Raw genomic sequence first — 57671 nt, 5'->3', positions numbered from 1 at the left:
CATCTGGATTTTTTTGCGACTTTAGGAATATACGTAAATTTAGTGAGCCTATCGCTAAATCAGCCGCAAAACCGTCATCTCACCGTCGCCACATAATCATAACGCACTGTTAATAATGATAATTTCTACAACTGCAATTTTAAATTCCTGCTTTACGCGCTTTCCCCCCTATTGTCAGGATAAAAATCACCCAAATGTTAAAAATAAAAATTTTAAGCCACTTATAACAATCAATGCAGTCAAGTAGACTACTAAATAGCACAAAGGTCAGTTAATAACACCTAATTAACATTAACAAACAACATATTAACCGATAAATTCAGGGATCGTGTCATGTCTAGAGCCGTTTCACCATGGCGCAGCGCTGCCGCCGATACTTTTGCGCTGGTGGTGTACTGTTTTATCGTCGGGATGGCGATTGAAATACTGATTTCGGGCATGAGCTTTAGCCAATCGCTCTCCTCCCGGGTGGTATCGATCCCCGTCAATATCCTGATCGCCTGGCCCTACGGCCGCTACCGCGATTTCTTTATCGCCACCGCACGCCGCAGCCCACGCGGGCAGTTTTTGCTGCGTAACCTGGCCGATCTGTTGGCTTATGTCAGTTTCCAATCGCCGGTTTACGCAGCCATTCTGTGGAGCGTGGGTGCTGACGGCCAGCAGATCCTGGCCGCGGTGACCAGTAATGCGGTGATCTCAATGGCGATGGGCGTGGTGTACGGCTATTTTCTGGAATATTGCCGCAGGCTGTTTCGCGTGGTGGGTTACGTTTAGGGGCCGAATGACGGCCCCTTGAAGATTACTTGCGGCTCAGGCTACCGCGGCGGAACAGGTTACGGCGAATGCGCGTCATACCCGGTTTGGGTTTACGCGGTTCATCCAGGCTGGCAAGCACCAGTTCCAGCACCCGCTCGGCAACATCACGGTGCCGCTGGGCCACGGCAAGCACTGGGCACTCCAGGAAATCCAATAGCTCATGATCACCAAAGGTGGCAATTGCCAGATCCGCCGGTAAACGCCCACGCTGTTTCAGCGTTACGTCCATCACGCCCTGCAACAGCGAGAATGAGGTGGTAAACAGCGCCTGTGGCATCGGATGGGTTTTCAACCATTCAGCGAACAGTACGCCAGCTGCTTCACGTTCATAGCTGTTGGCATACAGATAATCCACCTGCCGCTCATCATCCTGCCAGGCCTGACGGAACCCCTGCTCACGCAAGAAGCTGACCGAAAGCTCAGGCAAAGCCCCCAGATACAACACCGACTTGGCGGGGAAAGTGCGTAACTCCTGCGCCAGGGCAAAGGCGTCTTCCTGATCGGCCCCCACCACGCTGATAAAGTGTTCACGATCCAGAGCGCGATCCAATGCAATAATCGGGAAAGGATCGTTAGCCCAGCGTTGATAGAAAGGATGCTCCGGCGGTAACGCCGTGGAGACGATGATCGCATCGACCTGGCGTTGCAGCAGGTGCTCAATACAGCGCATTTCATTATCCGGCTGATCTTCCGAGCAGGCGATCAACAGTTGATAACCGCGCTGACGCGCCTGGCGTTCCAGGTAGTTGGCGATGCGGGTATAGCTGGTATTTTCCAGATCCGGGATCACCAGGCCGATAGAACGAGTGCGGCCTGCACGCAGCCCTGCCGCTACGGCATTCGGGTGATAATTGTGCTCCCTGACCACGGCCATCACTTTTTCGACGGTTTTATCGCTGACACGATACTGCTTCGCCTTGCCGTTGATGACATAACTGGCCGTAGTGCGCGAAACGCCTGCGAGACGCGCGATTTCATCCAGTTTCACGTTAACCCCTTTAAATGACTCTCAAAATGACAATGGATCCTGTGGCGTTGTTTACCCCACGCTTTCAATGTACGGCTAAGCATGCAGCGAACCGAAAGCGGAAGGGTAATGAGTAACCATGATAGTCACTATGGTTATTCAACCCGTAATGGCGATCTAACAGCAGAAAACACGGCCGAGCAACCGCTTTCGCCCAAAGGTGCCAGCAAATGGGCAAAAAATTAAAAAGAAAGGGCGCAGCAAACCTGCCACGCCCCGGATACAGTGCAGAAAACCCGCTATCAGCGCATAATCTTGTCGCCGCGCGACACGCCAACAATCCCCGAGCGGGCCACTTCGACGATTTCCGCCACTTCACGTACGGCGTTGAGGAAGGCGTCCAGCTTGTCGCTGGTCCCCGCCAACTGCACGGTGTAAAGCGACGAGGTGACATCCACAATCTGGCCACGGAAGATATCCGTGCTGCGTTTCACCTCTTCACGACCGTAGCCGCTAGCCTGCAGCTTCACCAGCATGATTTCACGCTCAACGTGAGCCCCTTGCACCAGCTCACTGACGCGTAAAACGTCAACCAGCTTATGCAACTGCTTCTCTATCTGCTCCAGTACCTTTTCATCACCCACCGTCTGGATCGTCATGCGCGACAAGGTTGGATCATCGGTAGGAGCAACCGTCAGGCTTTCGATGTTGTAGCCACGCTGAGAGAACAGCCCGACGACGCGCGACAACGCACCGGATTCGTTTTCCAGTAATACCGATAAGATACGGCGCTTCATCAGGTTCTCTCCGTTTTGCTTAGCCACATTTCGTCCATGCTTCCACCGCGGATCTGCATTGGATAAACATGTTCAGTCTCGTCGACGGTCACATCGACAAACACCAGACGTTCTTTTTCAGCCAGCGCCTGCGCCAGCTTGCTTTCCAGCTCATCCGGGGTACGAATGGCGATGCCGACATGGCCATAGGCTTCCGCCAGCTTGACGAAGTCCGGCAAGGAATCCATATAGGACTGCGAATGGCGGCCAGAATAGATCATGTCCTGCCACTGCTTCACCATACCCAGGTAGCGGTTATTGAGGTTGACCACCACCACCGGCAGATTGTACTGCAGAGCCGTGGACAGCTCCTGGATATTCATCTGAATGCTGCCGTCACCGGTGACGCACACTACCGTTTCGTCTGGCAGTGCCAGTTTCACCCCAAGGGCGGCTGGTAAGCCAAAGCCCATAGTGCCCAGGCCACCAGAGTTGATCCAACGGCGCGGTTTATCGAACGGATAATAGAGTGCGGCAAACATCTGGTGCTGGCCAACGTCGGAGGTGACATAGGCATCGCCCTTGGTCAGGCGGTGCAGCGTTTCGATCACCGCCTGAGGTTTGATGGTGCCACTGTCTTTGTTGTAGCCCAGGCAATCGCGCGCGCGCCACTGCTCAATGGACTGCCACCAGTCACGCAGCGCATCGAAATCCTGCGCTTTGTCTTCATGCGCCAGCAGTTCCAGCATCTGCGTCAGCACCTGTTTGGCATCGCCAACGATAGGAATATCGGCATCCACCGTTTTGGAAATGGAGGTCGGGTCGATATCGATATGCAGCACCGTGGCATCCGGGCAGTATTTGGCCAGGTTGTTGGTAGTGCGATCGTCAAAGCGCACCCCAACGGCAAAAATCACGTCGGAATGATGCATGGTCTTGTTGGCTTCATAGGTGCCGTGCATGCCCAGCATACCGACGCTTTGGCGGTGAGTCCCTGGGAACGCCCCCAACCCCATCAGCGTACAGGTGACCGGCAGGTTCAGCTTTTCCGCCAGTTGCAGCAACTCTTCATGGCACTCTGAATTGATGGCCCCGCCGCCCACGTACATGATCGGCTTTTTTGCCGCCAGAATGGTCTGTAGGGCGCGTTTGATCTGCCCGCGGTGTCCTTGCACCGTCGGGTTGTAGGAACGCATGCTGACGTCCTGCGGATACGCGTAAGGCATTCTTACCGCCGGGCCAACGATATCCTTCGGCAGATCGACCACCACAGGGCCAGGGCGGCCGGTAGAAGCCAGGTAAAACGCCTTTTTCAGCACGGAAGGTATGTCTTCGGTACGCTTGACCAGGAAGCTGTGTTTTACCACCGGGCGGGAGATGCCCACCATGTCGCACTCCTGGAAGGCATCGTAGCCAATCAGCGAGCTCGGCACCTGGCCAGATAGCACCACCATCGGGATGGAATCCATATAGGCGGTGGCGATGCCGGTAATGGCGTTGGTGGCCCCAGGGCCGGAAGTGACCAGCACTACGCCCACTTCACCAGTCGCTCGTGCATAGCCATCGGCCATATGCACCGCCCCTTGCTCATGGCGCACCAGAATATGATCGATGCCCCCCACCGTGTGCAGGGCATCATAGATATCGAGTACCGCCCCGCCCGGATAGCCGAATACATGCTTAACGCCCTGATCGATCAGCGATCGGACGACCATCTCGGCTCCTGACAATATTTCCATGGGTTTGCCTCCAGGCTTACATAGCTTGTTCTTGTCTGACGCCGGAACGTAGCGCCTGTCCTGTCTGGGGCATGGCCCCAAAAATCTTATGGACGTTTTGGACTCTTAACATAGCGTCAGAATATGGGGCAGGCAAACGGCAAAATGGCTTATCGTGGGCAAGGGTATTGCCATCAGGCTGGAGATGCGCGGCTTGGCAAAACTATGCACTAGCTGAGTGGTTATTCAGCTAGGCATTGTTTTGAGGGTTGAGGTAATTACAGAACTATATCAGGCAAGGGAGACTGCGGATTTTTCGTCCACCTGCGCGCCCCTATCATCATTTTTCCTGATACATGGACTCAATTTCATGCTGGTAACGCTGTAGGATCACCTTGCGACGCAGCTTCAGCGTCGGAGTCAGCTCCCCCAATTCCATCGAGAAGGCCGCCGGCAGCAGGGTAAATTTTTTCACCTGTTCAAACAGGGCCAACTCTTTTTGCATCTCCCGCAGACGCTTTTCGAACATTTCGATGATATGGCTGTTGCGCAGCAGCTCGAGCCGATCCTGATATTTCAGATTGACCGATTTGGCATACTCTTCCAACGACTCGAAGCTCGGAACGATCAATGCGGAGACAAATTTGCGTGCATCGGCAACGATCGCAACCTGTTCAATAAAGCGGTCCTGCGCCAGGGTACCTTCCAGCATCTGTGGCGCAATGTATTTGCCGCCGGAGGTCTTCATCAGATCCTTCAGCCGCTCGGTAATAAACAGGTTGCCGCCATCGTCGATCATGCCGGCATCGCCGGTTTTCAGCCAGCCGTCAGCGGTAAAGCTATCGGCCGTCTCCAGCGGTTTATTGAAATAGCCGCGCATCACTATTGGCCCACGCACCTGAATTTCATTTTCATCGCCAATGCGCACTTCCACGCCGGGCAGTGGCTTGCCGATCGAACCAAAGCGGAAGTTGTTTTCTTCCCAGCAGGAGACCGTGGCACAGGTTTCCGTCATGCCATAGCCGTATTTGATGTTAATGCCCATCGCCTGGAAGAACAGAATGACGTTGTCATCAAGCTTGGCACCGGCCGCTGGCAAGAAGCGCACCCGCCCCCCCAGGATCCCCCGCAGCTTGCTTAACACCAGCTTGTCAGCCCAGCGGTGAGAGAGGTCGAACAGCTTGCCTAACGGTTTCCCTGCCCTTTCCTGAAGGAACTTGCGTTCACCACAGACGATGGCCCAGTGGAATAAGGCACGCCGCAACCAGGGCGCACGAGCGACCTTTTCATGCACCGCACTGAAGATTTTTTCATAAAAGCGTGGCACTGCGCACATCAGGGTCGGTTTGACATCGGCCATCGCTTCCCGCACCCAGTCGGTATTGGGCAGATAAACGTTCTGCGCGCCCGAATGCATGATAAAGAAGCTCCAGGCACGTTCAAACACGTGTGACAGTGGCAGGAAGCTGAGGGAAACGTCATCCGCCGTCACCGTAAGGCGATCGTCATGCAGCTGCAGCTGTGCGGCCATATTGCGGTAGTCAAGCATCACGCCTTTCGGCTCCCCGGTGGTGCCTGAGGTGTAGATAAGGGTGAACAAATCCTTCAAATCGCGCTCGGCAATTCTTTGCTGACGCAGGGCATCGAAACGCTCGATATCCGCAAGACGTTCGAAATGATGAAGGTGTTGGGCAATCTCACAGCCGCGCAAATCGGCTGAAGCATCAAAGACAATAATATGGGTCAGTTGCGGGCATACGCCACGCAGCGCAATCGCGGCATCCAGCTGTGCTTGCTCGCCGACAAACAGAATGCGGATATCGGCATCGTTAATGATAAATGCCGCCTGAGCCGGGGTGTTGGTGGCATAAAGCGGCACGCTGACCGCCCGCAGTTCGAGGATCGCCAAATCGGCCAACGACCAGGCCATGCTGTTGTTGGCAAAAATCGCGATACGTTCCTGTACCTCAACGCCCAGTGCCAGCAAGGCGCAGCCAATATGTTGCATATGCGCCCCAACCTGCGCCCAGGTCAACCGTGTTTCTCCCTGAGGGGACCACTGACGGAAAGCCGTATGTTCTGCACGGTTAGTAATTTGATGCTGTATACGTTCAACCTGATGGTAATGCTGCAAGGTATTGGTCATAGCGCTCTATGCCTGAAATTTATCAACCAGTTAACCGCGACCGGAGCGGAAGCTCTCACATCTCAGCTTACACGTGTTTACTTTTTTTGCGCAGTCTACCTAGTCTCCGGCTGTGGGAAAAGGGATTTCAGCGTAGAAGTGTGAGCCAAAACGCGCTTGTACTCATTTCTCTTGATCTTGGACAAAAGGGAGTGCGAAAGGTTTACACCAAACAGACAAAGTGGGATCGACGACAAGAAGGGAGAAGTGACAGGTTAAAATAGTGGCAGTATCGTTTGGGGCAGAATAGCGTTTCAGTCACTCAAATTAATTAACCCTCGGGGTAAATGATATTTCCTATGGAGTCATTATACGGAATAATCTTAGTTTCTCTTGAGCCTATTCTTAATTATTGTTTTGCGCTATCCATTATCAACCCGACGCACTCGAAAGCGCGCTGGGCCAATAAATCACTAATTAGCGCAATACACCCGCTTGGCTAAGAACGGACTTCATCCACTGATGGCCTTCATCACGCTCGGCGGACTCATGCCAGGAAAGATAACAGGTGGCGGTTTTTCTCTCCCAAGGCAGCGGAATTAATTTTAGCTGCAAGGCTTGTGCGTGCTGCTGGGCAAACCAACGAGGAGCGATTGCCACCATCTCGGTCATGGCGACCAGATTCAATACGCTGAACAGGTCGGTACATTGCTGGGTGACATTGCGTTGTAGGGTTTCGTCAAGATAGTAGGGTTTGCTAAAGGAACAAAAACGCTCTAATGCGATGACGGCATGCTGCTCCGCCAACATCTGTTTCTGGCTAATGGTACCCACCAGGCGCGGGTGAGACTGTGCGGCAACCAGGGTCAATTCATCATCGAATAAGGCAATATCCTGGAACTCGGGATGTTCAAGGCGGCTATAGCCAATAACAAACTCGGTCTCCTGATAGCGTAACTGATGCTCGATGTTAGTGCTCATGTAAGACTTGGTCTGTATCTGCACGTTGGGAGCCATGCTCTTGACGTTGTTGATTATTTTGGCTGTCAGACGAATATCTAGCGGGCTGCAGATAGAAAGCACAAAGAGGCGTTCGCTGCTCAGGGCATCAAAGCCAGCGCCTGGCAGTTCATTTTGTACCAGCTGCAGTGCCTGGCGTACCGGGCCAAAAAGTTGGCGGGCGCGCATGGTAGGCTGAATGCCACGGCCGAAGCGGACAAACAGCTCGTCGTTGAACATGATCTTCAAACGCGACACGGCATTGCTGACCGCCGGCTGCGACATCCCTAAGGAATTTGCCGCCTTGGTAATATTCTGCATCTGCATAACTGCATCAAAAACAGTGAGTAAATTAAGATCCACACTGCGCAAATGAATATCACCGTTTTCTTTCCTCAAGACAGTTCCTGAATTATATTCGGACATATCCAAACTCCACTAAGTCCCATGTAGATAATCTCGCTAGCGCGCAGGGGAATAACGGGAAAAGGCACGCTACGTTATTCCCACACAGCGAAATTAGTTATCCCTTTTGACTACACTTGTCAGATAGCAATCGGGCATCATCCTATAAAAATATGTCACAGCGGTGCATATTAGGCATTGTTCGTCGTTAGGTAGCCTTGGCACATCGGTTCGCAACTCGCCGATGGCATACAAACAAAATTGGCAGGCAAAACACCTGAGTTATGGATACCTGTTTGGTACCCTCAACCTCTGGATCAGACCATAAAATGCGTTAATGGACAATCATGCCGTAGCAAAATAGGTCTCTTTAGCATCACTTAATTGATTGTAGCCGCTCAGTTCAGCGTTAAGAATACGAATTACGAATAGATCAACAACGAAAAATTGACACCATGAATATCAAGCCCGCAACATCAGCATCCCATCAAACCACGTTTGCTGGTTTTTTGCGCCAACGAAAAATTTTAACCTAGTAGTGTTGTTAATCAATGCGACAGTGCCACTTTCAAACCATTTATGCTAATAAACTCCCGATCACCTGCGGATTTAGCGCTGGCCCAGGAGGGTTTTACCGAGTTTCCAACTAGCACCATCCCCGCGGGTGCCACGCTTTTCAATACCCCTGATTTAATCAGGTGTTGACATGCCCCGGCCAATAAAGTATCAAATTAGGCAACGAAACAATTTTAGAGAAGCTGACCGCCATGATCCGTACCCACCGTCTACTAGGCCTACTACTAAACGCATCTTATGTGCGCGGTACGCTGGTGGACGGGGTTCAAAGCTGATTCAGCCCATCATCTGCAAAACCCGCGCTACTGCGCGGGTTTTTTTTTACCCGCTTAGCGTGAAACAAACACGACAAGGAACAACACGATGAGCCAACAAGTCATTATTTTCGATACCACATTGCGTGATGGTGAACAGGCGCTGCAGGCGAGCCTGAGCGTTAAAGAAAAAATCCAGATCGCCATGGCGCTGGAAAGAATGGGTGTCGATGTAATGGAAGTCGGCTTCCCAGTCTCCTCCCCTGGGGACTTCGAGTCGGTACAAACCATTGCCCGCCAGATCAAAAACAGCCGCGTTTGTGGTCTGGCACGCTGTGTTGATAACGACATTGACGTCGCTGCCGAAGCATTACGCGTGGCCGAGGCCTTCCGTATTCACGTCTTCCTGGCCACCTCCACCCTGCATATCGAATCCAAACTGAAGCGCTCTTTCGACCAGGTGCTGGAAATGGCGGTGCGCTCCGTGAAACGCGCCCGTAACTATACCGATGACGTAGAGTTCTCCTGTGAAGACGCTGGCCGAACCCCGATTGATAACCTGTGCCGCGTGGTAGAAGCCGCCATCAACGCCGGTGCCACTACCATTAATATCCCTGATACCGTTGGCTATACCACGCCAAACCAGTTCGGCGGCATCATCACTACGCTGTACGACCGCGTGCCAAATATTGATAAGGCGATTATCTCCGTCCACTGCCACGACGATTTGGGCATGGCCGTGGGTAACTCTATCGCTGCCGTCCAGGCCGGTGCCCGCCAGGTAGAAGGCACCTTGAACGGCATCGGCGAACGCGCCGGTAACTGTTCACTGGAAGAAGTGATCATGGCCATCAAGGTGCGCCAGGACTTTATGCAGGTGCATACCAATATCAATCATCAGGAAATCTACCGTACCAGCCAGTTGGTCAGCCAACTGTGCAATATGCCCATTCCAGCCAACAAGGCCATCGTCGGTTCCAACGCCTTCGCTCACTCCTCCGGTATCCACCAGGACGGCGTGCTGAAAAACCGCGAGAACTACGAAATCATGACCCCGCAGACCATCGGTCTGAAAGATGTCCAGTTGAACCTGACCTCTCGTTCCGGCCGCGCGGCGGTAAAACACCGCATGGAAGAGATGGGCTACAAGGAGCAGGATTACAATCTGGACGTGCTGTACGCAGCTTTCCTGAAGCTGGCCGACAAGAAAGGCCAGGTGTTCGACTACGATCTGGAAGCCCTGGCATTTATCAACAAGCAGCAGGAAGAGCCAGAGCATTTCAGCCTGGAATACTTCAGCGTACAGTCCGGCAGCAGCATTATGGCTACCGCCTCGGTCAAACTGAAATGTGGCGACGAAGAGAAGTCCGAAGCCGCTACGGGCAACGGCCCGGTCGATGCGGTTTACCAAGCCATCAACCGCATTACCGACTACCCGATTGAGCTGGTGAAATACCAACTGACCGCCAAAGGCCAGGGCCGCGACGCTCTGGGCCAGGTCGATATCGTGGTGTCTTACAATGGCCGCCGCTTCCATGGCGTGGGCCTGGCAACCGATATTGTGGAATCTTCTGCCAAGGCGATGATCCACGTATTGAATAATATCTGGCGCTCTCAGCAAGTAGAAAAAGAAAAGCAGCGCTTGCAGCAAACCAAACATCAAAATAATCAGGAAACGGTGTGAACATGACTAAGACTTACCACATTGCCGTCTTGCCCGGAGACGGGATCGGCCCGGAAGTAATGGCCCAGGCCCACAAAGTGTTGGATGCAGTGCGCCAACGCTTTGGTATCCGCATCACTACCAGTGAATATGACGTCGGTGGCATTGCCATCGATCGCCACAGTACCCCATTACCCGCAGCGACCGTTGCCGGCTGCGAGCAGGCCGATGCCATCCTGTTCGGTTCGGTGGGCGGCCCTAAATGGGAACACCTGCCACCGGCAGAGCAGCCGGAGCGCGGTGCGCTGCTGCCGCTGCGTAAGCACTTCAAACTGTTCAGCAACCTGCGCCCTGCCCGCCTGTACCAAGGTCTGGAAGATTTTTGCCCACTGCGTGCCGATATTGCCGCGCGTGGCTTCGACATTCTGTGCGTACGTGAGTTAACCGGCGGCATCTACTTCGGCCAACCCAAAGGCCGTGAAGGCCAGGGCATGCATGAGCGCGCCTTTGATACCGAGGTCTACCACCGCTTTGAGATCGAACGCATCGCCCGTATCGCCTTCGAGTCCGCCCGCAAGCGCCGCAACATCGTCACCTCGATTGATAAAGCCAACGTGTTGCAAAGCTCCATCCTGTGGCGTGAAGTCGTGACTCAGGTCGCCAAGGATTACCCAGATGTGTCGCTGTCGCACATGTATATCGACAACGCCACCATGCAGTTAATCAAAGATCCGTCCCAGTTCGACGTGCTGCTGTGCTCCAACCTGTTCGGCGACATCCTGTCGGACGAATGCGCCATGATCACCGGCTCGATGGGCATGCTGCCTTCCGCCAGCTTGAACGAACAGGGCTTTGGCCTGTACGAACCAGCCGGTGGTTCTGCACCTGACATCGCGGGCAAAAACATTGCCAATCCGATCGCGCAAATTCTGTCTGCCACCCTGCTGCTGCGTTACAGCCTGGGTGCCGATGAAGCTGCAGATGCGATCGAGCGCGCCATTAATCAGGCGTTGGAACAGGGCTACCGTACCGCCGATCTGGCCGGTGCTGGCAAAGCCATCGGCACCAATGAAATGGGCGATATCATTGCCCGCTTCGTGGCTGAGGGGGCGTAAATCATGGCCAAGACCTTATATCAGAAATTATACGATGCCCACGTGGTGCATGAAGCGCCAAACGAGACGCCGCTGCTGTATATCGATCGACATCTGGTGCATGAAGTGACCTCACCGCAGGCCTTCGACGGTCTGCGTGCCATGGGGCGCAAAGTGCGTCAGCCGGGCAAGACCTTTGCCACCATGGATCACAACGTTTCGACCCAGACCAAAGACATCAACGCCAGTGGCGAGATGGCCCGCATTCAGATGCAAGAGCTGATCAAGAACTGCGCAGAGTTCGGCGTCTCACTGTATGACCTGAACCACCCCTTCCAGGGCATTGTCCACGTTATCGGCCCTGAGCAAGGCATGACGCTGCCGGGCATGACCATCGTCTGTGGCGACTCCCATACCGCCACGCACGGCGCCTTTGGCTCGCTGGCGTTCGGTATCGGTACTTCGGAAGTGGAACACGTGCTGGCAACCCAAACCCTGAAGCAGGGCCGCGCCAAGACGATGAAGATTGAAGTCACCGGCAAGGCCGCAGAAGGTATCACCGCCAAAGATATCGTGCTGGCCGTGATCGGCAAAACCGGCAGCGCTGGCGGTACTGGCCACGTCGTTGAATTTTGTGGCAAAGCGATCGAAGCGTTGAGCATGGAAGGCCGCATGACGCTGTGCAACATGGCGATTGAGATGGGTGCCAAAGCTGGCCTGGTTGCGCCAGACGACACCACCTTCAATTACCTGAAAGGCCGCCAGTTCGCTCCTACCGGGGAAAACTGGGAGCAGGCCGTGGCCTACTGGCGCACCATGAAGTCCGACGCCGAAGCCAAATTCGATACCACCATCACCCTGCGCGCGGAAGATATCGCACCACAGGTGACCTGGGGCACCAACCCTGGGCAGGTTATCGCGGTCGATCAGGCGATCCCAACCCCCGATTCCTTTAGCGATCCGGTGGAACGTGCCTCAGCTGAAAAAGCGTTGGCTTATATGGATCTGAAACCCGGCATCAAGCTGACTGACGTCGCAATCGATAAAGTGTTTATCGGCTCTTGCACCAATTCACGCATCGAAGATCTGCGTGCCGCAGCTGCCATTGCCAAAGGCCGTAAAGTGGCCGCAGGCGTGCAGGCAATTGTGGTGCCTGGCTCCGGCCCGGTCAAAGCGCAGGCGGAAGAGGAAGGTCTGGACAAGATCTTTATCGAGGCTGGTTTCGAATGGCGTCTGCCAGGCTGCTCCATGTGCCTGGCGATGAACAACGACCGTCTGAACCCAGGCGAACGCTGTGCCTCAACCAGCAACCGTAACTTCGAAGGGCGTCAGGGCCGCGGTGGGCGTACCCATTTGGTCAGCCCGGCAATGGCTGCCGCTGCTGCCGTTACCGGCCATTTTGCCGACATCCGCGAATTGCATTAAGGAGCACCAGCGTGGCTAAATTTACTCAACATACCGGCTTAGTGGTGCCTCTGGACGCGGCCAACGTCGATACCGACGCCATTATCCCGAAGCAGTTTCTGCAGAAAGTCACCCGCACCGGTTTCGGCCAGCACCTGTTCAACGACTGGCGCTTCCTGGACGACGCGGGCCAGCAGCCAAACCCTGAGTTTGTGCTGAACCTTCCGCGCTATAAAGGGGCCAGCATCCTGTTAGCCCGGGAAAACTTTGGCTGTGGCTCATCCCGTGAGCACGCACCATGGGCACTGACCGATTACGGCTTCAAGGTGGTGATTGCACCAAGCTTTGCGGATATCTTCTACGGCAACTCGTTCAACAACCAGCTGCTGCCGGTCACGCTGAGCGAGCAGGATGTGGATACGCTGTTTAAGCTGGTTGCAGAGCACGAAGGCACGGAGTTCGTGGTCGATCTGGAAAACCAGACGGTGAATGCCGGAGGCAAAAGCTACCCGTTTGAGATCGACAGCTTCCGCCGCCACTGCATGATTAACGGCTTGGACAGCATTGGCCTGACGTTGCAGCACGAAGCGGAGATTTCCCGCTACGAGGCGCAGCAACCGGCGTTTCTGAACTAAACCTCAGCCTCACCTGCCGCCCGGCGGGTGAGGCTTTCATCAACATCACCAATAACCCAGCCACTTCCACCATACTCCCCCGATCAGTGCCCAGATCAGCAGGTTGACCACGCTCATGATAAAGCCGGTTTTCCACCATTCCCCCAGGGTGGCATAGCCCGACCCAAAGATGATTGGCGCGGTACCGGTGGCATAATGTGTTAACGACATCATCAGTGAAGACGAGAAGGCCAGGATCAGGCCAAGCAGAGCCGGTGGTGCACCAAGGGCAATACCTGCGGCAAAGAACGCGGCGAACATGGCGGTCACGTGCGCGGTGGTACTGGCAAAGAAGTAATGCGAATAGAGATAGACGAGCGTTAACAAAATGGTCCCCCCGACCCAGCTCATCCCCATATGATCGATACCCGAGCCTACCGTTTGTGACAGCCAGCCAATCAGACCCAGTTTGCCGAGATAGGTCGCCATCATCACCAAGGCGGCAAACCAGACCACGGTATCCCAGGCCCCTTTGTGCTTCAACACGTCGTCCCAACTGAGTACGCCGGTTGCCAGCAGGATCGCCAGGCCAATTACCGCAGCCGTCGTCGGGTTAACTGCCAGTGCAGGGCCAAAAATCATCGCCGGAACCCCGGCCCACAGCACCAGCAACAGAGCAAACACGCCCAGCGTGATTTTCTCTGGCAGGGTTATCCGCCCCAGAGTTTGCAGCTTATCCTGTGCAAACAATGGCGCATCCGGGGTGCTTTTGATTTCCGGCGGATACAGCCAATAAACCACCAGCGGCATGACGATCAGCGAACAGATCGCCGGTACCAGCGCCGCTACCGCCCACATGCCCCAGGTCAGTTCAAACTCGGAACCGGCCCCTTTGGCGATCAGATTGACAATCAGCGGGTTAGGCGCAGTTGCGGTGATAAACATCGCCGAGGTGATCGGGTTGATGTTGTAGTTCACCAGCGAGAGATAGCGGCCAATCTTGCCGGAGGTATTCAGCTCGGGCTTGGAGCCAAAACTGTCCGCTATCGATTTCATTATCGGGTGGATAATCCCGCCGCCACGGGCGGTATTGCTCGGCGTAACCGGGGCCAGCACGGTTTCCGCCAGGGTTAACGCATAAGCGATCCCCAGCGTTTTTTTGCCAAACAGCGAGATAAAGTAGTAGCCAATGCGCGATCCCAGGCCTGTTTTATTCAGGCTCAGAGAGATCATGATTGAGAAACCGATCAGCCAGATGAGTTGGTTGGAGAACCCACTCAGTGCATCGTCCAGCGCGGCCCCCGGCTTGCCAGGGTTGGTCACTCCGGTCACAGCCACCAGCGCAATGGCAATGATGGATACGGCGCCGATCGGCATCGCCTTGCCGATAATGGCAATGATGGTCCCGATAAACAGGGCCAGCAAATGCCAGGCATTCGGTGCCACCCCTTCTGGAACAGGGATCACAAACCAGATCAGCAAAGCGGCGATAACGGCACAGAGGGAGGGAACGGGTTTGAGCGGCGTTAGTTTATCCATAACATACCCACTTTTATCAACGGGATCGGCATCTTAATAGCAAGATGGATAAGAGCGTGAAGCTCACGCTCTGAGTCCGTTTATCTTAGTGAGAATGGAGCGGTTTCCTCAATGATATGTATCAACTAACCGGGTGTTACAGCTCACACTTCGCGAACTTTGGCACTCATCCACAGCGCCAGGATGGCAAGCAGAGTAATCAGGTAGTAAACCGCATAGTGCCCAAAGTTTTCTACCAGCGCGCCTTGCAGTACACCGGCCAGGATCACCCCGGTCGAAATGCTGTTGGTAAACATGGTGGTCGCGGCACCGGGCCGCCCCGGCATCAAATCCTGAAAATACAACATGCCGATCCCGGCAATAATGCCGATAAACACCGCGTTGAACAGCTGCAATATCATCAGGGCCGACTGGAACTTGAACAACACCAGCCCGGCATAAAACAGCACGCCTGCCGCCACCGCAAACAGCATCATATTGCGTTTGCCAAAGCGTTTGACGTAATAACCCGCCAGCAGCATAGCCGGGATTTCCAGCCCGGCGGCGGTGCCCATCAGCCAACCTGCCAGCCGTTCAGGCAAGCCCAAATCGGCGGTGATGTACAGCGGCATATCGATGATATACATGGTGTTGCAGGTCCACATCAGCATCGAAGCCACAAACAGCAGGCGCACATCGGGATCGCGCCAGGCGCTGATTGGCGCAATAGGCGGAGAATCTACGCTGATCTCAACGTCGGCACGGGGCACCGAAGGCAATATCAGCCACACCAGCAGCACGCTGACGGCAAAAATCAGCGCCGCAATCATAAACATCACGGTAAAGCCGTAGTTCAGTGCCAACATAAATGACAGCGGCGGGCCGATCACCCAGGCCAGTGAAAGCTGAGCACGCATCACCGAACTGAACATCACCACTTCACGTGCCGAGCTGTCCGCATACTCACGCGCCAAGGCAAAAATCTGCGGCATGGCGGTATTGGCAATCGCGGCCAGCAGCACGCCTACGGTGATCAACGTCAGATAATCACGGTTGAATGCAAACAACAGGCTATTGGCCAGCGCCATGGCACAGCACACCAGGATCAGCTTGCGCCGATCGCCACGGGTATCCGAACGCTTGGCCAACAGGAAGCTGACGATGATCCCGGCGATGGCATTCACGGTATAGAACATGCCTACCCATAGCGGCCGCACCTTTACCTCGGTGGTCAGAAACAGGCTTAGCGTGGGGGCTTGCAGCGCTCCAGCAATGCCGGTCAGGAAGGCTATTAGCAGGAAGGCGGCAAAAACGGGATTAAAACGGCGCGGTAACCAGCGTCTGAAACTCATAGCGATATCCCTATCCAGAAATAAAGAAGGCTATGCTACAGAAGGAAAATTGCCGAAGGAAGTAAAGACGGCAGATAAAAATGCCAGTGGGTAACCCCACTGGCTGGTGAAAAGCACCATTACTCAGAAACACTTTTGCGGTGAACGTCAGATACGCTCACGGTATTGCTTGTCGCTCAGCGTGGCGATGTCCCACTGGGTCAAGTGGGCCAGCATCTCCAGCCGCGCCTGTTCAGGGACCACCTGCAGCCAATCGGCCTGCTGGCGGCGGATGGCGGTGAAATAACGCTGATAAAACTGTTTAGTTAACAGAACCGTCATTTGTTATCCCTCCGCTGATTCAACTGCCCTCATTATCGGCGTAATATAGGGAAAAATAAATTGACGACTTGATGCCAGAGAGTTCCTCTTTTATGTCCACCTCACGCCTGCAACAACAGTTCATTCGCCTGTGGCAACGCTGCCATGGCCAAACCACCGAAACCACGCTGCAAGAGTTGGCAGAGGTACTCAGCTGTTCCCGCCGCCATGTTCGTTCGCTGCTGGGAGCCATGCAGCACGAGGGTTGGCTGACCTGGCAGGCCGAGTCCGGCCGGGGTAAACGTTCACAGCTCAGCTTTCACTACACCGGATTGGCACTGCAACAACAGCGCGCCGAGGAACTGCTGGAACAGGATCGCATCGACCAACTGGTCCAACTGGTGGGCGATAAAGACGTAGTACGCCAAATGCTGCTTTCCCAGCTGGGGCGCAGCTTCCGCCAGGGGAAACATATCCTGCGCGTGCTCTACTATCGTCAGCTTTACAACCTGTTACCCGGTTCGGCACTGCGTCGTTCAGAAACCCACCTGGCAAGACAGATTTTCAACGGCCTGACACGGGTAAATGAGGAAAACGGGGAACTTGAGCCCGATCTTTCACATCATTGGCAAACGCTCACCCCTTTACACTGGCGCTTTTATCTTCGCCCGGCGATCCATTTTCATCATGGCCGTGAGCTGGAAATGGAAGATGTTATCCATTCACTCAACCGCCTGATCCCACAACCGCTATTTTCACATATCGACAGGATCGTCTCACCTACGCCCTATGTCATCGATGTATATCTGCACACGCCGGACTATTGGCTGCCCTGGCTGCTGAGCAGCGTACATGCCATGATCCTGCCGCGCGAATGGCAGAACCTACCGGATTTTGCCCGCCATCCGATCGGCACCGGCCCCTATCGGGTGATACACAACAACCAAAGCCAGATGAAAATTCATGCCTTTGACGACTACTTTGGCTATCGTGCCCTGATCGATGAGGTCAACATTTGGGTATTGCCGGAAATCACCGAAGAGCTGGCGCACTCCGGCGTCCAGTTACAAGGGGATGATACCGGCAGGAACGAGCTGGAAAGCCGCCTCGAAGAAGGCTGTTATTTTCTGTTGTTCGACCAGCGTTCGGCACTGGCGGCCGATCCGGCAATCCGCAGTTGGTTAAGCGAACTGATCAACCCTATCGCTCTGCTGAGCCACGCCGGGCCGCTCTACCAACGTTACTGGGCTCCGGCCTATGGCATTCTCCCGCGCTGGTTGCATAATCGTGTGCTGGGGCAGCAGCCCAAGCCTGCGGGCTTAACCGAATTGACCCTGACCTTCTATAACGAACACTCCGAGTTCCACGCAATCAAGCAGGCTATCGCCTCTCTACTAGCCGAACAGGGTATCAAACTCAATGTGCAGGCCGTGGATTATGAAGTCTGGCATAAGGGCAAGGCGCAAAGCGATCTGTGGTTAGGCAGCGCCAACTTCACCCTGCCGCTGGAGTTTTCTCTGTTTGCCACGCTGTACGAATTACCGCTGATACAACATTGTCTGACGGAGGATATCGCGCAGGATGCCGCTCAGTGGCGGGAAAATCGCCTGTCCATGGCCGAGTTTTGCCAGCGCCTGGTCAGCAGCCATCAGTTGCATCCGTTATTCCATCACTGGCTGCAACTGCATGGTCAACGCAGCATGCGCGGGGTACGGATGAATACCCTCGGTTGGTTCGATTTTAAATCTGCGTGGTTTGCGCCACCGGAAGCATAATCGCCTTTCACCCACGCCCCTAAGCCTCTACAATAGCGCCGACTCAACGGGGTGCGGAGAACAAGCCAATTTTTGGCCAACGGTTTTCCGCTGAGAGCACACCCGTCGAACCTGATCCGGTCAATACCGGCGGAGGGATTTGAGCATGGCGCGTTAGCCTTCGTTAACCCAGCCCTCAGATACCTTTGCCCCTTTACTATTAGGAGTGCAAAGTGGTCAAAAAATACCTGCCCTGTTTATTATTGCTAGCGGCTATGCCGGTCCTGGCCAAGCCAACGCTGACGGTCTACACCTACGACTCTTTCGCTGCCGACTGGGGCCCGGGCCCAGCGGTAAAAAAAGCCTTTGAGGCCGAATGTGACTGCGAATTGAAATTCGTGGCGCTGGAAGACGGCGTGTCGTTACTCAACCGCCTGAGAATGGAAGGCAAGAACAGCGCCGCCGACGTGGTTTTGGGCCTGGACAACAACCTGCTGCAAGCCGCGCAGCAAACCGATCTGTTCACCGCCAGCCAAGTCGATACTAGCAAGCTCACCGTTCCCGGTGGCTGGCACAACCAGACCTTCGTTCCCTACGACTATGGCTACTTTGCTTTCGTCTACAACAAAGACAAGCTGAAGAACCCGCCGACCAGCCTGAAAGAGTTGGTGAGCAGCGACCGCCCCCTGAAGATCATCTATCAGGATCCGCGCACCAGCACACCTGGCCTTGGCCTGCTGCTCTGGATGCAGAAAGTGTATGGCGACGAAGCACCGCTCGCCTGGCAACAGTTGGCGAAGAAAACCGTCACCGTGACCAAAGGCTGGAGTGAAGCCTACGGCCTGTTCCTGAAAGGGGAAGGCGACATGGTACTGAGCTACACCACCTCCCCCGCCTACCATCTGATCGAAGAGAAAAAAGACCTTTATGCGGCGGCCAGCTTCAGTGAGGGGCACTACCTGCAAATCGAAGTCGCTGGCAAGCTAAAGGCCAGCAAACAGCCAGAACTGGCCGAGCGCTTCATGCAGTTTATGGTCTCCCCGGCCTTCCAGAACACCATTCCTACCGGAAACTGGATGTACCCGGTGATCAAGACGGAACTGCCTGCCGGTTTTGAACAGATGACCGTGCCGCAAACGGCATTACAATTCAGCGCCGAGGAAGTGGCACAACAGCGTGGTAACTGGATCCGGGCATGGCAAACCGCCGTCAGCCACTGATCCCCCGCTGGTTATGGCCGGGGCTGATGGCCGCCGGTCTGATCCTGCTGATCGCGTTGGCGGCCATGGGCTCGCTGTGGCGTCATGCGCCCGAAAGCGATTGGCGTAGCCTGTGGCAGGACAGCTACCTGTGGCACGTGGTGCGCTTTACCTTTTGGCAGGCGCTGCTCTCCGCCGTAATCTCGGTGGTGCCTGCCATCTGGCTGGCCCGGGCGCTGTACCGCAGACGTTTCCCTGGCCGCAACCTGCTGCTGCGCCTGTGCGCCATGACGCTGGTGCTGCCGGTGCTGGTGGCGGTGTTTGGCATGCTGAGCGTCTACGGCAGGCAAGGCTGGCTGGCAACGCTGTGTGGTTGGCTGGGCGTGAACTACAGTTTTTCGCCTTATGGTCTGCAAGGTATCCTGCTGGCGCATCTGTTCTTCAATATGCCGCTGGCTACTCGCCTGCTGCTACAGGCGCTGGAGAACATTCCCACCGAGCAGCGACAACTGGCCGCGCAGCTGGGGATGAACGGCTGGCAGCAGTTCCGCTTTGTGGAATGGCCTGCGTTACGCCGCCAGATCTTACCCAGCGGCGCACTGGTATTTATGCTGTGTTTTGCCAGCTTTGCAACCGTGCTGTCGTTGGGCGGCGGGCCGCAGGCCACCACCATAGAACTGGCGATCTATCAGGCCTTGAGTTACGACTACGATCTCAGCCGCGCTGCGCTGCTGGCGCTGATCCAACTGGCCTGCTGCCTGGGGCTGGTGGTGCTCAGCCAGCGTTTGAGCCAGGCTCTACCGGTTGGCCATACCCACGCCCAGCGCTGGCGCGATCCGCAGGACAGCCTGGGGCGGCGCATTAGCGATACGCTATTGATTGCCGCCGCGCTATTGTTGCTGTTGCCTCCGTTGCTGGCGGTGATCATCGACGGTGCCAACCAAACGCTGGTCACCGTGCTGCAACAGCCCACTCTCTGGCAGGCCCTGTTCACCTCACTGCGCATCGCACTTGGAGCGGGTATTTTATGTGTCGTATTGACCATGATGCTGCTGTGGAGCAGCCGTGAACTGAAGCTGCGGCAACGGGCCGCCTGGGGCCAAACGCTGGAACTGAGCGGCATGGTGATCCTGGCGATGCCGGGTATTGTGCTGGCTACCGGTTTCTTCCTGTTGCTAAGCGATACCACTGGGCTGCCGCAGTCGCCGTATGCGCTGGTGATCCTCACCAATGCGTTGATGGCGGTGCCCTACGCGCTGAAAGTGCTGGAAAATCCGATGCGCGATCTGGCCGAGCGTTATAATCCGCTCTGCTTATCGCTGGATATCCACGGCTGGCAGCGGCTGCGCTGGATCGAGCTGAAAGCGTTGCAACGCCCGCTGGCGCAGGCTTTGGCCTTTGCCTGTGTGCTGTCGATTGGCGATTTCGGCGTGGTAGCGCTGTTCGGCAACGAGCAGTTCCGTACTCTGCCTTTTTATCTCTATCAGCAGATTGGCGCATACCGTAGCAACGATGGGGCCGTGACCGCCCTGCTGCTACTGCTGCTCTGTTTCCTGCTGTTTACCCTGATTGAACGTTTACCGGGCCGCCATGCTGACGCTTGAAAAACTGACCTATCTGTACGAACACCTGCCGATGCGTTTTGACCTGCGCATTCAGCCGGGAGAACACGTAGCGGTGCTGGGCCCTAGCGGCGCAGGCAAAAGCACCCTTCTCAGCCTGATCGCCGGTTTTCTGCCGGCGGCCAGCGGTAAACTGTGGCTCAACGGAAGCGATCATACCGCTTCGCCACCGGCCAAACGCCCGGTGTCGATGCTGTTTCAGGAAAACAACCTGTTTGCCCACCTGACGGTCAGGCAAAACATCGGCCTGGGGCTGGATCCTGGCCTGCACCTAACCGCCGCCCAGCAGGAACAACTGGCACAGATTGCCCAGCAAGTCGGGCTGGAAGAACATCTGCAACGCCTCCCGTCGCAGCTTTCCGGCGGGCAGCGGCAACGGGCAGCCTTGGCGCGTTGCCTGATCCGCCAGCAGCCGATCCTGCTGCTCGATGAGCCTTTCTCTGCACTCGATCCGGCACTACGCAGTGAGATGCTGCAACTGCTGCAAAACGTCTGCGACCAGCGCCAACTCACGCTGCTGATGGTGTCACACAATCTTGAGGATGCTGCCCGCATCGCGCCGCGTACCTTGCTGGTCGTGGATGGGCGGATTTATTACGACGGCCCGACCCAGGCGCTGGTCAGCGGCAGCGCACCGGAGGCCCAGGTGCTGGGTATTCTGGTTAAACCGTGATCTACCACGCGTTTTTTATGCTGAACCAATAAACCTGTTGTGCGAATTTTGCACCTGTGGTTTTATAAAATTCTGTTTTTTACTATTGATGATAAGGCTCCCTGTGATCGCATCCTCGCTGACCTCGACCCTACTAACAACCGCGCTACCAGCCGCGGTGGTCGTCGTGCGTGTGGTGGTGGTCGTCGGCAACGCGCCGTAGGGTCCGAATCAACGCATCGATTCCCAAACCCCGCCGGCGCAAACCGGGCGGGGTTTCTTGTTTTAGTCCCCCTGCCCAGAAAAGCTAACCGGCCCAGAGAAAAGGATAGGCACATGGCAACTTCGGGCACGCCACACCAAGGCCAACGTATTACCGGCGCACAGCTGATCGTGCATCTGCTGGAGCGTCAGGGTATCACCACTATTGCAGGCATTCCCGGTGGCGCAGCGCTGCCGCTGTACGATGCTCTGAGCCAAAGCACCGTCATCCAGCACGTGCTGGCCCGCCACGAGCAAGGGGCCGGTTTTATGGCGCAGGGCATGGCACGTACCAACGGCAAGGCGGCGGTCTGTATCGCTTCCAGTGGCCCGGGAGCCACCAATCTGGTGACCGCTATTGCCGACGCCAAGCTCGATTCAATCCCGCTGGTGTGTATCACCGGCCAGGTATCATCCTCAATGATCGGCACCGATGCCTTCCAGGAAGTCGATACCTACGGTATCTCTATCCCCATCACCAAATACAACCATCTGGTCCGCGATATCAGCGATCTGCCACAGGTGATCTGCGACGCGTTCCGCATTGCCGAATCCGGCCGTCCAGGCCCGGTGTGGATCGACATCCCGAAAGACGTGCAAACCGCCGAAATTGAGTGGGATTCATTACCGCCAATGGCCGTACCCGACGCCCCTCCGGCGTTTGACAGTAAGCTGGTTGAACAGGCTGCGGCCATGATCAATCAGGCCAAGCGGCCTATTCTGTATCTGGGTGGCGGCATTATCTGCGCAGAAGCCCATAAACCGGCGCTGGAAATGGCCGAGCGCTCCAACCTGCCAACCACCATGACGCTGATGGCATTGGGCGCAATGCCGGTAGAACACCCACTGTCATTAGGCATGTTGGGGATGCATGCCGCGCGCAGCACCAACTTTATTCTGCAGGAAGCCGATCTGCTGATCGTGTTGGGCGCCCGTTTCGACGACCGGGCAATCGGTAAAACCGAGCAATTCTGCCCGAACGCCAAGATTATCCACGTGGACATCGACCGTGCCGAACTGGGCAAGGTAAAACAGGCCAATATTGCCATCCATGCCGACGTCGGCCAGGTGCTGCAACAGCTGTTACCGATGATTGAAGCACAGCCGCGTACCGAATGGATGAACACCGTTAACGATCTGAAGCGTGAATTCCCGATCAACATGCCAAATGTGGCAGACCCATTGAGCCATTACGGGCTGGTTAAGGCCGCGGCACGCTGCGTGGACGAAAGCGCCATTATCACCACCGATGTAGGCCAGCATCAGATGTGGGTAGCCCAGGCTTATCCACTGAGCCGCCCGCGCCAGTGGCTGACCTCCGGCGGTTTGGGCACCATGGGCTTTGGTTTGCCTGCTGCGATTGGCGCAGCCCTGGCAGAGCCTCAGCGCAAGGTGCTGTGTTTCTCCGGTGACGGCAGCCTGATGATGAATATTCAGGAGATGGCGACCGCCGTTGAGCATAATCTGGACGTGAAAATCATCCTGATGAACAACCAGGCCTTGGGGTTGGTACACCAGCAGCAGACGCTGTTCTATCAACAGCATATCTTTGCCGCCACCTATCCAAAGCGTACCGATTTCCTGAAAATTGCCGCCGGTTTTGGCCTGGACACCTGCGATTTGAATGCCGAGCCAGATCCACAGGCTGCGCTGCTGGCAGCGATCCAACGCCCTGGCCCTTGCCTGATCCACGCGCTGATCGATATCAACGAAAAAGTCTACCCAATGGTGCCACCAGGTGCCGCCAACATCGAAATGATTGGAGAATAAGCCATGCAATCACTACAAAAGAATCCACAGGTGATCCTGGAGTTGGCGGTACGGAACCATCCGGGCGTAATGACCCACGTTTGCGGCCTGTTTGCCCGCCGTGCCTTTAACGTGGAAGGTATTTTGTGTATGCCGCTGAAAGATGGGACCCAGAGCCGCATTTGGCTATTGGTGGCCGACGATCAGCGCCTGGTGCAGATGATCAGCCAGGTTGAAAAGCTGGAGGATGTATTACAGGTGAAACGCCATAACGAAGATATGCGGGTGTTTGAGCAGTTGGAGGCGTTCTTCCAATAAGCTTTGGCGGCTGAATGTTAAAGGCCGGGAAGTGGTTAGCCCCCGGCCTTAGCTACGTTTCCGTTATCAGTTCAGTAACTGAAGCACATAACGGATCAGTTCCAGTAACGCGATCAGCGCCCCAAGAACGATGATTGCCTTATCGATATCAATCACCCGTTTTCTCCATAACATGGAGTGAGCCACCGCCGCTTACCCTTACATTGCCTGTCACAGCGCAGCACTCAGTTGTTAGATGGGTGCAGTCTCACTCCGGCCAGAGCGCCGGATAACGGCACCATCCGTACACCCGACCAGGACTTGAATGTGTACATGCGCATACCGAAGTAAAGACAGCAGCAGAGCTAACCTGCTGATTATATCTTAACCAATTCAGGGCGCGACATAACAGATTTCCGATTTCTGCGTTTTTGACATTGAGGACGATCGACGATAAAATCAACTACGTTAGATGGGTGCTGTCTCATCCGGTCAGAGTGACCAACTCCAGCCCGGGAAATAAAAAAACCGACCTCACCAGTCGGTTTTTTTACGCCTGAAACCCGCCCGCCAGCACTTTCCATAAATGTTAAAGGCCGGGAAGTGGTTAGCCCCCGGCCTTAGCTACGTTTCCGTTATCAGTTCAGTAACTGAAGCACATAACGGATCAGTTCCAGCAACGCGATCAGCGCCCCAAGAACGATGATTGCCTTATCGATATCAATCACCCGTTTTCTCCATAACATGGAGTGAGCCACCGCCGCTTACCCTTACATTGCCTGTCACAGCGCAGCACTCAGTTGTTAGATAAATGCGGCTTCACTCCGGCCAGAGCATCGGATAACGGCACCACCCGTACACCCGACCAGGGCTTGAATAGGTACATGCGCACACCGAAGTAAAGACAGCAACAGCGCTAACCCGCTGATTGTATCTTAACCAGCCCAAGGCATGACATACTAGATATCCGATTTCTGAGCTTTTGACATTGGAGGGTATCAAAGATAAAATTGATCCGGTTAGATGAATGCGGCTTCAACCGGTCAGAGTCTCCATCTCTGAATCGGAAAATAAAAAAACCGACCTCACCAGTCGGTTTTTTTACGCCTGACATCAGCCCGCCAGCACTTTCCACAACAAGTGTCGATATACCGGCATCAACGCCTGCTGATGCATGTAATAGAAACACACCAGCGCCCCTCCCCAGCTAGCAATACAGGCCAACCGCAGCCGCTTCGGCGTTAGCCAGCGCGTCAGCTTATCGGCACTGCGCTTTCCTTCACGCCACCAGCGCCAACTCAGCCATGCCGCCAGCCAGACCAGCACCACCACGCCAAACAACAGCCATTTGAACAACGCGCTGTTGGCGCTAGCAGGAATATCGATCGCGACTCCCGCCAGAATACCAGGGAAGAAATAGACCGGTGGCCAAGTCAGGCAACCGATGATATTTGGCAGGGCAAATTTGTGGGGAGGAAGATCAAGCATGCCGGCCACCATCGGCACCAGCGGGCGCGTCGGGCCAACAAAGCGACCGATCAAAATGGTAACGATACTGTGCTGATGCAGCGCATGCTCGGTTTTATCCAGCATCGCCTTGTTCTTTTTCAGGAACGACCAGCGGTGCAGCGGCCCCTTGAAGGCCCGGCCGATAAAGTAGGAGATCCAATCCCCCAGCAGACAACCGACAATACCCGCCCCCCAGGCCATATAAAAGTCCACCTGTCCGCTGCCGATCAATGCGCCAATACTGGCCATCATTACCGTGCCCGGCAATAACAAACCGACCAACGCCAGCGACTCCAGGAACGCCACCAACATGACCACCACCAGGGTGAAAGCCAATGACTGGGTGATCAACTGCTGTAAATAGGCTTCCATTAAACCTCTGTTGGTATGCTAAACATATGGGCGAAGGATTGTCCGGCGCGGGCCAGGGGGAGTCAATCGTTGAATTGTATGTAGATTTAGCCAATCCGGCCAGTAATAGACAATTACTGTATAAAAACCCATACTATAAACACCTATAGAACATCGATGATCAGGAACTAGTGACATCTCTACAGCAGGGTTTCTTACTCACTCGCCATTGGCGTGATACGCCCGCCGGTACCGAAGTTGAGTTCTGGCTGGCAACCGATAGCGGGCCACAACGGCTACGGCTGGCTCCACAGACCTCCGTGGCATTCATTCCCGCCGAACAGCGTCAGCGGGCCGAGTTGCTGCTGCGTGAAGAGCGTCATGTCGAGCTGAAACCCTTGCCGCTGCAGGATTTCCATTCCCGTCCGGTGATGGGCCTTTATTGCCGCCAGCACCGTCAGTTGATCAAGCTGGAAAAGCTGCTCAAGGAGGGAGGCGTCAACGTGTTTGAGGCCGATATCCGCCCGCCGGAACGCTATCTGATGGAGCGCTTTATCACCGCCCCGGTGTGGTTCAACGGCCAACCCGACGGTCATGGCCTGTGGCTCAACGGCCAGATGAAGCCAGCCCCAGACTACCGCCCCACTCTAAAGCTGGTATCACTGGATATCGAAACCACCGCCCATGGCGAGCTTTACTCCATCGCGCTGGAAGGCTGTGGCCAGCGCCAAGTGTATATGCTCGGCCCTGCCAACGGCGGCACTGAGGTGCTGGATTTCGAGCTGGAATATTGCAACAGCCGCCCACAGCTGCTGGAACGCCTGAATCAATGGCTGGAGCAGCACGATCCCGACGCCATTATCGGCTGGAACCTGGTGCAGTTCGATCTGCGGGTACTGCAAAAACACGCCGAGCGGTATCAGATCCCCCTGCGCTTTGGCCGTGGCGGTAACCTGTTGGAGTGGCGCGAGCACGGCTTTAAGCAAAACCACTTCTTCGCCTCGGCCTCCGGGCGATTGATTATCGACGGTATCGAGGCGCTGAAGTCGGCCACCTGGAACTTCCCGTCCTTCAGCCTGGAATATGTGGCGCAAACGCTGCTTGGGGAAGGGAAATCGATCGACAATCCTTACCAGCGGATGGCGGAAATAGACCGCCGTTTTGCCGAAGATAAACCCGCTCTGGCCCGCTATAACCTGAAAGACTGCGAGCTGGTGACGCGCATTTTCGCCAAAACCGAACTGTTGACCTTCCTCCTCGAGCGCGCCACCGTGACCGGCCTGGCGGCCGATCGCAGCGGCGGTTCGGTGGCGGCCTTCAACCACCTTTATATCCCGCGCATGCATCGTCAGGGCTATGTGGCCCCCAACCTTGGGGAGTTGCCGGAAGAGCACAGCCCCGGCGGCTTTGTGATGGATTCACAGCCCGGCCTGTATGATTCGGTGCTGGTACTGGATTACAAAAGCCTGTATCCGTCGATCATCCGCACCTTCCTGATCGATCCCGTCGGGCTGGTAGAAGGCATGCAGCACCCGGATGATGAAAACTCGGTGCCGGGTTTTCGCCAGGCTCGTTTCTCCCGCACCAAACACTGCCTTCCCGAGATTGTTCGCCAGATCTGGCAGGGGCGCGAAGCGGCCAAACGCCACAACAACAAGCCGCTGTCGCAGGCGCTCAAGATCATCATGAATGCCTTCTACGGCGTGCTGGGATCGAGCGGCTGTCGCTTCTTCGATCCCCGGCTGGCTTCTTCGATCACCCTGCGCGGCCACGAAATCATGCGCCAGACGCGGGAGTTGATCGAAGCTAAAGGTTACCAGGTGATCTACGGCGATACGGACTCGACCTTTGTCTGGCTGAAAAAGGCCCACAGTGAACAGCAGGCCGCCGAGATTGGCCGCGAGCTGCTCGATCACGTCAATCAATGGTGGCAGCAGCATCTACAACAGCAATATGGGCTGGAAAATGCGCTGGAGCTGGAGTTTGAAACCCACTATTCCCGCTTTTTAATGCCCACCATCCGCGGTGCCGAGCAGGGCAGCAAAAAACGCTACGCCGGGTTGATCAGCAAACCGGACGGCAGTGAAGAGATGGTGTATAAAGGGTTGGAAACGGTACGCACAGACTGGACCCCGCTGGCGCAGCAGTTTCAGCAGCAGCTCTATCAACGCATCTTCAAGCGCCAGCCCTATCAAGATTTTGTGCGCGATTACGTGGCCAAAACGCTGAACGGCGAATTTGACGACCGGCTGGTGTACCGCAAACGCCTGCGGCGCAAGCTGGACGACTATCAACGCAATGTCCCGCCACACGCCCGAGCAGCCCGGCTGGCCGATGACTATAATCGTCAACAGGGGCGGCCGCTGCAATATCAGAACGGTGGCTGGATCAGCTATGTAATGACGCTAGCCGGGCCAGAGCCGTTGGAAACCCGGCAATCCGCGATCGATTACGATCATTATCTCGAACGCCAGCTGCAACCGGTGGCAGACGCTATACTTCCCTTCCTGTACGACGATTTTTCGGCGTTGGTAACCAGGCAGATAGGCCTGTTCTGAGCGGTCAAAGCTGGGGGTAATACCCCCCCATGGGGAAACCCTTTCTTTTTACTGGTGTTAGTCGGCATTTGGGAAGAAAAAATCATCGGGTTTTACAGGTGACGAATGCGCCGCCTTCCATTACCATAGCGCCCTTCCCAAATTCTGAACCACTATTCACAACATCGTTGTCGCCATGCCGTCACCAGACGTCTGGCGTAACAGGCTATTACCCGCTAAATGAAAATAAAGCTCGCCAACCGGTAACAACGCGGTGGCAGGCAAGATGCCGGGAATAGCAAGCAGTTGAAACAGGTTACCCAGGGCTTATCTGCCGGGTAGCAAGACTTACTTAATAAGAATCGAGCCGACAAACTATGCCTTTTACACTTGGTCAACGCTGGATCAGCGATACGGAAAGCGAATTGGGACTGGGAACCGTGGTAGCACTTGACGTGCGCATGGTCACCCTGCTTTTCCCCGCAACCGGTGAAAACCGCCTCTATGCCAGAAACGACTCGCCAATCACCCGCGTGATGTTTAACCCGGGCGACACCATCAGCAACCACGAAGGCTGGCAGTTGCAGGTGGAGGAAGTCAAAGAGGATAACGGCCTGTTGACCTATATCGGCACGCGTCTGGACACCCAGGAAAGCGGCGTCGCTATGCGTGAAGTGCTGCTGGACAGCAAGCTGACCTTCAGTAAACCGCAAGACCGCCTGTTTGCCGGTCAGATTGACCGCATGGATCGCTTTGCGCTGCGTTTCCGCGCCCGCAAATACCAGAGCGAGCAGTATCGCCTGCCGTTCGCTGGCCTGCGTGGTATGCGCGCCAGCCTGATCCCGCACCAATTGCATATCGCCTACGAGGTCGGCCAGCGCCATGCACCGCGCGTTCTATTGGCCGATGAAGTGGGCCTGGGTAAAACCATCGAAGCCGGGATGATTATTCATCAGCAACTGCTGGCTGGCCGCGCCGAACGCGTGCTGATCGTGGTACCGGAAACCCTGCAACATCAGTGGCTGGTTGAAATGATGCGTCGCTTCAACCTCTATTTCTCACTGTTTGACGATAGCCGCTATTCCGAAGCGATGCTCGACAGCAGCAACCCGTTCGAAACCGAACAGTTGGTGATCTGCTCGCTGGATTTCGTGCGTCGCAACAAACAGCGCCTTGAGCAGTTGGCCGATGCCCACTGGGATCTGCTGGTGGTAGACGAAGCTCATCATCTGGCCTGGAGCGAAGACGCGCCGAGCCGTGAATATCAGGTGATTGAACAGTTGGCGGAGCACATCCCTGGCGTACTGTTGCTGACGGCAACTCCGGAGCAGCTTGGCCAGCAAAGCCATTTTGCCCGCTTGCGCCTGCTGGATCCCAGCCGTTTCCATGACTACCAGGAGTTTGTCACCGACCAGCAGAAATACCGTCCGGTAGCCGATGCGGTGACGCTGCTGCTGAGCGGCGAGCGTCTGGCAGATGACAAGCTAAACCTGCTGGGTGAGCTGATCGACGAGCAGGACATTGAGCCACTGCTGAAAGCGGCCAACAGCGATACCGACAACAGCGAACAGGCGCGCCAGGAACTGGTCACCATGCTGATGGATCGCCACGGCACCAGCCGCGTGCTGTTCCGTAACACCCGTAACGGCGTAAAAGGCTTCCCACGCCGTCACCTGCACCAGATCAAACTGCCGTTGCCAACGCAATATCAGACGGCGATCAAGGTGTCCGGCATCATGAGCGCCAAGAAAACCGTCGAAGCCCGCGCCCGCGACATGCTCTACCCAGAACAGATTTATCAGGAGTTCGAAGGGGAGAATGCGACCTGGTGGAACTTCGATCCGCGCGTTGAGTGGCTGCTGGATTATCTGGTCGCCAACCGTCATGAAAAAGTGCTGGTGATTTGCGCCCAGGCCGCGACCGCTCTGCAACTGGAGCAGGTGCTGCGCGAGCGCGAAGCGATCCGCGCCGCCGTGTTCCACGAAGGGCTGAGCATTATTGAACGCGATCGCGCCGCCGCCTACTTCGCTTCACAGGAAGAAGGCGCGCAGGTACTGCTGTGCTCCGAAATCGGTTCGGAAGGGCGTAACTTCCAGTTTGCCAGCCAGATGGTGATGTTCGATCTGCCGTTCAACCCGGATCTGCTGGAACAGCGTATTGGCCGTCTGGATCGTATCGGCCAGATGCACGATATCCAGATTATGGTGCCGTACCTGGAAAACACCGCTCAGGCCGTGCTGGGCCGCTGGTTCCATGAAGGGCTGGATGCCTTCGAGCATACCTGTCCAACTGGCCGGCCGATTTATGACAGCTGCTATGAGCAGCTGATTGGCTACCTGGCCGCCCCTACCGAGCAGGAAGGTCTGGACGAGTTTATCCATGCCTGTAACCAGCAGCACAAACAGTTGAAAACGCAGCTGGAACAGGGCCGTGACCGTCTGCTGGAAATGCACTCCAACGGCGGTGACAAAGCGCAGGCGCTGGCAGAAGCCATTGCGGCTCAGGACAACGACGTTAACCTGGTGAGCTTTGCACTCAACCTGTTCGATATCGTCGGTATCAATCAGGAAGACCGCAGCGACAACCTGATCGTCCTGACCCCGTCCGACCATATGCTGGTACCGGACTTCCCTGGGCTACCGCAAGATGGCTGCACCGTGACGTTTGATCGCGAGCAGGCGCTGTCGCGTGAAGATGCCCAGTTTGTCAGTTGGGAACACCCGATTATCCGCAACGGGCTGGATCTGATCCTCTCCGGCGACACCGGAAGCTGTGCGGTTTCCTTGTTGAAAAACAAGGCGCTGCCGGTGGGCACCCTGCTGGTCGAACTGGTGTATGTGGTTGAGGCCCAGGCCCCTAAACACCTGCAGTTGACCCGCTTCCTGCCGCCGACGCCGATCCGCATGTTGATGGATCGCAAGGGGACCAACCTGGCGGCACAGGTCGAGTTCGAAAGCTTTAACCGCCAACTGAACGCGGTCAATCGCCACACCTCCAGCAAGCTGGTCAATGCGGTACAACAAGAAGTGCACGTGATGCTGCAACAGGCAGAAAGCCTGGTGGAAGAACAGGCTCGCACCCTGATCGAACAGGCCAAGCAAGAGGCCGATGATAAGCTAAGCACCGAGCTGGCACGTCTGGAAGCCCTGAAAGCGGTTAACCCGAATATCCGTGATGACGAAGTTGAAGCGCTGGAGTTCAACCGCAAGCAGGTGCTGATTAACCTCAACGAAGCGGGATGGCGGCTGGATGCTATTCGCCTGGTAGTAGTGACGCACCAGTGATCCACACAACGGGGAGCCATGGCTCTCCGGTTTGCCCTTCTCAGCGGAGCTAACATGGAACCTTACAATCCCCCGCAAGATCCGATGCACGTGCTGTATCAGGATGAGCACATCATCGTGGTCAACAAACCTAGCGGACTGCTTTCCGTGCCTGGCCGTGCTCCGGAGAACAAAGACAGCCTGATGACGCGCATCCAGGCAGACTTTCCGGCGGCAGAATCCGTGCATCGCCTGGATATGGCGACCAGCGGGGTGATCGTGGTGGCCTTGAGCAAGGCCGCCGAACGTGAGCTAAAACGCCAGTTCCGCGAGCGCGAGCCGAAAAAATGCTACATCGCCCGCGTATGGGGGCATATGGCACAGGATGAAGGGTTGGTGGATTTACCGCTGATTTGCGACTGGCCGAACCGGCCCTTGCAGAAAGTATGTTTCGAAACCGGCAAGTCTGCGCAGACCGAATATGTGGTGCTTTCCCGAGACGCGGATGGCAGCACACGGGTCAAGCTGCTGCCCATCACCGGGCGCTCACACCAATTGCGCGTGCATATGCTGGCATTGGGTCACCCCATTCTCGGCGATGGCTTCTACGCCCCGCCAGAGGCCAAGGCGATGGCACCGCGCCTGCAACTGCACGCACAAGAGTTGCGTATCACCCATCCCGCGTTCCAGACACCGATGCATTTTCGCGTAGAGCCGGATTTCTGAGTTTTTAAGGGCGCCGCACACGGCGCCCTTAACGACAACTACTTAAAGCCCTTCTCGCGTTTGATCAGGTCGTAGGCGGCCTGGATCTCCTGCGCTTTCTGTTTCGCCATCTCCATCATTTCCGGCGGCAACCCCTTGGCGACCAACTTATCCGGGTGATGCTCGCCCATCAGCTTACGATAGGCACGCTTGATGGTGGTGGCATCGTCGCTGCTGTTCACGCCCAGCACTTTGCAGGCATCTTCCAGCGTCGGGCCACGTTGCGCCTGCTGGTAGCCGCCCTGGGAGTATCCCCCTTGCTGCCCCTGCCAACTGCCGCCGCCAAACTGACGCCCTCCTTCGATCATACTGAGGAACTGATCGAACTGAGCGCGGGAAATGCCCAGCTCTTCGGCGATCACATACAGCACCTGGCGTTCATTCGGATGCAATGAACCGTCGGCAAACGCGGCCTGGATTTGAATTTCCAGAAACATCCGAATCAGATCAAAGCGACCAAAACAGATGCTGCGCAACTGCTGCAAGGTTTCACGCAGCGGGAACTGGCTGTGCTTGCCTTCGCGGAACGCTTGCTGCGCCGCGGTACGGGCTTCACCATGCAGCTGCAGGCGGTCCATAAACAGGCTGGCTATCTGGATATCGGCTTCGGTCACCCGCCCTTTCGATTTGGTCAGATGCCCCATAACCTGAAAGGTTGTGCGAAAAAATAACGTCTGCCGCGTTTGCTGGTCGGTAAAGAAGCCCCGGCTGCGCTTGTTATTACGTGCGGTGTCGATCATATGGCCAACGATCAACCCCAGCACGACACCCCAGAATCCGCCGCCAGCCCAAATGGCGACAATCACTCCGAGCAGTTTTCCCCAATACTGCATATACTCCCCAACTATCAAACCGTAATAAGCCGTGTATCCCTATCGGTACGAGCAAGGGTTAAGGCGATTTTTTCCAAGAATTCGATTATCATACCTGTCATTTATCTCTGCGCCTAACGACGACGCAATCGAACGGCAGGATTTAACACTAGCGCAACGCTGATGAGTGATATAGTCTCTGACCGTTTGCCGGACATGACGCCTCTGATGACGGAACACCAATACCGCGTATGAAAAAAAGTTTCCCAACACTGCTGGCCACGTTGATTTGGACGGCAATTTATAGTCAGCACGCGCTGGCAGATCTGGCCGAGCAATGTATGCTCGGCGTGCCTGTTTACGATAAACCGTTGATCAGCGGCGACCCCAACAGCCTGCCGGTCACCATCATTTCCGATGATTCAGAAGCCAACTATCCGAACAACGCGCTGTTCACTGGCAACGTCAACGTCGAACAGGGCAACAGCACCCTGACGGCGAAGCAGGTTGAGCTGAAGCAGACGCAAAAAGATGGGCTACCGGATCCGATCCGTACCGTTACCGCCACCGGTGACGTGAACTACGCGGATAATCAGATCAAACTGAAAGGCCCTAAAGCCTGGTCAAACCTGAACACCAAAGATACCGACGTCTATCAGGGCGACTATCAGATGGTAGGTCGCCAAGGGCGTGGTGACGCCGACAAGATGAAGATGCGCGGCCAAAACCGCTACACCATCCTGGAAAACGGTACCTTCACCTCTTGCCTGCCTGGCGATAACAGTTGGAGCGTAGTGGGCTCCGAAGTGATCCTCGATCGCGAAGAAGAAGTGGCCGAAGTGTGGAACGCCCGCTTCAAGATTGGCAAGGTGCCGGTGTTCTACAGCCCCTATTTGCAGCTGCCAGTGGGCAATAAACGCCGCTCCGGCTTCCTGATCCCCAATGCCAAATATGGCAGTAATAACGGCTTCGAGTTCATGCTGCCGTATTACTGGAACATTGCGCCAAACTTTGATGCCACCATCACCCCGCATTACATGACGAATCGTGGCCTGCAGTGGCAGAACGAATTCCGTTATCTGCTGCAACCGGGTCTGGGCACCATGGCCTTCGACTGGCTGCCAAGCGATAGGCAGTTCGAAAAAGACCATGGGGATGTCGACGACAGTAAGCGTTGGCTGTTCTACTGGGGCCATAACGGCGTAATGAATCAGGTGTGGCGTTTCAACGTCGACTACACCAAGGTCAGCGACCCTTATTACTTCACCGATCTGGACTCCAAATACGGCTCCACCACCGATGGCTACGCCACGCAGAAATTCAGCGTCGGTTATGCCGATGAGAACTGGGATGCTACGTTGGCTTCCAAGCAGTTCCAGATCTTCAGCGGGGTGGGCAACCAAAACGCCTACCGTGCACAGCCGCAGTTGGATCTCAACTACTATAAATCGGATATTGGCCCGTTTGATTTCCACACCTACGCCCAGGTTGCCAACTTTACCAGCGTCAACCCAAATAACCCGAAAGCCACTCGTTGGCATGTAGCACCGGCGATCAATCTGCCGTTGGCCAACAGTTGGGGTAGCCTGAATACCGAAGCCAAACTGATGGCGACGCATTTCCAGCAGACCATCCCGAACGGTTTTGCCGCCGACTATGCCAGCCGTAACCCGGGGAGCCCGGTTCCCGATCTGGAAGATTCGGTCAACCGCGTACTGCCGCAGTTCAAGACCGACGGCAAAGTGGTGTTCGAACGCCCAATGGATTGGTCAGAAGGTTTTACCCAAACCATTGAGCCGCGTATGCAGTACCTGTACGTGCCTTATCGCGACCAAAGCAACATCTATACCTATGACTCAACCCTGCTGCAAACCGACTACTCAGGCCTGTTCCGCGACCGTTCCTACAGCGGCCTTGATCGTGTCGCCTCGCAGAACCGCGTAGCAGCCGGTGTCACCTCGCGTATTTATGATGACGCACTGGTTGAACGTTTTAACGTATCCGTAGGTCAAATCTACTACCTCAGTCGCTCGCGGACCGGGGATCAAAGTAGCAACTTTGATAATAGCGATGATACCGGCAGCGTCGTCTGGGCTGGTGACACCTATTGGAAGATTGACGATCGCTGGGGCCTGCGTGGTGGTGTGCAATACGACACCCGTCTCGATAGCGTCGCGTTAGGCGACGCGGTTGTGGAATATCGTCAGGATCAGAATCGCATGGTGCAGTTGAACTATCGTTATGCCAGCCCGGAATATATTTCGGCAACCCTGCCGGATATCAGCAACCCGGGCTATCAGGACGGTATTTCACAGGTCGGTATGGTGGCCAGTTGGCCGATTGCCGATCGTTGGGCGGTGGTCGGGGCGTATTACTACGATACCCGTGCGAAACAAACCGCCAACCAATTGGTCGGCCTGCGTTATAACACCTGCTGCTGGGCGGTTAACGTGGGTTATGAGCGTAAGATCACCGATTGGGACAACGGCAATCAGGTCAGCAAGTACGATAACAAAGTTTCATTCAACGTCGAGCTGCGCGGCTTGAGCAGCGATCACAGCCTTGGCACCAATGAAATGCTGCGCTCGGGTATTCTGCCTTACCAGCGCGCATTCTGATATTGATTAACGAATTGAAAAAAAACAACTTTCACCCGCATTTGCGGAAACAGATAACGGGAAATGTATGAAGAACTGGAGAACGCTTCTTCTCGGATTGGTGGTTTGTGCCAATACCGCGTTCGCAGCACCGCAACAAATGGATAAAGTCGCCGCCGTCGTCGATAACGGTGTAGTCCTCGAGAGCGACGTGAACGGCCTGATGCAATCGGTGAAACTCAACGCACAGCAGGCTGGCCAGCAATTGCCAGACGACAATACGTTGCGTCACCAGATCCTTGAACGTCTGATTATGGATAACATCCTGCTGCAGATGGCGCAAAAAATGGGGATCACCGTCAGCGATGCCGATCTGGACAAGGCGATCGGCAACATCGCCGCCCAGAACAAGATGAGTCTGGATCAACTGCGTAGCCGCTTGGCGTATGAAGGTCTGAACTACAACACTTACCGTGCGCAGATCCGCAAGGAAATGCTGACCTCGGAAGTGCGTAACAACGAAGTGCGTCGCCGTGTCACCATCCTGCCACAGGAAGTTGACGCGTTGGCCAAACAGGTCGGCGCACAGAACGGCGGTGAAACCGACATCAACATCAGCCACATCCTGATCCCGCTGCCAGAAAACCCATCGCAGAAGCAGGTTGATGAAGCCGAAGCGCTGGCAAAACGTCTGGCGGGTGAAGCGACCGGCGGTGCCGATTTCGGCAAACTGGCGATCACCTACTCTGCCGACTCACAGGCGCTGAAAGGCGGCCAGATGGGTTGGGGTAAACTGCAGGAAATGCCAACGCTGTTTGCTGAACGTCTGTCCAGTGCCAAAAAAGGCGACGTGGTTGGCCCAATCCGCTCCGGCGTCGGCTTCCATATCCTGAAGGTCAACGATATCCGTGGCGGTACCCAGTCGATTTCCGTGACCGAAGTGCATGCCCGTCATATCCTGCTGAAACCTTCAGTGGTGATGACCGACGATCAGGCACGCGCCAAGCTGCAAGAAGTGGCAGCGGCCATCAAGAGCGGCAAAGCGAAGTTTGAAGACGAAGCCAAACAGCTGTCACAAGATCCAGGCTCTGCCCTGCAGGGCGGCGATCTGGGTTGGGCTTCGCCAGACATGTACGATCCTGCCTTCCGTGATGCGCTGCTGAAGCTGCAAAAAGGCCAGGTCAGCGAGCCGGTACACTCTTCCTTTGGCTGGCATCTGATCCAGTTGATGGATACCCGCCAGGTGGATAAAACCGATGCGGCGCAGAAAGATCGTGCCTACCGCATGCTGTTTAACCGCAAGTTTGCCGAAGAAGCGCAAACCTGGATGCAGGAACAACGTGCCGCTGCTTACGTGAAGATCCTCGATGGAAGCAATGCACCACAATAACCGTATCGTCATCACCCCCGGCGAGCCTGCCGGGGTTGGGCCGGATTTGGTCACCGTACTGGCACAACAGGATTGGCCTGTTGAGCTGGTGGTGTGCGCCGATCCGGCCTTGTTGCTTGAGCGCGCCCGCCAGTTGGCGTTACCGCTCACGCTGCGCGACTACCAGCCAGGCCAGGCTGCACAGCCCCAGCGTGCCGGGACATTAACGGTATTGCCCGTTGCAGCCCCGGAGGCCGTGGTCGCTGGTGAACTTAACGTCGCCAACAGCGCCTATGTGGTCGAGACTCTGGCACGCGCCTGTGACGGTTGCCTGAACGGTGAGTTCGCCGCGCTGGTTACTGGCCCGGTCAACAAAAGCATCATCAACGACGCTGGCGTCGCCTTTACCGGCCATACCGAGTTCTTTGCCGATCGCAGCCATTGTGAACGCGTGGTGATGATGCTGGCAACCGAGGAGCTTCGCGTCGCACTGGCAACGACCCATCTGCCGTTACTTGCAGTCCCGGGCGCCATCACCCAACAGAGCCTGTTCGAGGTGATCACCATTCTCGATCGGGATCTGAAAAACCAATTTGGCATCCCGCAGCCTCTGATTTACGTCTGTGGGCTAAACCCGCACGCGGGGGAAGGCGGCCATATGGGCCGTGAAGAGCTGGATGTGATTATTCCTGCTTTGGACGTGCTGCGTAGCCGCGGCATCCAGCTGATTGGCCCGCTCCCGGCGGATACGTTGTTCCAACCCAAATATCTGCAATATGCAGATGCGGTGCTGGCGATGTATCACGATCAGGGCTTGCCTGTACTAAAATACCAGGGGTTTGGTCGAGCGGTGAATATCACCCTCGGTTTGCCTTTTATCCGTACCTCGGTCGACCATGGTACCGCGTTGGAACTGGCTGGCAGCGGCACTGCCGATGCAGGCAGCTTCAAAACGGCCTTGGCTCTCGCCATTAAAATGATAATTAACAGCAATGAATAATAGAGTCCACCAAGGGCACTTTGCCCGCAAACGTTTTGGACAGAACTTTTTAACCGATCAGTTTGTCATCGATAGCATTGTCTCAGCCATTCACCCACAGCCGGGCGAAGCGGTGGTCGAAATCGGCCCAGGCCTGGGAGCCTTGACCGAGCCGGTTGGCGCACGGATGGACCGCATGACGGTCATTGAACTTGACCGCGATCTGGCGGCTCGCCTGGCCAATCACCCACAGCTAAAAGACAAGCTGACCATTCATCAGCAAGATGCCATGACGGTGAACTTCGCCGAGCTGGCCGCCGTGGAAGGCCAATCGTTGCGCGTGTTCGGCAACCTGCCGTATAACATCTCGACGCCGCTGATGTTCCATCTTTTCAGCTATACTTCCGCTATCCGCGACATGCATTTTATGCTGCAAAAAGAGGTGGTCAACCGTCTGGTTGCCGGCCCAAACAGCAAGGCATACGGGCGTTTGACCGTGATGGCGCAGTATTATTGTAACGTTATTCCGGTGTTGGAAGTGCCGCCGACAGCGTTCGCACCGCCGCCTAAAGTCGATTCTGCCGTGGTTCGTCTGGTACCACATCTGGTGATGCCCAATATTGTCGGCGATGTGCGCATGCTCAGCCGTGTGACCACCCAGGCATTTAACCAACGCAGAAAAACCATCCGCAACAGCCTGGGCGATCTTTTCACCCCGGAACAGTTGACGGAACTCGGCGTCGATCCGACGCTCAGAGCAGAGAATATTTCTGTAGCGCAGTACTGTAAGCTGGCTAACTGGCTTTCACAACAGCAGGCGCAGCAGCAATAAAGGAGCAGTTGTCATGATTGATTCGCCCCGTGTATGTGTGCAGGTACAGAGTGTGTATGTAGAATCACAATCGATTCCTGAGGAAGAACGTTACGTCTTCGCGTATACCGTTACCATCCGTAATCTGGGGCGCTTTGACGTGCAACTGCTGGGCCGTTACTGGCTGATCACCAACAGCAACGGCCGCCAAACCGAGGTTCAGGGCGAGGGGGTGATCGGTGAACAGCCCATTATCCGGCCCGGCAGCGAGTTCCAATATACCAGCGGTGCGATACTCGAAACCCCGCTGGGCACCATGGAAGGCCACTATGAAATGGTTGATCAGCAGGGTCAGCCATTCCGTACCGCCATTCCGGTGTTCCGTTTAGCCATCCCTACGCTGATCCACTAATATGTCGACATATCTTATCGGCGACGTTCATGGCTGTTTCGATGAACTGCAGTCGCTATTAGCTCAGGTTGATTTCGATCCCCTGCAAGACCAACTGTGGCTGACTGGCGACCTGGTCGCCCGTGGCCCTGGCTCGCTCGAAGTGCTGCGCTACCTCCGCTCTCTCGGCCCGGCATTGCGCATGGTTCTGGGTAACCATGACCTGCACCTGCTGGCGGTGTACGCCGGTATCAGCCGTAACAAACCCAAAGACCGCATTACCCCCTTGCTCGAAGCACCTGATGCTGACGAGTTGATCAACTGGCTGCGTCGCCAACCAGTGCTACAGGTGGATGATGAACGCAAACTGATCATGGGCCACGCCGGCATTACCCCACAGTGGGATATCGAGACCGCACAGATGTGTGCCCGTGAAGTGGAAGCGGTACTCAGCAGCGACAGTTATCCGTTATTTCTGGATGCGATGTACGGCGATATGCCCAACAACTGGAGCCCAGAGCTGAGTGGGCTTGCACGCCTACGCTTTAGCACCAATGCCTTGACCCGCATGCGCTATTGCTTCCCTAACGGCCAGTTGGACATGATCTGCAAAGATGCGCCGGGCACCGCTCCCGCTCCGCTGAAACCCTGGTTTGATCTGCCGCGTCTGGTCGATCCCGAGTACAGTATCATCTTCGGTCACTGGGCTTCACTGGAGGGCAGAGGCACGCCGGAAGGCATCATCGGTCTGGATACCGGCTGCTGTTGGGGTGGGGATTTGACCCTGCTACGTTGGGAAGACAAGCGCTACTTTACCCAGCCAAGCAACCGCCGTGATGCGATAGACGGCGCGGATACGCTGGCGGCTTCTTAAAACGACAATGGGCACCCAAGGGTGCCCATTTGATAGCTAACCCGCCTTAGCGGCGTTCCAGAATCTCAAAACAGTAGCCGTGCGAGTTCAGTGCGTCCGCATCGTGGAAGGCGCTGAATGAGGTTTCCCATTCGTCTGGCTCGTAATCCGGGAAGTAGGTATCTCCGCCTACTTCAGCATCGATATGCGTCAGATACATTCGGGAAGCCCGTGGCAGGAACTGGCTATAAATGCTGCCACCGCCCATCACCATCACTTCCTCCACCTCGCCAGCCGCAGCCAAAGCCTCCTCCAGCGACGTTACCCAGGTCACGCCAGGTTCTTTACCCGGCTGGCTGCTTAATACGATATTATGACGGCCCGGCAATGGGCGGCCAATCGACTCAAAGGTCTTACGGCCCATAATCACCGGTTTGTTTAGCGTGTTACGTTTAAACCACGCCAAATCCTCCGGCAGGTGCCACGGCATGGCATTTTCCATACCAATAACGCGATCCGCCGCCAAAGCAGCAATCAGGCTGATAATCATTGTTTAACCCTGTATAGGCAGCAAAATTGCTCACACTATACGTAAAGCCCCGGCCACCGTCGATAGACGAATCGAGCGATACTCATATATCGGACGGCTCTGAAGATAAACTCTAATAATCCCAGATCCTTAGAAAAATCCCTAAACGCCGGGACGTTTACGATACAGCCACAGACCCGGTACCGACAGGCCGATCGACAAGGCTCCCACAATAAAACAGGCCTTGAGGAAGTTGGAGATCATCACCGACATCAGGGCTTCGCTGTAGCCCAAATGCGAAATTTCCACCACGCTGATCATCGCGGTATAGGCTGAAATACCGGGGAACATCGGGATCACCGCCGCAACGGTGAACACCTTGGGATGCGCCAGCAGCCAGCGTGACCAATAAATGCCGATGATGCCGATCAGAATGGCGGCCAGGAACGAACCCCACTCGATATTCATGCCAAAATGCATCAGCAGCATCCGCGATCCGTGCCCCAACGCCCCGAGCAAGGCACAATAGCGCAACGCTCGTACCGGCACATTGAACACCATGGCAAAGCCGAGCGCAGGTACCGCCGCCAACAGCATGTCCTGTAACAGCGCCCACAGCAGGCTCATGACCACCCCCGCAAATCCCACAGTGACATCGCCATCACCACGCCGATGCAGGTTGCCAACGTCAGCAAACTGGCCATCGCCCAGCGGGCCAGACCGGTATTCACGTGGCCTTTAAACATATCGGCTACCGCGTTGATCAGCGGGAAACCAGGCACCAGCAACAGCACGCTGGCCGCCATCGCCACGCTGGAGGTCTGGTGGAAAAACGGCACACGCAACAGCAGGCCGGAGACCGACGTAGCTACAAAGGCCGTCAGGCAAAAGTTGATCAGCGGATTCATATGGCGAGCGGTCAGCATCTGGCGCACAAACATCGCCAGGCCGCTGGCCATAAAGGTGACCGCAAAAGCATCTGGCCCACCGCCGTTAAGCATGCTGAAACAGCCACAGGACAACCCCACCATCAGCACCACCAGCCAACGCGGGTAGCGTAGCGGGCGGATCTTTTCAAAGCGCCGAGCCACGTCATGGACGTCGGCCAAATGGTGTTCCGCCAGGATCACAATGTGCTGGACCTCGGTCACCATTTGCATGTTGATCCCGCGATCGACGTTCTTCCGCGTGGTGGTCAGGCAGGCTTCATTGCTGATGGTGGTCAGCACCACGGCGTTAGCCGAGATGGAGCTTTCTACACTATCCATACCAAGCGCCAGACCCAGGCGAGTCGAGAGTTGTTCCACCACCATGCTTTCCGCCCCGTGCTGTAGCAACAGCAACGCACACTGAATACACAGACGGGTGATTTCACGCTGTTGCTGGTTTACACCGGGTAGCTCTGCGGTTAATTCCTTTTTCATATCGCTCAATCACTTCCTCTTAATGAAGCCCCATCATATAACCAGAGATTAGTGTAATAGGTTGATGCACGTCAGGAGGAGTGGCGTTATTATCAGCAGAATTAGGCCTTTTTCAGAGACTCGCTCATGCTTGAAACCTCATTGTTTGTCGCCGGTATTGCCACACTCGGCATGCTTTCCCCCGGGCCAGACTTTTTTCTGGTGATTAAAAATGCGGCGCGCTATCCGCGCCTGGCAGCAATGATGACCGCGTTCGGCGTGATCTGCGGCGTGGCAACTCATATGTCTTACTGTGTCGCGGGCCTGGCGGTGGTGATCACCACCACGCCGTGGTTATTCAACGTGCTGAAATACGCTGGCGCGGTGTACCTGATATGGGTTGGCATTCAAGCCCTGTTATCACGCGGGGGCAGCAAGATGAACGTCAGCAGCCTGCCTCAACAGCAGGTCAGCCTGAAAAGCGCCTTTGTACAAGGGTACCTGTGTAATCTGCTCAACCCGAAAGCCACGCTGTTCTTCCTGGCGGTGTTTACCCAGGTACTGCAAATCAACTCCGGCCTGGGTGAAAAGCTGTGGTACGCCGGAATTATTTTCGGCCTTTCCGCCGTTTGGTGGCCGGTGCTGGTGTTTTTGATCCAAAGCGGGCCGGTGCGCCGTGGGCTGGAAAAGACCCAGAAGGTGGTCGATAAGCTGTTGGGTGGGATGTTAATCGCCTTGGGTATCAAAGTCGCGCTGAGCTGAAAAATCGGCGAGGGTAAAACCCTCGCCAAGCTATTACCCTTTCGCCTCTACCACCTCTTCCTCCGGTGCTTTGCCATCAATACTGCCGCGCCAGCCGTTTTGCTGCACGTGAGATAGGCGCTTCTGATCTTGCTCGATGGCCGACGACAGCATTTCTTTAGCCCGTTGCAGGCTGGCGACCCGGAACTCGGTGTCTTCGTAGTTCTCCAACGTATCCTCCAGCATCTTCAGGTTATAACGCCGGAAGGTATCCGCCTTTTCACGGGCTTCGTAGGCGTCCAGCCCCAGCAGCTCGAGAGTTTCTCTGCCGATCAGCAACGAGCTTTCAAAGGTTTCCCGTGCGGGTTTCTCCACCCCTAACTGCCGCAGTTGATACCAGTGATCCACATCGCGGGCACGCGCCACCACTTTCAGGTGCGGGAAATGGCGTTTGACCAACGCCGTCAGTTGCAGGTTGGCTTCCACATCGTCGATGGCGTTAATCAGGATTTTGGCATGTTCTGCCCCCGCGGCTTCCAACAGATCGGCTCGCGTCGCATCGCCATAGAACACCTTGGTACCAAATTTGCGCAGCGTTTCGATATGGTCCGGATCGTGATCCAACACCACGGTATGCACGCCGTTAGCCAGCAGCATACGGCCGGCGATCTGGCCAAAACGGCCAAAACCGGCGATGATCACGCTGGCATTCTCTTCGTCGATCACGTCTGCCGGGCGTTCGTCCTGTGGGGCATTCTTGGCCAGGCGAGCGGCAACCACCAGCAGCAATGGCGTAGCGGCCATCGAAAGTGCAACGGCCAACGTCAGCGATTTAGCCCATTCGAGCGGTAATACACCGGCCATCTGTGCCGCAGCAAAGATCACAAAGGCAAACTCACTGCCCTGCCCCAGCAAAATGGCGAATAGCCCGCGCTGGCGCTTGGGTACCCCAAGCATTGGCGCAACCAGCCACAACAGTGCCGCCTTCAGCAGCATAAAACCCAGTAACAGCGAGGCAATCAGCAACGGATGATGGAACAGCGTGCCAAAGTCGATTGACATCCCCACGCCGATAAAGAACAGCCCAAGCAGCAGGCCTTTAAATGGCTGAATATCGCTTTCCAGCGCATGGCGGTATTCGGAACTGGCCAGCAACACGCCAGCCAGAAAGGCTCCCATCGCCATCGATAGCCCAGCCATCTCCAGCAGAATGCCAAAGCCAAACACCAGGAACAGCGCCACGGCGCTAAAGACTTCACGCATGCCGGAACGCGCCACAAAGTGCAGCAAGGGCCGGGTCACATAGCGCCCCAGTAACACCACGACCGCCAGCGCCCCCACCACCTTGGCAGCAGAAAACACAAAGGCACCCAGCGTGGTAGCCGCACCGCTGCTGGCTAGCAGTGGGATCATCGCCACCAAGGGAATGGCGGCAATATCCTGGAACAACAGCACCGCAAACGAGCTGCGGCCAATCGGCGAAGGCGTCAGGTTACGCTCACTCATCGCCTGCATGGCGATCGCCGTAGAGGAGAGAGCCAACGTCAAGCCAATCAGCAAGGCCACCTGCCAATTCAGGCCGAGGAAATAGCAGAAGGCGCTCAGCACCAGACCGCATCCCACCATCTGGATGCTCCCACCGCCAAAGACCGCTGCCCGCAGCGTCCACAACCGCCGGGGATCCAGCTCCAGCCCGATGATAAACAGCATCAATACCACGCCGATTTCGGCAAAGGTCAGTATCGACTCGGGATCGGAAACCAGTTTCAACCCCCAGGGGCCAATGACACAGCCCGCAATCAGGTAGCCAAGTACCGATCCCAATCCCAGGCGTACGGCAATCGGCACCAACAGTCCGGCCGATCCCAGATAGATCAGCCCTTCAATCATCATCGAGTGGTTATCCATGCACGGACTCCTGCTCTGCTGCTGGATCACTGTGTTCCATCAGATACTGCACCAGCCGCTGGCGATAGGCTTCTCCAGCGGCGATCAAGGCCGGTTCGTTACAGGTAAAGGTGTTGTGCACGGCAAAATACGGTTGCCACTTCATACCGCAGTAAATCGCTGTGGCCTGCAGCGGCTGGCCCAGTGCGGCAAAGTTGGGGTAATCGCCCAACGCGAAATGCTGCTCATCTCCGCCGCTGGTGACCGCCCATAGGCAGTCTTTCCCCACCAGGGCGTTGCCCTCGTGGCCATAGGCCCAGCCATGCTCCAGCACTTTGTCGATCCACAGTTTCAGCAACGGCGGCAGGCTATACCACTGCATCGGATGCTGTAAAACCACCATATCGGCCCGTTCCAACGCCCGCTGTTCGGCGTTGATATCGATATTAAAATCCGGATACAGTTCATACAGTGCACGAACTTCCACGCCGGGAATGTCTTTTACCGCCTGTAGCAACCGTTGGTTGGCATGAGAATGCCGAGGATAGGGATGGGCGTAAATAATCAGGATCATGCGCTTCTCGTTGTTGCGTTTCATACAACGAGTATATACCAGTCATAGTGTCGCCATTACTGGCATGAAAACTTGCTGGCCCACGATGCCCCCATCCCTGATCATCAGGATATGGGGGCGATATGGCATCACCGGCTTACGGCAGTGACTGATTCAACGTGTTGATAATCTCAAACAAACGGTCAATTTCCTGGTGGGTGTTGTAGTGCATTAATCCGATCCGCACGACACCGCCACGTTGCTCCAGACCCAGTTGGCGGACCAGCCCCAGCGCATAAAAATGCCCGTTGCCGACACAAATATTGTGCTCTCCCAGTGCCCTGGCAACCTCTTCAGGCAGCCCGGGCGCAAACGTCACGGCAAAAGTCGGGGTCCGGCGGTTGGCATCGGGCCGATCGATACCGTACAAGCGCGCCCCCTTCACTTGCCGTAGTTTTTCCAGGAAATAAGCGCTGAGCGCTTCTTCATGCTGGCTGAGTTGGCTAAAGCTGTCTTGCAAGCGCTGGCGCAACGGCGCACCGGGTTCTCCCCACTGAGCCAGGTATTCGATCGCAGCAGTCACTCCCGCAAGCCCTTCAAAACTCTGAGTTCCCGTCTCGAAACGCCCAGGGCCAAGATCGGTGGCCGGCTCGACCTTGTAAGGACGTAACGTTTGTAACCACGGCGTAGCCAGATAGGCAATCCCGACGTGTGGGCCAAAAAACTTATACGCGGAACACAGGAGTATGTCGCAACCCAACGCCTGAACATCAATCAGACGGTGTGGAGCATAGTGCACAGCATCTACATAAACCAAAGCGCCTACCTGGTGCGCCGCCTCAACGATACGCTTTAAATCCACGATCGAACCTGTGGTATTTGACGCATAGGTAACAGCCACCAATCGGGTTTTGGCGTTAATAAGCGCACAAAGTTTATCGACGTCTAACGTACAATCCTGCTCATTAACCGGGGCCTGATGAACAACGACCTGTTTATCGGCAGCGGCCTGTTGCCAGCTCGAAACGTTCGCATAGTGATCCAGAGCGGTGACGATCACCTCATCCCCCGCTTGCCACTCCCGGCTGATAGCGCGGCTCAGTTGAAAAGTCAGTGAGGTCATGTTGGCGCCAAAGACAATATTGTCAGCCGAACCGGCATTCAAGAAGGCCCGAACAGACTCTCTGGCTTGTAACATCACTTGCTCAGTGGCTTTACTGGAAAAATAGTGTCCCCCCAGGTTGGCATTATGGTGGCCCAAATAATCGACCATCTTGTCTAACACCGTGCGCGGGACCTGTGAGCCACCGGGGCCATCAAAGAACACCACGCTTTTTCCTTGATACAGCTGACCCAGAGCGCTAAATTGCATCCGGCTTTGTTCAGGCGTAAATTTCATGCCACCCTCGCTGTCAGAACAAAAACATCCATATGCCCTTCTTTATCTGTCTCGACGGCACGGATTGGGCAGGCGTTATGCCACAACTTACTGTCTGCAATCATGGCAACTTCGCCATTTTCCAACACCTTACGGAAAAATGGCTCTTCGCGATTGCTGTTATAGAGCAGGATATCCCCGCCGACAATGTTATGCCTGTCGATACCGACTATCGCGATGTGATCAAAACCATCGCGATGGATACCTTCCGGTGCCACCTGAGTTTCAACATAAGTGGTGGTAATGCGGATTTGGTGGATCTCTATCTCCTGGTTGTCCGGTAGGTCATTGCTATTAACAAAGACCTCGCACATTTCGCGCATCCCCTCATTTTGCCAGGTCGTGGTCAAGAGCGGTTCGAATTGGCGGACGATATTGCCCTGAAAATGGTTGATATCCTCAGACTGTACAAACTCATGTTTGCCCGTCTCTACCACCAAGCCTTGCTGAAAACGCAGGACGGAATAACGCCGCAGGCGGTACTTGCCATCCGCATGCTGGGTGTGGGGAAGCGTGTTGAATGAAGGAGCCAGTTGAGCAATCCCTTCCTGGCTAAGATGGGTGATCTGCAGGATATTCTCGTGTTTGTTGAGCATGATGACACCTTATTGAACAGGCCTGTTTCACAACAGAAAATAACAGTAATCACCATTAAAAATAGATAAAGATAATGGGATATCAAATTTGTCATCCCAAAAATATGACGCACCCCCACAAAATCAGCACAAGCCGCAAACCGCAACCTTTGGGTTGCTGCGGCAACAAAAAAGGCGCTGCAAAAGCAGCGCCTCAGTGGCAACCAAGTTATTAACTTACTTGGTGATACGTGCGTGTAGTTCCTGCACCGAAGTCACCTGCTCGGTTGGATCGGCCTTCATCGCCATCGAGGTGGCAAAACCACCGTTCATCGTGGTGTCGTAGTGCACTTTATACTGCAGCGCACTGCGGCGGATGAGCTTGGAGTCTTCAATCGCCTGACGCCCCGCCGTGGTATTCACGATGTAGGTGTACTCGCCGTTCTTGATGCGATCCTGAATGTGCGGACGCCCTTCATGCACCTTGTTGACCAGGCGCGGGTTAATCCCCGCTTCGCCCAGCACCACTGCGGTGCCGTGGGTGGCATCCAGTTCAAAGCCCTGTTTGAGCAGGCTGGCAGCCAAATCCACAACGCGAGCCTTGTCCCCACTGCGCACCGACAGCAGCGCACGGCCTTTCTTCATGCCGGAATTACTGCCCAACATCGCCTTGGAGAAGGCTTCGGCGAAGGTGCGACCAACGCCCATCACTTCACCGGTCGAGCGCATTTCTGGCCCGAGGATCGGATCAACGCCTGGGAACTTGTTGAACGGTAGCACCACTTCCTTGACCGAGTAGTACGGCGGGATGACCTCTTCAGTCACGCCTTGTTCGGCCAGTGATTTACCGGCCATCACACGCGCCGCCACTTTTGCCAGCGCGACGCCGGTGGCCTTGGAAACGAACGGTACGGTACGCGCGGCACGTGGGTTCACTTCGATCAGGTAGACTTCGTTGTTCTTCACCGCAAACTGCACGTTCATCAGGCCACGGACCTGCAGTTCAAACGCCAGTTTTTCAACCTGCTGGCGCATCACATCCTGGATATCTTTGCTCAGCGTGTAGGCTGGCAGTGAACAAGCGGAGTCACCGGAGTGGACACCAGCCTGTTCGATATGCTCCATAATGCCACCGATCAGCACGCGCTCGCCGTCACAGATAGCATCCACATCCACTTCTACTGCGTCGTCCAGGAAGCGGTCCAGCAGCACGGGCGCATCGTTGGACACGCTGACTGCGTTCTGGAAGTAACGGCGCAGGTCGATGTCGTCATAAACGATCTCCATCGCACGGCCACCCAGTACGTAGGATGGGCGAACTACCAACGGATAACCGATACCGGCCGCTTTCTCAACCGCCTGCTCGATGGTTGCCACGGTGGCGTTGGCAGGCTGCTTCAGGCCCAAGCGGTTAACCGCCTGCTGGAAGCGTTCACGGTCTTCGGCACGGTCAATCGCATCCGGGCTGGTGCCGATAATCGGCACGCCTGCCGCTTCCAGCTCACGCGCCAGTTTCAACGGGGTTTGCCCGCCGTACTGCACGATCACGCCTTTTGGTTTCTCGATGCGCACGATTTCCAGCACGTCTTCCAGCGTCACCGGTTCGAAATACAAGCGATCCGAGGTGTCGTAGTCGGTAGAGACGGTTTCCGGGTTACAGTTGACCATGATGGTCTCGTAGCCGTCTTCGCGCAGCGCCAGCGAAGCATGTACGCAGCAATAGTCGAACTCGATGCCCTGGCCGATACGGTTCGGGCCACCGCCCAGGATCATGATTTTCGGACGATCGTTGGTCGGGTTGGATTCACACTCGTCTTCGTAGGTGGAATACATGTAGGCGGTGTCGGTCGCAAACTCTGCCGCACAGGTATCCACACGCTTGTAGACCGGGTGCATGTTGAAGCTGTGGCGCAGCTTGCGGATTTCGCTTTCCGCTACGCCAGCCAGCTTGGCCAGGCGCGCATCGGCAAAACCTTTACGCTTGAGCGTACGCAGGAAATCAGCGTTCAGGCCGTTGATGCCCGCTTCGGCAACCTGCTCTTCCAGACGCACCAGCTCTTCAATCTGCACCAGGAACCAGCGGTCGATGTTGGTCAGGTTGAACACGCCATCGACGGACAGACCGGCGCGGAAAGCATCGGCGATATACCAGATGCGATCTGAACCGGCGTCTTTCAGCTCACGGCGGATCTTGGTCAAGGCTTCCGGATCGTCCAGGCTCACTTTCGGATCGAACCCGGTCGCACCCACTTCCAGGCCGCGTAGCGCTTTCTGCAACGACTCTTGCTGGGTGCGGCCAATTGCCATCACTTCGCCGACCGACTTCATCTGGGTGGTCAGGCGATCGTTGGCTCCGGCAAACTTCTCGAAGTTGAAGCGCGGGATTTTGGTGACGACGTAGTCAATGGAAGGTTCAAAGGAGGCTGGCGTACGGCCACCGGTGATGTCATTCATCAGCTCATCGAGGGTGTAGCCCACCGCCAGCTTGGCGGCGATCTTGGCAATCGGGAAGCCGGTGGCTTTCGAGGCCAGCGCCGATGAACGGGATACGCGTGGATTCATTTCAATCACGATCAGGCGGCCGGTTTTCGGGTTCACCGAGAACTGCACGTTGGAGCCGCCGGTTTCCACGCCGATCTCACGCAGTACCGCCATCGAGGCGTTACGCATGATTTGGTATTCTTTGTCGGTCAGCGTTTGCGCTGGAGCCACCGTGATGGAGTCACCGGTATGGATACCCATGGCATCGATGTTTTCGATCGAGCAGACGATGATGCAGTTGTCATTCTTATCGCGCACCACCTCCATCTCATACTCTTTCCAGCCGATCAGCGATTCGTCAATCAGCAGCTCTTTGGTCGGGGACAGATCCAGACCGCGTTCGCAGATCTCTTCGAACTCTTCACGGTTATAGGCGATACCGCCACCGGTGCCGCCCATGGTGAATGACGGGCGGATAATGCAAGGGAAGCCCACATCGGCTGCCACCGCCAACGCTTCTTCCATATTATGGGCAATGCCGGAACGCGCCGTGTCCAGGCCAATTTTCTTCATGGCGATATCGAAACGGCGGCGGTCTTCAGCTTTATCGATGGCATCGGCGGTAGCGCCGATCATGGTAACGCCGAACTCGGCCAATACGCCCTGCCGTTCCAGCTCCAACGCACAGTTCAGTGCGGTTTGCCCACCCATGGTTGGCAGCACCGCATCCGGGCGCTCTTTCTCGATGATTTTACGCACCACTTCCCAGTGGATCGGCTCGATATAGGTGGCATCGGCCATTTCGGGGTCGGTCATGATGGTGGCCGGGTTCGAGTTGACCAGTACGACGCGGTAACCTTCTTCACGCAGCGCCTTACACGCCTGGGCACCAGAGTAGTCAAATTCACACGCCTGGCCGATAACGATCGGGCCAGCGCCGAGGATCAGGATGCTTTTTATATCTGTACGTTTTGGCATGGCTTTTCTGGCTCCTGATTATTTGGCGTTGGTACGGTAAGTCTCAATCAGTTCGATAAAGTGATCGAACAGCGGCGCGGCATCGTGCGGGCCTGGGCTGGCTTCTGGGTGCCCCTGGAAGCTGAACGCGGCTTTATCGGTACGATGGATGCCCTGCACCGTGTGGTCGAACAGGGATTTATGCGTGACCCGCAACGTGCTCGGCAGATTATTTTCATCAACGGCAAAGCCATGGTTCTGCGCGGTGATCATCACGGTGTTGTTATCCAGATCCTTCACCGGGTGGTTACCGCCGTGGTGGCCAAGCTTCATCTTCATGGTTTTGGCACCGCTGGCCAACGCCAACAGTTGGTGGCCCAGGCAGATACCAAATACCGGGATATCGGTTTCCAGGAAGCGTTTGATGGCGCTGATGGCGTAATCGCAAGGCTCTGGGTCACCAGGGCCGTTGGACAGGAAGATGCCGTCTGGATTCATTTTCAGCACATCTTCCGCAGGGGTTTGCGCTGGCACCACGGTAAGGCGGCAGCCGCGATCCACCAGCATGCGCAGGATGTTACGCTTGGCGCCGTAATCGTAGGCCACCACATGGTAAGGCAGTTCGCCCGCAGGTTTGGCCTCCGGCAAATCGCCTTCCAGCGTCCAGCTCCCCTGTTGCCAGGCGTAAGCCTCTTTGGTGGTGACCTCTTTCGCCAGGTCCATGCCTTTCAGGCCAGGGAAAGCTTTGGCTTTCTGCAGCGCCAGTTCGGCATCGGTGAGGTCGCCCGCGATGATGCAGCCGTTCTGTGCGCCTTTCTCACGCAGCAGGCGGGTCAGCTTGCGGGTATCGATATCGGCAATCGCCACGATATTGTGACGCTTGAGGTAATCGGCCAGGCCCATTTCGTTGCGGTAGTTGCTGGCAATCAGTGGCAGGTCGCGGATGACAAGGCCTTGAGCATGAACAGCGGAGGATTCTGCGTCGGAATCATTGGTGCCGACATTGCCGATATGAGGATAAGTAAGAGTAACGATCTGGCGGGAGTAGGAAGGATCAGTGAGGATTTCTTGATAACCGGTCATCGAGGTATTGAAGACCACTTCCCCCACTGCCGTACCTTCTGCCCCGATGGCCCGACCGTGGAATTGGGTTCCGTCTTCCAGAACCAATAGCGCTGACTTAATCAAAACACCCTCCGAGGAATAATCAATCACAATATTTGCATATTAATTCAGATTTCACGCCCTAAATCAATGCAAAAACCGCCCTCAAGGCCAATTTTTGGCAAATTGGGCGCATTTTAATGATGAGCGTCCCGCTTGTCTAGATAAAGCGCCATTTTTTCCATTATTTTTGCTGAGCTCAGGGTTTTAATGGGGTCACAGGCACAAAAACATCAGCAAACTAGGCCGAGTAAACGGTTGCGAGACACAGTGACAGAAAAAAAAGCTTAAAACAGCTAAAATCGGTGTGGGGAGCAATAAAGATGACGGAAAAAACAGAATTAAGACTGGATAACGTCAATAAAAACAGATTACAGCATTAAAATTAATCGTAACCATCATTTTCAATGTTAAAAAAAAGGACAATAAAATTATTGTCCGATTATCATATCATTATGATCAACACAACCACATCACGATGGTGTTCAATAAATTATAACTGGTCTAAACCGAGCACGTCTCGCATATCAAACAGCCCATTATGCTGGTTTGAGATCCAGGATGCGGCACGGACCGCGCCATTGGCAAACGTCATCCGGCTTGAGGCTTTATGGGTGATCTCTACTCGCTCGCCAATATCGGCAAACATGGCGGTATGTTCACCCACTATATCCCCGGCACGAATGGTGGCAAAGCCGATGCTCTTTGGATCGCGCTCGCCGGTATAACCCACACGCTCGTAAACCGCACACTCTTTCAGATCGCGTCCCAAAGCACCGGCAATCGCCTCGCCCATGGCTAACGCCGTTCCTGAAGGAGCATCTACCTTGTGGCGGTGATGAGCTTCCACAATTTCGATATCGGTATAATCGCCCATCACCTTGGCCGCTTTTTCCAACAGCTTGAGCACCACGTTGACACCCACGCTGAAGTTGGCGGCAAACACGATACCAATCTGCTGCGCAGCGGCCTGAATAGCCGCTTTACCCGCATCATCAAAGCCGGTGGTACCAATCACCATGGCTTTGCCGTGGGCCACGCAAAACGCCAGATGGGCCAGGGTGCCTTCTGGGCGGGTGAAGTCGATCAGGATATCGAAATCGTTGACAACCTTTTCCAGGTTATCGCTGACGGTGACACCTACTGCGCCAACGCCAGCTAGCTCACCAGCATCGGTGCCAATCAAGCTAGAACCCGGGCGCTCCAGTGCCGCCCCCAATACCACGCCCTGTGCCTGCTGCACGGCCTGTATCAATTGGCGCCCCATGCGGCCACCGGAACCCGCAATCGCGATGCGGATTTGTGAATCAGTCATACTTCGCTCTCTTTTATGGTCAAAAGCCACTCCTCGGCTATGGGTTCAGGGTAACTTCCCTACCCTATCACTACCAGAGGATTTGCTTACGGATTAGAAAATTATGATATGCCCGATATGTTATCAGTAACGCTGTCAATTGATTAACAATTACCCGATTAGCGTCAACCTTCTGTTGCTACATAATCATGCACTATTTATGCATTGCGATGAATGGCGATAAAGTCGATTTTTGCTCATTCTGCACGCTAATGGGCGAGCTCAATACTGCGACACCTGAAGCCTGATGCCGGTGGGAGCCATTAATTACAGCTAGTTAAAACGCAAAACGGGAAGCCAAGGCTTCCCGTTACTTAATGATATTGGCAACGATCAGTCGATCTGCTTGATATCCATGCGCAGTTCTTTCGGCACTTCAAACACGATGTTCTCTTCACGGCCGCTAAGCTCATGCACATCCTTGCCGCCCAAGGCTTTCAAGCGACTGATGACGTCCTGAACCAGCACGTCCGGCGCAGAGGCTCCGGCGGTGACGCCAATGTTGCTGGCGTCTTTCAACCAGGATTCCTGAATGTCCGCCGCCGAGTCGATCAGATAGGCTGGTTTACCCACACGCTGGGCAAGTTCCGCCAAGCGGTTGGAGTTGGACGAGTTCTTCGACCCCACTACCAGCACCACGTCGGCATCACCTGCCAAGCTGCGCACCGCTTCCTGACGGTTGGTGGTGGCATAGCAGATATCGTCCTTACGCGGCCCGATAATATCCGGGAAGCGCTTACGCAACGCATCGATCACGTCAGAAGTATCGTCCACCGATAACGTGGTCTGGGTCATAAAGCACAGGTTATGTTCGTTCTTCACCTGCAATTGCCAGACATCTTCCGGCGACTCAACCAGGTACATGCCCCCCTCAGGGTTGCTGTACTGGCCCATGGTGCCTTCCACTTCCGGATGCCCGGCGTGGCCAATCAGGATTGCTTCGGTGCCCTTACGGCTGGCCCGAGCCACTTCCATATGCACCTTGGTCACCAACGGACAGGTAGCATCAAACAGCATGGTCAGATCGCGGGCTTTGGCCTCGGCCCGAACTGCCTGTGACACACCGTGGGCGGAGAAGATCAGGATCGAGCCGTCCGGCACTTCCGCAATCTCTTCGATAAAGACCGCTCCACGCTCGCGCAGGCTTTCGACCACATAGCGGTTATGCACCACTTCGTGACGCACGTAAATCGGCGCGCCATAAATCTCCAGCGCACGTTCTACGATGCTGATCGCACGATCAACCCCGGCGCAGAAGCCACGCGGGTTAGCCAGCAATATTTGCATGCGCTTCCTCCTGCTGCGGGTCAATCTCCAGCACTTCGATATCGAAGGTCACCGGATGCCCCGCCAACGGATGGTTGAAATCAACGGTGATCGAATCTTCCGCCACTTCGCGCACCACGCCAGGCATTTCGCTGCCGTCGATGGCGGTAAACAGCATGATGGTACCGACATCCGGCACGCCGGTTTCGTTGAAGTCGCGGCGTGAGAAGAACTGGATCAGATCCGGGTTCTCCGCACCGAACGCGGCTTCCGGTTGCAGGGTAAACGCACATTTGTCCCCTACCCGCAAACCGATCAACTGCTGTTCCAACGGAGCAGACAGGCTGCCATCGCCCAGGCGGAACAGCGCGGGTTTGCCGTTGCCCTGGGTGGATTCCGCGGTCGTTCCATCTGCCAGTTTCAGCGTGAAATGCACCAGCACTGCGCTGTTGCCGTTAACCTGAGCCGTCATATCACTTACCTTCGCTGTTGACGCTTTTCTTCGCTGGCAAGAACCCTTCCAGCACGATCATGGCGGCACCGACGCAGATAAAGCTGTCCGCCAGATTGAAGGTCGGGTAATGCCAGTTGCCGATATAAAAGTCGATGAAATCGACCACAAAGCCATGCCACAGACGATCAAACAGGTTGCCGAGCGCACCGCCGATAATAAAGGCATAGGCGATATTGTTCAGCTTCTGCTGGGCACTGCTGCGATACATCATCACCAGCAGCACCACCACGATGGCGACCGCAATACCGGCAAAGAACCAGCGCTGCCAGCCACCGTGATCCGCCAGGAAACTGAACGCCGCGCCGTAGTTACGCGCATAGTACAGGTTGATTGACGGGAACAACGGCTGGGTCTGGCCCAGCACGAAGTTACTCAGGATCCACTGTTTGCTGAAAAAATCCAGCGCCAGCACCACCACTACCAGCCATAGCCAGCGCAAGCCGGTCGAACTTATCGGTCTACTCATCAGGCGCTTGATCTCAGGCAAAGTTACGTTTTTCGCCGTCACCGGCTACGTTAGTCACACAGCGGCCGCAAAGTTCTGCGTGCTCCGCTACCTGGCCGACATCGGTGGTGTAATGCCAGCAGCGCGGGCACTTCTCACCATCCGCTTTGCTGAACGCAATTTTCAGCCCTTTCAACAGTTCACTTTGCTGCGCATCGGCAGGAGCATCGGCAAACGGTGCTACGCTGGCCGAAGAGGTCAGCAACACAAAGCGCAGTTCGTCCTGCAGGCTGTTCAGGCGTGCTGCCAGATCGCTATCGGCGTACAGCGTAACCGCCGCCTCCAACGAACCGCCAATGTGCTTGTCCGCACGCGCCTGTTCCAGCACCTTGTTCACTTCACCACGCACTTTCAGCAGATCGGCCCAGAACGCATCGTTCATGCCTTCGCCTGCCGCTAGACCAAACAGACCGTCATACCACTCTTCGGTAAACACGTACTGCGCGCGTTTGCCTGGCAGGAAGGCCCAGATTTCATCGGCGGTAAACGACATGATCGGTGCCATCCAACGTACCAGCGCTTCTGCAATGTGGAACAGAGCAGTCTGGCAGCTGCGGCGGGCAACGCTGTCGCTTTTCGCGGTGTACTGACGGTCTTTAATGATATCCAGATAGAAGGAACCCATTTCTACCGAGCAGAACTGCATCAGGCGCTGCACCACTTCGTGGAAATCGTAGTTGGCATAGGCCTGCTCGATATCCTGCTGTGCGGCCATTGCACGGCCCACAGCCCAGCGATCCAGTACCACCATATCTTCCGGTGCCACGCAGTCAGTGCTTGGATCAAACCCGTTGAGGTTGGCCAGCAGGAAACGCGCGGTATTACGGATGCGGCGATAAGAATCGGCAGCACGCTTGAGAATTTCGTCGGAAACCGCAATCTCGCCGGTGTAGTCGGTAGAAGCGACCCACAGGCGCAGAATGTCGCCACCCAGCTTGTTCATCACGTCCTGCGGGCTGACGGTGTTGCCGATTGACTTGGACATTTTGCGGCCCTGACCATCGACGGTAAAGCCGTGGGTCAGCACTTCTTTGTAAGGTGCCTTACCCTTCATGGCGGTCGAAATCATCAGCGATGACATGAACCAGCCACGATGTTGGTCGGAACCTTCCAGATACATGTCGGCAGAGTGGCCGTTGAATTCTGGGCGCACGTCAACCACGGAAGAATGGGTTGAACCCGAGTCAAACCAAACGTCCAGCGTATCTGGCACTTTCACATAATCGGCCGCTTCGGCACCGAGGATATCGGCAGCGTCCAGATCCCACCAGGCCTGGATCCCGTCTTGCTCAACACGCTTGGCCACTTCTTCCATCAGCTCTACGCTGCGTGGGTGAAGCTGCTCGGTGTCTTTATGCACGAACAGGGACATTGGAACGCCCCAGGTACGCTGACGTGAGATACACCAGTCTGGACGGTTAGCCACCATGGTTTCGATACGCGCCTGGCCCCAATCCGGGATCCACTGCACGCCTTTGATCTCTTCCAGTGACTGCTTGCGCAGCCCCTTTTGATCCATGCTGATAAACCATTGCGGCGTGGCACGGAAAATGATCGGCGTTTTGTGGCGCCAGCAGCACGGGTAGCTGTGTTGCAGTTTTTCCACGTGCAGCAGAGCGCCTTTCTCACGCAGCAGCTCAACGATCAGATCGTTGGCCTTGAACACGAATTTACCATCCAGCGTTGGATAGGTGCCGGTCAGGTAGCAGCCGTTCGGACCAACCGGGTTGGCAACTTCCAGGCCGTATTTCTGGCCGATGATGAAGTCATCCGGGCCGTGACCAGGAGCGGTATGTACGGCACCGGTACCGGCATCCAGCGTAACGTGATCGCCCAGGATCGCCGGCACGTCAAAGCCCATAAACGGATGGGTAAAGCGCATCAGTTCCAGATCGCTGCCCTTGCAGCTGCCCAGCACTTCCCAATGGGTAATGCCTGCACGCTTCATCACG

Annotated in this window: 48 protein-coding genes and 1 riboswitch (1 of these 49 only partly in view); of the genes, 22 read left to right on the top strand and 26 right to left on the bottom strand. The window is 55.6% G+C overall.

Features of this window, described 5'->3' with window-relative positions:
* Positions 1 to 333: 333 nt before the first annotated feature.
* The gene (locus KGP17_RS03840) at positions 334 to 774 is read left to right on the top strand and encodes an L-alanine exporter AlaE (RefSeq protein ID WP_021179315.1); all 441 of its coding nucleotides are present in this window, start codon (positions 334 to 336) and stop codon (positions 772 to 774) included.
* Between the two features lie 25 nt (positions 775 to 799).
* On the opposite strand, the gene cra is transcribed toward KGP17_RS03840, so the two are convergent.
* The 5 genes from cra to leuO all read right to left on the bottom strand — a co-directional run bounded on the left by cra (position 800) and on the right by leuO (position 7827).
* Positions 800 to 1804 (bottom strand): catabolite repressor/activator, encoded by a 1005-nt coding sequence (gene cra / locus KGP17_RS03835; protein ID WP_021179314.1) that lies wholly within the window; start codon positions 1802 to 1804, stop codon positions 800 to 802.
* Between the two features lie 281 nt (positions 1805 to 2085).
* The gene (gene ilvN, locus KGP17_RS03830; RefSeq protein ID WP_021179312.1) at positions 2086 to 2580 is read right to left on the bottom strand and encodes an acetolactate synthase small subunit; all 495 of its coding nucleotides are present in this window, start codon (positions 2578 to 2580) and stop codon (positions 2086 to 2088) included.
* Positions 2580 to 4298, bottom strand: coding sequence for an acetolactate synthase 3 large subunit (ilvI, locus tag KGP17_RS03825; RefSeq protein WP_039995484.1), 1719 nt, complete (start codon positions 4296 to 4298; stop codon positions 2580 to 2582). Before ilvI ends, ilvN (KGP17_RS03830) begins: the two co-directional genes overlap by 1 nt.
* Before the next feature lie 319 nt (positions 4299 to 4617).
* Entirely contained in the window at positions 4618 to 6423 is a 1806-nt protein-coding gene (locus KGP17_RS03820; RefSeq protein WP_223498879.1) for a long-chain fatty acid--CoA ligase, read from the bottom strand.
* Positions 6424 to 6879: 456 nt separating this feature from the next.
* Positions 6880 to 7827: a transcriptional regulator LeuO gene (gene leuO, locus KGP17_RS03815; RefSeq protein WP_059199733.1), complete on the bottom strand. Its 948-nt coding sequence runs from the start codon at positions 7825 to 7827 to the stop codon at positions 6880 to 6882.
* Between the two features lie 918 nt (positions 7828 to 8745).
* Between leuO and leuA the strand changes: the two genes are divergently transcribed.
* Genes leuA through leuD form a run of 4 tightly spaced genes read left to right on the top strand, consistent with a single transcriptional unit; the run spans position 8746 to position 13432 of the window.
* Positions 8746 to 10320, top strand: coding sequence for a 2-isopropylmalate synthase (gene leuA / locus KGP17_RS03810; protein ID WP_021179308.1), 1575 nt, complete (start codon positions 8746 to 8748; stop codon positions 10318 to 10320).
* 2 nt (positions 10321 to 10322) lie between these two features.
* Entirely contained in the window at positions 10323 to 11414 is a 1092-nt protein-coding gene (gene leuB / locus KGP17_RS03805) for a 3-isopropylmalate dehydrogenase (protein ID WP_024483539.1), read from the top strand.
* Between the two features lie 3 nt (positions 11415 to 11417).
* Entirely contained in the window at positions 11418 to 12818 is a 1401-nt protein-coding gene (gene leuC, locus KGP17_RS03800; RefSeq protein WP_223498878.1) for a 3-isopropylmalate dehydratase large subunit, read from the top strand.
* 11 nt (positions 12819 to 12829) lie between these two features.
* On the top strand, positions 12830 to 13432 hold the full coding sequence (gene leuD, locus KGP17_RS03795) for a 3-isopropylmalate dehydratase small subunit (protein WP_024483541.1): 603 nt from the start codon (positions 12830 to 12832) through the stop codon (positions 13430 to 13432).
* A 45-nt stretch (positions 13433 to 13477) separates the two neighbouring features.
* Here the strand turns inward: leuD and KGP17_RS03790 are convergent, their stop codons facing one another.
* The 3 genes from KGP17_RS03790 to sgrT all read right to left on the bottom strand — a co-directional run bounded on the left by KGP17_RS03790 (position 13478) and on the right by sgrT (position 16602).
* Positions 13478 to 14950, bottom strand: a complete 1473-nt coding sequence (locus KGP17_RS03790; protein ID WP_059199731.1) for a DASS family sodium-coupled anion symporter — start codon at positions 14948 to 14950, stop codon at positions 13478 to 13480.
* Between the two features lie 143 nt (positions 14951 to 15093).
* Positions 15094 to 16281, bottom strand: a complete 1188-nt coding sequence (locus tag KGP17_RS03785; protein ID WP_059199730.1) for a sugar efflux transporter — start codon at positions 16279 to 16281, stop codon at positions 15094 to 15096.
* 147 nt (positions 16282 to 16428) lie between these two features.
* Positions 16429 to 16602, bottom strand: coding sequence for a glucose uptake inhibitor SgrT (sgrT, locus tag KGP17_RS03780; RefSeq protein WP_071682170.1), 174 nt, complete (start codon positions 16600 to 16602; stop codon positions 16429 to 16431).
* Positions 16603 to 16694: 92 nt separating this feature from the next.
* On the opposite strand from sgrT, the gene sgrR reads away from it, so the two are divergent.
* From sgrR to ilvN (KGP17_RS03745), 7 genes are all read left to right on the top strand, one after another.
* Positions 16695 to 18356: an HTH-type transcriptional regulator SgrR gene (gene sgrR, locus KGP17_RS03775; protein WP_094982155.1), complete on the top strand. Its 1662-nt coding sequence runs from the start codon at positions 16695 to 16697 to the stop codon at positions 18354 to 18356.
* Between the two features lie 37 nt (positions 18357 to 18393).
* A riboswitch (TPP riboswitch) is annotated at positions 18394 to 18512 on the top strand.
* Positions 18513 to 18568: 56 nt separating this feature from the next.
* Positions 18569 to 19555 carry a thiamine ABC transporter substrate binding subunit gene (gene thiB, locus KGP17_RS03770; protein ID WP_059199728.1) on the top strand — a complete coding sequence of 329 codons (987 nt, stop codon included), beginning with the start codon at positions 18569 to 18571 and terminating at the stop codon, positions 19553 to 19555.
* Positions 19531 to 21138, top strand: coding sequence for a thiamine/thiamine pyrophosphate ABC transporter permease ThiP (gene thiP / locus KGP17_RS03765; protein WP_223498877.1), 1608 nt, complete (start codon positions 19531 to 19533; stop codon positions 21136 to 21138). The genes thiB and thiP overlap by 25 nt, the downstream gene beginning before the upstream one ends.
* A complete protein-coding gene (thiQ, locus tag KGP17_RS03760) occupies positions 21125 to 21829 on the top strand; it encodes a thiamine ABC transporter ATP-binding protein ThiQ (protein WP_059199726.1) in 705 nt (234 codons plus the stop codon). Before thiP ends, thiQ begins: the two co-directional genes overlap by 14 nt.
* Positions 21830 to 21917: 88 nt before the next feature.
* Positions 21918 to 22031 carry an ilvB operon leader peptide IvbL gene (gene ivbL, locus KGP17_RS03755; protein WP_193569011.1) on the top strand — a complete coding sequence of 38 codons (114 nt, stop codon included), beginning with the start codon at positions 21918 to 21920 and terminating at the stop codon, positions 22029 to 22031.
* A 113-nt stretch (positions 22032 to 22144) separates the two neighbouring features.
* On the top strand, positions 22145 to 23839 hold the full coding sequence (gene ilvB / locus KGP17_RS03750; protein WP_059199725.1) for an acetolactate synthase large subunit: 1695 nt from the start codon (positions 22145 to 22147) through the stop codon (positions 23837 to 23839).
* A 3-nt stretch (positions 23840 to 23842) separates the two neighbouring features.
* Positions 23843 to 24136, top strand: a complete 294-nt coding sequence (gene ilvN, locus KGP17_RS03745; RefSeq protein ID WP_021179286.1) for an acetolactate synthase small subunit — start codon at positions 23843 to 23845, stop codon at positions 24134 to 24136.
* A 66-nt stretch (positions 24137 to 24202) separates the two neighbouring features.
* Here the strand turns inward: ilvN (KGP17_RS03745) and dinQ (KGP17_RS03740) are convergent, their stop codons facing one another.
* The 3 genes from dinQ (KGP17_RS03740) to KGP17_RS03730 all read right to left on the bottom strand — a co-directional run bounded on the left by dinQ (KGP17_RS03740) (position 24203) and on the right by KGP17_RS03730 (position 25996).
* Positions 24203 to 24310, bottom strand: coding sequence for a damage-inducible type I toxin DinQ (gene dinQ / locus KGP17_RS03740; RefSeq protein WP_102026040.1), 108 nt, complete (start codon positions 24308 to 24310; stop codon positions 24203 to 24205).
* A gap of 443 nt (positions 24311 to 24753) precedes the next feature.
* Positions 24754 to 24861, bottom strand: coding sequence for a damage-inducible type I toxin DinQ (dinQ, locus tag KGP17_RS03735; RefSeq protein ID WP_102026040.1), 108 nt, complete (start codon positions 24859 to 24861; stop codon positions 24754 to 24756).
* Positions 24862 to 25228: 367 nt separating this feature from the next.
* Positions 25229 to 25996, bottom strand: coding sequence for a DedA family protein (locus KGP17_RS03730; protein WP_223498876.1), 768 nt, complete (start codon positions 25994 to 25996; stop codon positions 25229 to 25231).
* 170 nt (positions 25997 to 26166) lie between these two features.
* Here KGP17_RS03730 and KGP17_RS03725 point away from each other — a divergent pair, with 170 nt between their 5' ends.
* From KGP17_RS03725 to rluA, 3 genes are all read left to right on the top strand, one after another.
* On the top strand, positions 26167 to 28533 hold the full coding sequence (locus tag KGP17_RS03725) for a DNA polymerase II (RefSeq protein WP_059199724.1): 2367 nt from the start codon (positions 26167 to 26169) through the stop codon (positions 28531 to 28533).
* Positions 28534 to 28889: 356 nt separating this feature from the next.
* On the top strand, positions 28890 to 31796 hold the full coding sequence (gene rapA, locus KGP17_RS03720; RefSeq protein WP_223498875.1) for an RNA polymerase-associated protein RapA: 2907 nt from the start codon (positions 28890 to 28892) through the stop codon (positions 31794 to 31796).
* 54 nt (positions 31797 to 31850) lie between these two features.
* Complete coding sequence (rluA, locus tag KGP17_RS03715; protein WP_223498874.1) at positions 31851 to 32501, top strand: bifunctional tRNA pseudouridine(32) synthase/23S rRNA pseudouridine(746) synthase RluA; 651 nt, start codon at positions 31851 to 31853, stop codon at positions 32499 to 32501.
* Positions 32502 to 32539: 38 nt separating this feature from the next.
* On the opposite strand, the gene djlA is transcribed toward rluA, so the two are convergent.
* On the bottom strand, positions 32540 to 33373 hold the full coding sequence (djlA, locus tag KGP17_RS03710) for a co-chaperone DjlA (protein WP_021179279.1): 834 nt from the start codon (positions 33371 to 33373) through the stop codon (positions 32540 to 32542).
* A gap of 230 nt (positions 33374 to 33603) precedes the next feature.
* Between djlA and lptD the strand changes: the two genes are divergently transcribed.
* From lptD to apaH, 6 genes are all read left to right on the top strand, one after another.
* Positions 33604 to 35970: an LPS assembly protein LptD gene (gene lptD, locus KGP17_RS03705; protein ID WP_059199721.1), complete on the top strand. Its 2367-nt coding sequence runs from the start codon at positions 33604 to 33606 to the stop codon at positions 35968 to 35970.
* A 67-nt stretch (positions 35971 to 36037) separates the two neighbouring features.
* A complete protein-coding gene (gene surA, locus KGP17_RS03700) occupies positions 36038 to 37339 on the top strand; it encodes a peptidylprolyl isomerase SurA (RefSeq protein ID WP_094982160.1) in 1302 nt (433 codons plus the stop codon).
* The gene (gene pdxA / locus KGP17_RS03695) at positions 37326 to 38318 is read left to right on the top strand and encodes a 4-hydroxythreonine-4-phosphate dehydrogenase PdxA (RefSeq protein ID WP_223498873.1); all 993 of its coding nucleotides are present in this window, start codon (positions 37326 to 37328) and stop codon (positions 38316 to 38318) included. The genes surA and pdxA overlap by 14 nt, the downstream gene beginning before the upstream one ends.
* Positions 38311 to 39129 carry a 16S rRNA (adenine(1518)-N(6)/adenine(1519)-N(6))-dimethyltransferase RsmA gene (gene rsmA / locus KGP17_RS03690; RefSeq protein ID WP_021179275.1) on the top strand — a complete coding sequence of 273 codons (819 nt, stop codon included), beginning with the start codon at positions 38311 to 38313 and terminating at the stop codon, positions 39127 to 39129. Before pdxA ends, rsmA begins: the two co-directional genes overlap by 8 nt.
* A gap of 13 nt (positions 39130 to 39142) precedes the next feature.
* Positions 39143 to 39520 (top strand): Co2+/Mg2+ efflux protein ApaG, encoded by a 378-nt coding sequence (apaG, locus tag KGP17_RS03685; RefSeq protein WP_039995481.1) that lies wholly within the window; start codon positions 39143 to 39145, stop codon positions 39518 to 39520.
* A 1-nt stretch (position 39521) separates the two neighbouring features.
* The gene (gene apaH / locus KGP17_RS03680) at positions 39522 to 40373 is read left to right on the top strand and encodes a bis(5'-nucleosyl)-tetraphosphatase (symmetrical) ApaH (protein WP_223498872.1); all 852 of its coding nucleotides are present in this window, start codon (positions 39522 to 39524) and stop codon (positions 40371 to 40373) included.
* 46 nt (positions 40374 to 40419) lie between these two features.
* On the opposite strand, the gene folA is transcribed toward apaH, so the two are convergent.
* The 3 genes from folA to KGP17_RS03665 all read right to left on the bottom strand — a co-directional run bounded on the left by folA (position 40420) and on the right by KGP17_RS03665 (position 42305).
* A complete protein-coding gene (folA, locus tag KGP17_RS03675) occupies positions 40420 to 40902 on the bottom strand; it encodes a type 3 dihydrofolate reductase (protein ID WP_024483559.1) in 483 nt (160 codons plus the stop codon).
* 141 nt (positions 40903 to 41043) lie between these two features.
* A complete protein-coding gene (locus KGP17_RS03670; protein WP_021179271.1) occupies positions 41044 to 41508 on the bottom strand; it encodes a threonine/serine exporter in 465 nt (154 codons plus the stop codon).
* Positions 41505 to 42305 carry a threonine/serine exporter ThrE family protein gene (locus KGP17_RS03665; RefSeq protein ID WP_039995480.1) on the bottom strand — a complete coding sequence of 267 codons (801 nt, stop codon included), beginning with the start codon at positions 42303 to 42305 and terminating at the stop codon, positions 41505 to 41507. The genes KGP17_RS03670 and KGP17_RS03665 overlap by 4 nt, the downstream gene beginning before the upstream one ends.
* 126 nt (positions 42306 to 42431) lie before the next feature.
* Between KGP17_RS03665 and KGP17_RS03660 the strand changes: the two genes are divergently transcribed.
* Positions 42432 to 43046, top strand: a complete 615-nt coding sequence (locus tag KGP17_RS03660) for a LysE family translocator (protein WP_021179269.1) — start codon at positions 42432 to 42434, stop codon at positions 43044 to 43046.
* A gap of 33 nt (positions 43047 to 43079) precedes the next feature.
* Here KGP17_RS03660 and kefC read toward each other — a convergent pair whose 3' ends face one another.
* The 11 genes from kefC to ileS all read right to left on the bottom strand — a co-directional run.
* Entirely contained in the window at positions 43080 to 44933 is a 1854-nt protein-coding gene (gene kefC, locus KGP17_RS03655; protein WP_021179268.1) for a glutathione-regulated potassium-efflux system protein KefC, read from the bottom strand.
* The gene (kefF, locus tag KGP17_RS03650) at positions 44926 to 45486 is read right to left on the bottom strand and encodes a glutathione-regulated potassium-efflux system oxidoreductase KefF (protein ID WP_059201950.1); all 561 of its coding nucleotides are present in this window, start codon (positions 45484 to 45486) and stop codon (positions 44926 to 44928) included. Before kefF ends, kefC begins: the two co-directional genes overlap by 8 nt.
* Positions 45487 to 45622: 136 nt before the next feature.
* The gene (locus KGP17_RS03645) at positions 45623 to 46864 is read right to left on the bottom strand and encodes a cysteine desulfurase-like protein (RefSeq protein ID WP_223498871.1); all 1242 of its coding nucleotides are present in this window, start codon (positions 46862 to 46864) and stop codon (positions 45623 to 45625) included.
* Positions 46861 to 47499: a 2OG-Fe dioxygenase family protein gene (locus KGP17_RS03640; protein ID WP_071682153.1), complete on the bottom strand. Its 639-nt coding sequence runs from the start codon at positions 47497 to 47499 to the stop codon at positions 46861 to 46863. The genes KGP17_RS03645 and KGP17_RS03640 overlap by 4 nt, the downstream gene beginning before the upstream one ends.
* A 216-nt stretch (positions 47500 to 47715) precedes the next feature.
* Positions 47716 to 50937: a carbamoyl-phosphate synthase large subunit gene (gene carB / locus KGP17_RS03635; RefSeq protein WP_209528872.1), complete on the bottom strand. Its 3222-nt coding sequence runs from the start codon at positions 50935 to 50937 to the stop codon at positions 47716 to 47718.
* Positions 50938 to 50955: 18 nt separating this feature from the next.
* Complete coding sequence (carA, locus tag KGP17_RS03630) at positions 50956 to 52104, bottom strand: glutamine-hydrolyzing carbamoyl-phosphate synthase small subunit (protein WP_223498870.1); 1149 nt, start codon at positions 52102 to 52104, stop codon at positions 50956 to 50958.
* Positions 52105 to 52573: 469 nt separating this feature from the next.
* The gene (gene dapB, locus KGP17_RS03625) at positions 52574 to 53395 is read right to left on the bottom strand and encodes a 4-hydroxy-tetrahydrodipicolinate reductase (RefSeq protein WP_166734066.1); all 822 of its coding nucleotides are present in this window, start codon (positions 53393 to 53395) and stop codon (positions 52574 to 52576) included.
* A 372-nt stretch (positions 53396 to 53767) separates the two neighbouring features.
* Positions 53768 to 54721: a 4-hydroxy-3-methylbut-2-enyl diphosphate reductase gene (gene ispH / locus KGP17_RS03620; protein ID WP_021179261.1), complete on the bottom strand. Its 954-nt coding sequence runs from the start codon at positions 54719 to 54721 to the stop codon at positions 53768 to 53770.
* Positions 54702 to 55172, bottom strand: a complete 471-nt coding sequence (fkpB, locus tag KGP17_RS03615) for an FKBP-type peptidyl-prolyl cis-trans isomerase (protein WP_094982165.1) — start codon at positions 55170 to 55172, stop codon at positions 54702 to 54704. The genes ispH and fkpB overlap by 20 nt, the downstream gene beginning before the upstream one ends.
* A 1-nt stretch (position 55173) precedes the next feature.
* Positions 55174 to 55680 carry a signal peptidase II gene (gene lspA, locus KGP17_RS03610; RefSeq protein ID WP_024527207.1) on the bottom strand — a complete coding sequence of 169 codons (507 nt, stop codon included), beginning with the start codon at positions 55678 to 55680 and terminating at the stop codon, positions 55174 to 55176.
* Between the two features lie 13 nt (positions 55681 to 55693).
* Positions 55694 to 57671 carry the 3' portion of an isoleucine--tRNA ligase gene (ileS, locus tag KGP17_RS03605; RefSeq protein WP_223498869.1) on the bottom strand. The gene runs 839 nt beyond the window's last position, so the window shows 1978 of its 2817 coding nt (coding positions 840-2817); its start codon lies off the right edge, out of view; it ends in the stop codon at positions 55694 to 55696.

Origin of the sequence: Serratia sp. JSRIV001 (assembly GCF_019968745.1) — a bacterium.
Taxonomy (GTDB): domain Bacteria; phylum Pseudomonadota; class Gammaproteobacteria; order Enterobacterales; family Enterobacteriaceae; genus Chania; species Chania fonticola_B.
Note: the sequence above shows the minus strand (reverse complement) of the source record. Positions and strands in the feature narration are given on the sequence as shown.

Bases quoted from the DNA above. Each gene is read 5' to 3' on its own strand.
- fkpB (WP_094982165.1), bottom strand. From the start codon at position 55,172: ATGACGGCTCAGGTTAACGGCAACAGCGCAGTGCTGGTGCATTTCACG.
- rluA (WP_223498874.1), top strand. From the start codon at position 31,851: ATGGAACCTTACAATCCCCCGCAAGATCCGATGCACGTGCTGTATCAG.
- ilvN (WP_021179286.1), top strand. From the start codon at position 23,843: ATGCAATCACTACAAAAGAATCCACAGGTGATCCTGGAGTTGGCGGTA.
- KGP17_RS03665 (WP_039995480.1), bottom strand. From the start codon at position 42,305: ATGAAAAAGGAATTAACCGCAGAGCTACCCGGTGTAAACCAGCAACAG.
- KGP17_RS03785 (WP_059199730.1), bottom strand. From the start codon at position 16,281: ATGAGTTTCAGACGCTGGTTACCGCGCCGTTTTAATCCCGTTTTTGCC.
- ispH (WP_021179261.1), bottom strand. From the start codon at position 54,721: ATGCAAATATTGCTGGCTAACCCGCGTGGCTTCTGCGCCGGGGTTGAT.
- KGP17_RS03820 (WP_223498879.1), bottom strand. From the start codon at position 6,423: ATGACCAATACCTTGCAGCATTACCATCAGGTTGAACGTATACAGCAT.
- lspA (WP_024527207.1), bottom strand. From the start codon at position 55,680: ATGAGTAGACCGATAAGTTCGACCGGCTTGCGCTGGCTATGGCTGGTA.
- KGP17_RS03730 (WP_223498876.1), bottom strand. From the start codon at position 25,996: ATGGAAGCCTATTTACAGCAGTTGATCACCCAGTCATTGGCTTTCACC.
- rsmA (WP_021179275.1), top strand. From the start codon at position 38,311: ATGAATAATAGAGTCCACCAAGGGCACTTTGCCCGCAAACGTTTTGGA.
- KGP17_RS03790 (WP_059199731.1), bottom strand. From the start codon at position 14,950: ATGGATAAACTAACGCCGCTCAAACCCGTTCCCTCCCTCTGTGCCGTT.
- thiP (WP_223498877.1), top strand. From the start codon at position 19,531: ATGGCAAACCGCCGTCAGCCACTGATCCCCCGCTGGTTATGGCCGGGG.
- dinQ (WP_102026040.1), bottom strand. From the start codon at position 24,310: ATGTTATGGAGAAAACGGGTGATTGATATCGATAAGGCAATCATCGTT.
- djlA (WP_021179279.1), bottom strand. From the start codon at position 33,373: ATGCAGTATTGGGGAAAACTGCTCGGAGTGATTGTCGCCATTTGGGCT.
- sgrT (WP_071682170.1), bottom strand. From the start codon at position 16,602: ATGACGGTTCTGTTAACTAAACAGTTTTATCAGCGTTATTTCACCGCC.
- dinQ (WP_102026040.1), bottom strand. From the start codon at position 24,861: ATGTTATGGAGAAAACGGGTGATTGATATCGATAAGGCAATCATCGTT.
- sgrR (WP_094982155.1), top strand. From the start codon at position 16,695: ATGTCCACCTCACGCCTGCAACAACAGTTCATTCGCCTGTGGCAACGC.
- leuA (WP_021179308.1), top strand. From the start codon at position 8,746: ATGAGCCAACAAGTCATTATTTTCGATACCACATTGCGTGATGGTGAA.
- kefF (WP_059201950.1), bottom strand. From the start codon at position 45,486: ATGATCCTGATTATTTACGCCCATCCCTATCCTCGGCATTCTCATGCC.
- pdxA (WP_223498873.1), top strand. From the start codon at position 37,326: ATGCACCACAATAACCGTATCGTCATCACCCCCGGCGAGCCTGCCGGG.
- apaG (WP_039995481.1), top strand. From the start codon at position 39,143: ATGATTGATTCGCCCCGTGTATGTGTGCAGGTACAGAGTGTGTATGTA.
- rapA (WP_223498875.1), top strand. From the start codon at position 28,890: ATGCCTTTTACACTTGGTCAACGCTGGATCAGCGATACGGAAAGCGAA.
- KGP17_RS03660 (WP_021179269.1), top strand. From the start codon at position 42,432: ATGCTTGAAACCTCATTGTTTGTCGCCGGTATTGCCACACTCGGCATG.
- KGP17_RS03840 (WP_021179315.1), top strand. From the start codon at position 334: ATGTCTAGAGCCGTTTCACCATGGCGCAGCGCTGCCGCCGATACTTTT.
- leuB (WP_024483539.1), top strand. From the start codon at position 10,323: ATGACTAAGACTTACCACATTGCCGTCTTGCCCGGAGACGGGATCGGC.
- leuO (WP_059199733.1), bottom strand. From the start codon at position 7,827: ATGTCCGAATATAATTCAGGAACTGTCTTGAGGAAAGAAAACGGTGAT.
- ilvI (WP_039995484.1), bottom strand. From the start codon at position 4,298: ATGGAAATATTGTCAGGAGCCGAGATGGTCGTCCGATCGCTGATCGAT.
- ilvB (WP_059199725.1), top strand. From the start codon at position 22,145: ATGGCAACTTCGGGCACGCCACACCAAGGCCAACGTATTACCGGCGCA.
- KGP17_RS03640 (WP_071682153.1), bottom strand. From the start codon at position 47,499: ATGCTCAACAAACACGAGAATATCCTGCAGATCACCCATCTTAGCCAG.
- kefC (WP_021179268.1), bottom strand. From the start codon at position 44,933: ATGGATAACCACTCGATGATGATTGAAGGGCTGATCTATCTGGGATCG.
- KGP17_RS03645 (WP_223498871.1), bottom strand. From the start codon at position 46,864: ATGAAATTTACGCCTGAACAAAGCCGGATGCAATTTAGCGCTCTGGGT.
- leuC (WP_223498878.1), top strand. From the start codon at position 11,418: ATGGCCAAGACCTTATATCAGAAATTATACGATGCCCACGTGGTGCAT.
- apaH (WP_223498872.1), top strand. From the start codon at position 39,522: ATGTCGACATATCTTATCGGCGACGTTCATGGCTGTTTCGATGAACTG.
- KGP17_RS03670 (WP_021179271.1), bottom strand. From the start codon at position 41,508: ATGAGCCTGCTGTGGGCGCTGTTACAGGACATGCTGTTGGCGGCGGTA.
- carB (WP_209528872.1), bottom strand. From the start codon at position 50,937: ATGCCAAAACGTACAGATATAAAAAGCATCCTGATCCTCGGCGCTGGC.
- thiQ (WP_059199726.1), top strand. From the start codon at position 21,125: ATGCTGACGCTTGAAAAACTGACCTATCTGTACGAACACCTGCCGATG.
- ilvN (WP_021179312.1), bottom strand. From the start codon at position 2,580: ATGAAGCGCCGTATCTTATCGGTATTACTGGAAAACGAATCCGGTGCG.
- folA (WP_024483559.1), bottom strand. From the start codon at position 40,902: ATGATTATCAGCCTGATTGCTGCTTTGGCGGCGGATCGCGTTATTGGT.
- ivbL (WP_193569011.1), top strand. From the start codon at position 21,918: ATGATAAGGCTCCCTGTGATCGCATCCTCGCTGACCTCGACCCTACTA.
- surA (WP_094982160.1), top strand. From the start codon at position 36,038: ATGAAGAACTGGAGAACGCTTCTTCTCGGATTGGTGGTTTGTGCCAAT.
- dapB (WP_166734066.1), bottom strand. From the start codon at position 53,395: ATGACTGATTCACAAATCCGCATCGCGATTGCGGGTTCCGGTGGCCGC.
- lptD (WP_059199721.1), top strand. From the start codon at position 33,604: ATGAAAAAAAGTTTCCCAACACTGCTGGCCACGTTGATTTGGACGGCA.